This window comes from Klebsiella sp. G-Nf4 (assembly GCF_002810615.1).
In the GTDB taxonomy this organism is placed as follows: domain Bacteria; phylum Pseudomonadota; class Gammaproteobacteria; order Enterobacterales; family Enterobacteriaceae; genus Klebsiella; species Klebsiella variicola.
On the sequence record NZ_PION01000002.1, the window covers coordinates 1 to 56,543 of the forward strand.

The 56,543-nt window shown below is 57.8% G+C and carries 55 protein-coding genes, 1 tRNA gene, 1 other RNA gene and 1 pseudogene (1 of these 58 running past the window's edge); 36 read left to right on the forward strand and 22 right to left on the reverse strand.

Translation table 11 applies throughout. The annotated features are described in order from the left end of the window. From tkt to CWM57_RS06105, 7 genes are all read left to right on the forward strand, one after another. Positions 1–1,604: transketolase (gene tkt, locus CWM57_RS06075; RefSeq protein WP_100675789.1), on the forward strand; the 1,604-nt coding region annotated here is incomplete at its 5' end. A gap of 385 nt (positions 1,605–1,989) precedes the next feature. Next, the gene (gene epd, locus CWM57_RS06080) at positions 1,990–3,018 is read left to right on the forward strand and encodes an erythrose-4-phosphate dehydrogenase (RefSeq protein ID WP_061153339.1); all 1,029 of its coding nucleotides are present in this window, start codon (positions 1,990–1,992) and stop codon (positions 3,016–3,018) included. Between the two features lie 39 nt (positions 3,019–3,057). Then, positions 3,058–4,221 carry a phosphoglycerate kinase gene (gene pgk, locus CWM57_RS06085; RefSeq protein WP_039102545.1) on the forward strand — a complete coding sequence of 388 codons (1,164 nt, stop codon included), beginning with the start codon at positions 3,058–3,060 and terminating at the stop codon, positions 4,219–4,221. A gap of 97 nt (positions 4,222–4,318) precedes the next feature. After that, positions 4,319–5,398, forward strand: a complete 1,080-nt coding sequence (gene fbaA / locus CWM57_RS06090) for a class II fructose-bisphosphate aldolase (protein ID WP_008806452.1) — start codon at positions 4,319–4,321, stop codon at positions 5,396–5,398. 191 nt (positions 5,399–5,589) lie between these two features. Then, complete coding sequence (locus tag CWM57_RS06095) at positions 5,590–6,447, forward strand: small-conductance mechanosensitive channel MscS (protein ID WP_061153340.1); 858 nt, start codon at positions 5,590–5,592, stop codon at positions 6,445–6,447. Positions 6,448–6,598: 151 nt separating this feature from the next. Beyond that, the gene (gene argO, locus CWM57_RS06100) at positions 6,599–7,234 is read left to right on the forward strand and encodes an arginine exporter ArgO (RefSeq protein ID WP_008806450.1); all 636 of its coding nucleotides are present in this window, start codon (positions 6,599–6,601) and stop codon (positions 7,232–7,234) included. Between the two features lie 89 nt (positions 7,235–7,323). After that, a complete protein-coding gene (locus tag CWM57_RS06105; RefSeq protein WP_074387599.1) occupies positions 7,324–8,091 on the forward strand; it encodes an oxidative stress defense protein in 768 nt (255 codons plus the stop codon). A gap of 54 nt (positions 8,092–8,145) precedes the next feature. Here CWM57_RS06105 and argP read toward each other — a convergent pair whose 3' ends face one another. Next, the gene (gene argP, locus CWM57_RS06110; protein ID WP_008806448.1) at positions 8,146–9,039 is read right to left on the reverse strand and encodes a DNA-binding transcriptional regulator ArgP; all 894 of its coding nucleotides are present in this window, start codon (positions 9,037–9,039) and stop codon (positions 8,146–8,148) included. 167 nt (positions 9,040–9,206) lie between these two features. Between argP and rpiA the strand changes: the two genes are divergently transcribed. Then, on the forward strand, positions 9,207–9,866 hold the full coding sequence (gene rpiA / locus CWM57_RS06115) for a ribose-5-phosphate isomerase RpiA (protein ID WP_074387600.1): 660 nt from the start codon (positions 9,207–9,209) through the stop codon (positions 9,864–9,866). A gap of 269 nt (positions 9,867–10,135) precedes the next feature. After that, entirely contained in the window at positions 10,136–11,368 is a 1,233-nt protein-coding gene (gene serA / locus CWM57_RS06120; protein ID WP_074387601.1) for a phosphoglycerate dehydrogenase, read from the forward strand. An 83-nt stretch (positions 11,369–11,451) separates the two neighbouring features. On the opposite strand, the gene CWM57_RS06125 is transcribed toward serA, so the two are convergent. The 3 genes from CWM57_RS06125 to zapA all read right to left on the reverse strand — a co-directional run bounded on the left by CWM57_RS06125 (position 11,452) and on the right by zapA (position 12,702). Beyond that, positions 11,452–12,048 carry a 5-formyltetrahydrofolate cyclo-ligase gene (locus CWM57_RS06125; RefSeq protein WP_012540577.1) on the reverse strand — a complete coding sequence of 199 codons (597 nt, stop codon included), beginning with the start codon at positions 12,046–12,048 and terminating at the stop codon, positions 11,452–11,454. Positions 12,049–12,147: 99 nt separating this feature from the next. Then, a non-coding RNA gene (gene ssrS / locus CWM57_RS06130) (6S RNA) lies at positions 12,148–12,331 on the reverse strand. Between the two features lie 41 nt (positions 12,332–12,372). Next, positions 12,373–12,702 (reverse strand): cell division protein ZapA, encoded by a 330-nt coding sequence (zapA, locus tag CWM57_RS06135; protein WP_004205298.1) that lies wholly within the window; start codon positions 12,700–12,702, stop codon positions 12,373–12,375. A gap of 166 nt (positions 12,703–12,868) precedes the next feature. On the opposite strand from zapA, the gene CWM57_RS06140 reads away from it, so the two are divergent. The 8 genes from CWM57_RS06140 to CWM57_RS06175 all read left to right on the forward strand — a co-directional run bounded on the left by CWM57_RS06140 (position 12,869) and on the right by CWM57_RS06175 (position 22,990). Further along, positions 12,869–13,447, forward strand: coding sequence for a YecA family protein (locus tag CWM57_RS06140; protein WP_008806444.1), 579 nt, complete (start codon positions 12,869–12,871; stop codon positions 13,445–13,447). Between the two features lie 23 nt (positions 13,448–13,470). Further along, positions 13,471–14,787, forward strand: coding sequence for a Xaa-Pro aminopeptidase (pepP, locus tag CWM57_RS06145; protein ID WP_074387603.1), 1,317 nt, complete (start codon positions 13,471–13,473; stop codon positions 14,785–14,787). After that, positions 14,784–15,962, forward strand: coding sequence for a 2-octaprenyl-6-methoxyphenyl hydroxylase (gene ubiH, locus CWM57_RS06150; protein WP_074387604.1), 1,179 nt, complete (start codon positions 14,784–14,786; stop codon positions 15,960–15,962). Before pepP ends, ubiH begins: the two co-directional genes overlap by 4 nt. A 10-nt stretch (positions 15,963–15,972) precedes the next feature. Beyond that, positions 15,973–17,175, forward strand: coding sequence for an FAD-dependent 2-octaprenylphenol hydroxylase (ubiI, locus tag CWM57_RS06155; protein WP_100675790.1), 1,203 nt, complete (start codon positions 15,973–15,975; stop codon positions 17,173–17,175). Positions 17,176–17,597: 422 nt separating this feature from the next. Next, positions 17,598–18,692, forward strand: a complete 1,095-nt coding sequence (gcvT, locus tag CWM57_RS06160) for a glycine cleavage system aminomethyltransferase GcvT (RefSeq protein ID WP_086070687.1) — start codon at positions 17,598–17,600, stop codon at positions 18,690–18,692. 24 nt (positions 18,693–18,716) lie between these two features. Next, positions 18,717–19,106 (forward strand): glycine cleavage system protein GcvH, encoded by a 390-nt coding sequence (gcvH, locus tag CWM57_RS06165; RefSeq protein WP_023290979.1) that lies wholly within the window; start codon positions 18,717–18,719, stop codon positions 19,104–19,106. Positions 19,107–19,312: 206 nt separating this feature from the next. Beyond that, the gene (gene gcvP, locus CWM57_RS06170) at positions 19,313–22,186 is read left to right on the forward strand and encodes an aminomethyl-transferring glycine dehydrogenase (RefSeq protein WP_100675791.1); all 2,874 of its coding nucleotides are present in this window, start codon (positions 19,313–19,315) and stop codon (positions 22,184–22,186) included. Positions 22,187–22,246: 60 nt separating this feature from the next. Beyond that, positions 22,247–22,990 carry an SDR family oxidoreductase gene (locus CWM57_RS06175; RefSeq protein WP_100675792.1) on the forward strand — a complete coding sequence of 248 codons (744 nt, stop codon included), beginning with the start codon at positions 22,247–22,249 and terminating at the stop codon, positions 22,988–22,990. Between the two features lie 205 nt (positions 22,991–23,195). Here CWM57_RS06175 and CWM57_RS06180 read toward each other — a convergent pair whose 3' ends face one another. From CWM57_RS06180 to CWM57_RS06205, 6 genes are all read right to left on the reverse strand, one after another. Further along, positions 23,196–23,699 carry a protein disulfide oxidoreductase gene (locus CWM57_RS06180; RefSeq protein ID WP_100675793.1) on the reverse strand — a complete coding sequence of 168 codons (504 nt, stop codon included), beginning with the start codon at positions 23,697–23,699 and terminating at the stop codon, positions 23,196–23,198. Continuing rightward, positions 23,689–24,300 (reverse strand): DsbA family protein, encoded by a 612-nt coding sequence (locus tag CWM57_RS06185; protein ID WP_100631276.1) that lies wholly within the window; start codon positions 24,298–24,300, stop codon positions 23,689–23,691. Before CWM57_RS06185 ends, CWM57_RS06180 begins: the two co-directional genes overlap by 11 nt. Position 24,301: 1 nt before the next feature. Further along, positions 24,302–26,311: a protein-disulfide reductase DsbD family protein gene (locus CWM57_RS06190; RefSeq protein ID WP_100675794.1), complete on the reverse strand. Its 2,010-nt coding sequence runs from the start codon at positions 26,309–26,311 to the stop codon at positions 24,302–24,304. Positions 26,312–26,360: 49 nt separating this feature from the next. Next, complete coding sequence (locus CWM57_RS06195) at positions 26,361–26,720, reverse strand: copper resistance protein (protein ID WP_100675795.1); 360 nt, start codon at positions 26,718–26,720, stop codon at positions 26,361–26,363. Between the two features lie 124 nt (positions 26,721–26,844). Further along, a complete protein-coding gene (gene bglA / locus CWM57_RS06200; protein WP_074387612.1) occupies positions 26,845–28,278 on the reverse strand; it encodes a 6-phospho-beta-glucosidase BglA in 1,434 nt (477 codons plus the stop codon). Between the two features lie 119 nt (positions 28,279–28,397). After that, positions 28,398–29,126, reverse strand: coding sequence for a MurR/RpiR family transcriptional regulator (locus tag CWM57_RS06205; protein ID WP_061156320.1), 729 nt, complete (start codon positions 29,124–29,126; stop codon positions 28,398–28,400). 50 nt (positions 29,127–29,176) lie between these two features. Between CWM57_RS06205 and yqfB the strand changes: the two genes are divergently transcribed. Then, a complete protein-coding gene (gene yqfB, locus CWM57_RS06210) occupies positions 29,177–29,488 on the forward strand; it encodes a N(4)-acetylcytidine aminohydrolase (RefSeq protein ID WP_074387613.1) in 312 nt (103 codons plus the stop codon). Positions 29,489–29,651: 163 nt separating this feature from the next. After that, on the forward strand, positions 29,652–30,311 hold the full coding sequence (gene trhA / locus CWM57_RS06215; protein ID WP_061153356.1) for a PAQR family membrane homeostasis protein TrhA: 660 nt from the start codon (positions 29,652–29,654) through the stop codon (positions 30,309–30,311). A 177-nt stretch (positions 30,312–30,488) separates the two neighbouring features. Here the strand turns inward: trhA and ygfZ are convergent, their stop codons facing one another. Further along, complete coding sequence (gene ygfZ / locus CWM57_RS06220; RefSeq protein WP_100631278.1) at positions 30,489–31,472, reverse strand: tRNA-modifying protein YgfZ; 984 nt, start codon at positions 31,470–31,472, stop codon at positions 30,489–30,491. A 245-nt stretch (positions 31,473–31,717) separates the two neighbouring features. Here ygfZ and sdhE point away from each other — a divergent pair, with 245 nt between their 5' ends. Both sdhE and CWM57_RS06230 read left to right on the forward strand, forming a co-directional pair. Continuing rightward, on the forward strand, positions 31,718–31,984 hold the full coding sequence (sdhE, locus tag CWM57_RS06225) for an FAD assembly factor SdhE (RefSeq protein ID WP_043520925.1): 267 nt from the start codon (positions 31,718–31,720) through the stop codon (positions 31,982–31,984). After that, positions 31,965–32,375, forward strand: a complete 411-nt coding sequence (locus CWM57_RS06230) for a protein YgfX (RefSeq protein WP_002916310.1) — start codon at positions 31,965–31,967, stop codon at positions 32,373–32,375. The genes sdhE and CWM57_RS06230 overlap by 20 nt, the downstream gene beginning before the upstream one ends. A gap of 6 nt (positions 32,376–32,381) precedes the next feature. On the opposite strand, the gene fldB is transcribed toward CWM57_RS06230, so the two are convergent. After that, on the reverse strand, positions 32,382–32,903 hold the full coding sequence (gene fldB, locus CWM57_RS06235) for a flavodoxin FldB (protein ID WP_008806427.1): 522 nt from the start codon (positions 32,901–32,903) through the stop codon (positions 32,382–32,384). A 100-nt stretch (positions 32,904–33,003) separates the two neighbouring features. Between fldB and xerD the strand changes: the two genes are divergently transcribed. From xerD to lysS, 5 genes are all read left to right on the forward strand, one after another. Continuing rightward, positions 33,004–33,900, forward strand: coding sequence for a site-specific tyrosine recombinase XerD (gene xerD / locus CWM57_RS06240; protein WP_043876074.1), 897 nt, complete (start codon positions 33,004–33,006; stop codon positions 33,898–33,900). Between the two features lie 22 nt (positions 33,901–33,922). Then, positions 33,923–34,636, forward strand: a complete 714-nt coding sequence (gene dsbC / locus CWM57_RS06245) for a bifunctional protein-disulfide isomerase/oxidoreductase DsbC (RefSeq protein ID WP_061153358.1) — start codon at positions 33,923–33,925, stop codon at positions 34,634–34,636. Between the two features lie 5 nt (positions 34,637–34,641). Continuing rightward, positions 34,642–36,375 carry a single-stranded-DNA-specific exonuclease RecJ gene (gene recJ / locus CWM57_RS06250; protein ID WP_074387616.1) on the forward strand — a complete coding sequence of 578 codons (1,734 nt, stop codon included), beginning with the start codon at positions 34,642–34,644 and terminating at the stop codon, positions 36,373–36,375. A gap of 85 nt (positions 36,376–36,460) precedes the next feature. Next, a protein-coding gene (prfB, locus tag CWM57_RS06255; protein WP_100631279.1) for a peptide chain release factor 2 occupies positions 36,461–37,559 on the forward strand; the annotation gives its coding sequence in 2 pieces (ribosomal slippage) (positions 36,461–36,535 and positions 36,537–37,559; 1,098 coding nt in all). Between the two features lie 9 nt (positions 37,560–37,568). After that, a complete protein-coding gene (gene lysS / locus CWM57_RS06260) occupies positions 37,569–39,086 on the forward strand; it encodes a lysine--tRNA ligase (RefSeq protein WP_061153360.1) in 1,518 nt (505 codons plus the stop codon). Between the two features lie 229 nt (positions 39,087–39,315). On the opposite strand, the gene idi is transcribed toward lysS, so the two are convergent. Further along, entirely contained in the window at positions 39,316–39,870 is a 555-nt protein-coding gene (gene idi, locus CWM57_RS06265) for an isopentenyl-diphosphate Delta-isomerase (protein WP_061153361.1), read from the reverse strand. Positions 39,871–40,148: 278 nt separating this feature from the next. Between idi and actS the strand changes: the two genes are divergently transcribed. Continuing rightward, the gene (gene actS / locus CWM57_RS06270) at positions 40,149–40,862 is read left to right on the forward strand and encodes an amidase activator ActS (protein WP_061153362.1); all 714 of its coding nucleotides are present in this window, start codon (positions 40,149–40,151) and stop codon (positions 40,860–40,862) included. An 80-nt stretch (positions 40,863–40,942) separates the two neighbouring features. Beyond that, positions 40,943–41,016, forward strand: a tRNA-Gly gene (locus tag CWM57_RS06275). 164 nt (positions 41,017–41,180) lie between these two features. On the opposite strand, the gene CWM57_RS06280 is transcribed toward CWM57_RS06275, so the two are convergent. After that, positions 41,181–42,569 (reverse strand): MFS transporter, encoded by a 1,389-nt coding sequence (locus CWM57_RS06280; RefSeq protein WP_100631280.1) that lies wholly within the window; start codon positions 42,567–42,569, stop codon positions 41,181–41,183. Positions 42,570–42,698: 129 nt separating this feature from the next. Between CWM57_RS06280 and CWM57_RS06285 the strand changes: the two genes are divergently transcribed. Further along, positions 42,699–43,628 (forward strand): LysR family transcriptional regulator, encoded by a 930-nt coding sequence (locus CWM57_RS06285; RefSeq protein ID WP_100675796.1) that lies wholly within the window; start codon positions 42,699–42,701, stop codon positions 43,626–43,628. A gap of 362 nt (positions 43,629–43,990) precedes the next feature. Here CWM57_RS06285 and CWM57_RS06290 read toward each other — a convergent pair. The 3 genes and pseudogenes from CWM57_RS06290 to CWM57_RS06300 form a co-directional block, all read right to left on the reverse strand. Next, positions 43,991–44,793: pseudogene (locus tag CWM57_RS06290) on the reverse strand (carboxymuconolactone decarboxylase family protein). A 102-nt stretch (positions 44,794–44,895) separates the two neighbouring features. Beyond that, positions 44,896–45,459, reverse strand: coding sequence for an NAD(P)H-dependent oxidoreductase (locus CWM57_RS06295; protein WP_074387621.1), 564 nt, complete (start codon positions 45,457–45,459; stop codon positions 44,896–44,898). 2 nt (positions 45,460–45,461) lie between these two features. Then, positions 45,462–45,770, reverse strand: a complete 309-nt coding sequence (locus CWM57_RS06300) for a superoxide dismutase (protein WP_074387622.1) — start codon at positions 45,768–45,770, stop codon at positions 45,462–45,464. A gap of 138 nt (positions 45,771–45,908) precedes the next feature. Between CWM57_RS06300 and CWM57_RS06305 the strand changes: the two genes are divergently transcribed. Then, positions 45,909–46,808: a LysR substrate-binding domain-containing protein gene (locus CWM57_RS06305; RefSeq protein WP_074387623.1), complete on the forward strand. Its 900-nt coding sequence runs from the start codon at positions 45,909–45,911 to the stop codon at positions 46,806–46,808. A 171-nt stretch (positions 46,809–46,979) separates the two neighbouring features. Beyond that, positions 46,980–47,255, forward strand: a complete 276-nt coding sequence (locus CWM57_RS06310; RefSeq protein WP_074387624.1) for a hypothetical protein — start codon at positions 46,980–46,982, stop codon at positions 47,253–47,255. Between the two features lie 6 nt (positions 47,256–47,261). Here CWM57_RS06310 and CWM57_RS06315 read toward each other — a convergent pair whose 3' ends face one another. Further along, positions 47,262–47,834, reverse strand: coding sequence for a DUF1349 domain-containing protein (locus CWM57_RS06315; protein WP_061153369.1), 573 nt, complete (start codon positions 47,832–47,834; stop codon positions 47,262–47,264). Positions 47,835–47,860: 26 nt separating this feature from the next. After that, positions 47,861–48,154 (reverse strand): YciI family protein, encoded by a 294-nt coding sequence (locus CWM57_RS06320; protein ID WP_061153370.1) that lies wholly within the window; start codon positions 48,152–48,154, stop codon positions 47,861–47,863. Positions 48,155–48,373: 219 nt separating this feature from the next. Here CWM57_RS06320 and CWM57_RS06325 point away from each other — a divergent pair, with 219 nt between their 5' ends. The 5 genes from CWM57_RS06325 (at position 48,374) to CWM57_RS06345 (ending at position 53,015) form a co-directional block, all read left to right on the forward strand. Continuing rightward, on the forward strand, positions 48,374–48,703 hold the full coding sequence (locus CWM57_RS06325) for a metalloregulator ArsR/SmtB family transcription factor (protein ID WP_074387625.1): 330 nt from the start codon (positions 48,374–48,376) through the stop codon (positions 48,701–48,703). A gap of 52 nt (positions 48,704–48,755) precedes the next feature. Continuing rightward, complete coding sequence (locus tag CWM57_RS06330) at positions 48,756–50,048, forward strand: arsenic transporter (RefSeq protein WP_074387626.1); 1,293 nt, start codon at positions 48,756–48,758, stop codon at positions 50,046–50,048. Between the two features lie 9 nt (positions 50,049–50,057). Further along, complete coding sequence (arsC, locus tag CWM57_RS06335; RefSeq protein ID WP_074387627.1) at positions 50,058–50,480, forward strand: glutaredoxin-dependent arsenate reductase; 423 nt, start codon at positions 50,058–50,060, stop codon at positions 50,478–50,480. A 497-nt stretch (positions 50,481–50,977) separates the two neighbouring features. Beyond that, positions 50,978–52,531 (forward strand): peptide MFS transporter, encoded by a 1,554-nt coding sequence (locus tag CWM57_RS06340; protein ID WP_074387628.1) that lies wholly within the window; start codon positions 50,978–50,980, stop codon positions 52,529–52,531. A gap of 184 nt (positions 52,532–52,715) precedes the next feature. Then, on the forward strand, positions 52,716–53,015 hold the full coding sequence (locus CWM57_RS06345) for a DUF1889 family protein (RefSeq protein WP_061153372.1): 300 nt from the start codon (positions 52,716–52,718) through the stop codon (positions 53,013–53,015). A 62-nt stretch (positions 53,016–53,077) separates the two neighbouring features. Here the strand turns inward: CWM57_RS06345 and CWM57_RS06350 are convergent, their stop codons facing one another. The 3 genes in view from CWM57_RS06350 to mdtN are tightly spaced (at most 12 nt apart) and all read right to left on the reverse strand, a layout consistent with a single transcriptional unit that may run on beyond the window. After that, a complete protein-coding gene (locus tag CWM57_RS06350; protein WP_100675797.1) occupies positions 53,078–54,526 on the reverse strand; it encodes an MdtP family multidrug efflux transporter outer membrane subunit in 1,449 nt (482 codons plus the stop codon). Continuing rightward, on the reverse strand, positions 54,523–56,460 hold the full coding sequence (gene mdtO / locus CWM57_RS06355; RefSeq protein ID WP_100675798.1) for a multidrug efflux transporter permease subunit MdtO: 1,938 nt from the start codon (positions 56,458–56,460) through the stop codon (positions 54,523–54,525). Before mdtO ends, CWM57_RS06350 begins: the two co-directional genes overlap by 4 nt. A gap of 12 nt (positions 56,461–56,472) precedes the next feature. Further along, a protein-coding gene (gene mdtN / locus CWM57_RS06360; protein ID WP_074387631.1) for a multidrug transporter subunit MdtN crosses the window boundary here: on the reverse strand, positions 56,473–56,543 show its 3' end. 955 nt of this gene lie beyond the right edge of the window; the window shows 71 of its 1,026 coding nt (coding positions 956–1,026); the start codon falls outside the window, past its right edge — the gene reads right to left on this strand; its stop codon occupies positions 56,473–56,475.

Consider the following 56,543-nt stretch of genomic DNA (forward strand, 5'->3'; position numbering starts at 1 on the left):
AGAAAACTCTGGCGGCGCAGTTCAACCGTCCGGGCCACGATATCGTCGACCACTACACCTACGCCTTCATGGGCGACGGCTGCATGATGGAAGGCATTTCTCATGAAGTGTGCTCCCTGGCCGGTACTCTGAAACTGGGCAAACTGGTGGCCTTCTATGATGACAACGGCATCTCCATCGACGGCCACGTTGAAGGCTGGTTCACCGACGATACCGCGAAACGCTTTGAAGCCTACGGCTGGCACGTGGTACGCGGCGTTGACGGTCACGACGCTGACGCCATCAAACGCGCAGTAGAAGAAGCGCGTGCAGTTACCGACAAACCGTCCCTGCTGATGTGCAAAACCATCATTGGTTTCGGTTCGCCGAACAAAGCCGGTACCCACGACTCCCACGGCGCACCGCTGGGCGACGCCGAAATCGCCCTGACCCGCGAAGCGCTGGGCTGGAAACACGCGCCGTTTGACATCCCGTCTGACATCTATGCCCAGTGGGATGCCAAAGAAGCCGGCCAGGCGAAAGAAGCGGCGTGGAATGAGAAGTTTGCTGCCTACGCCAGGGCCTTCCCGCAGGAAGCGGCCGAATTCACCCGTCGTATGAAAGGTGAAATGCCGTCTGACTTCGACGCCAAAGCTAACGAGTTCATCGCAAAGCTGCAGGCTAACCCGGCGAAAATCGCCAGCCGTAAAGCGTCGCAGAATGCTATCGAAGCCTTCGGCCCGCTGCTGCCGGAATTCCTCGGCGGCTCCGCTGACCTGGCGCCGTCCAACCTGACCCTGTGGTCTGGTTCTAAGCCGATCAACGAAGACACCGCGGGTAACTACATTCATTACGGCGTGCGTGAATTCGGTATGACCGCTATCGCCAACGGTATCGCGCTGCATGGCGGTTTCCTGCCGTACACCTCCACCTTCCTGATGTTCGTGGAATACGCGCGTAATGCGGTACGTATGGCCGCGCTGATGAAACAGCGTCAGGTGATGGTCTACACCCACGACTCCATCGGTCTGGGTGAAGACGGCCCGACTCACCAGCCGGTAGAGCAGGTGGCTTCCCTGCGCGTGACGCCGAACATGTCCACCTGGCGTCCGTGTGACCAGGTTGAATCCGCGATTGCGTGGAAATATGGCGTAGAGCGTCAGGACGGCCCGACCGCGCTGATCCTCTCCCGTCAGAACCTGGCGCAGCAGGAGCGTACCGCAGAGCAGCTGGCGAACGTCGCTCGCGGCGGTTACGTGCTGAAAGATTGTGCCGGCCAGCCGGAGCTGATCTTCATCGCCACCGGTTCCGAAGTGGAGCTGGCAGTGGCCGCGTGGGACAAACTGACTGCCGAAGGCGTGAAGGCGCGCGTGGTCTCCATGCCGTCCACCGACGCGTTCGACAAGCAGGATGCCGCTTATCGTGAATCCGTACTGCCGAAAGCCGTTTCTGCCCGCGTAGCGGTAGAGGCCGGTATCGCTGACTACTGGTTCAAATACGTTGGCCTGAACGGCGCTATCGTTGGCATGACCACCTTCGGTGAGTCTGCGCCGGCTGAGCAGCTGTTCGAAGAGTTCGGCTTCACCGTCGACAACGTGGTCGCTAAAGCGAAAGTGCTGCTGTAATGGCTGGTACGGTGCGGGCTGATGCCCTCACCCCAACCCTCTCCGACAGGAGAGGGTGCAAACCCCAAAAACGGTAACCCTTGGGTTACCGTTTTGCTGTTACCTCGCCACCCGGCTTTTTTGTATGCACTATTCTTCGAACATGTAACCACCCTGTGAATTATTCCAAAGGAAATGTGACGCAAGTCATATAGCTGGTTTATTGCGCTGGACAAACATTCCTTTTATTCCTTGTTTCGCTTATTCTAGCTGAAGCGTTTCAGTCGTTTAAATGTTCGACAATTAATCAATCAGTCGCAGTTTGCAGCTGGTAAGGTTCCCCTCAGAGCGTTGCTGGATTACTCTGTCAGCCACCTCAAAAAAGGGTCAGCCTTGCAGGAGATCTATGACCATTCGCATCGCGATTAATGGCTTCGGTCGTATTGGACGCAACGTGGTTCGTGCGCTATATGAGTCCGGGCGTCGTGCGGAAATCACCGTGGTGGCAATCAATGAGCTGGCGGATGCGGCAGGGATCGCGCATTTGTTGAAATATGATACCAGCCATGGCCGCTTCGCCTGGGATGTCCGTCAGGAGCGCGAACAGCTGTTTGTTGGCGATGATGCCATCCGCCTGCTACACGAGCCGACCATTGCGGCGCTGCCGTGGCGCGAGCTGGCGGTAGACGTGGTGCTCGACTGCACCGGCGTATACGGGAGTCGTGAACACGGCGAAGCCCATCTGCAGGCTGGCGCGAAGAAAGTGCTCTTCTCCCATCCTGGCGGCAACGATCTCGACGCGACGGTGGTCTATGGCGTTAATCAGGACGAGCTCCGCGCCGAGCACCGCATTGTCTCCAACGCCTCCTGTACTACCAACTGCATTATTCCGGTCATTAAATTGTTAGATGATGCCTATGGCATTGAGTCCGGCACCGTCACCACTATCCACTCGGCGATGCATGACCAGCAGGTGATTGACGCCTACCATCCGGATCTACGGCGTACCCGCGCGGCCAGCCAGTCGATCATTCCGGTGGATACCAAACTGGCGGCAGGGATCACCCGTATTTTCCCGCAGTTTAACGACCGTTTTGAAGCGATTGCCGTGCGAGTACCGACGATAAACGTGACGGCAATTGACCTGAGCGTGACGGTGAAAAAACCGGTAAAAGCATGTGAAGTCAACCAGTTGCTGCAAAAAGCAGCACAAGGTGCATTTCATGGTATAGTTGACTATACGGAATTACCGTTGGTCTCGACAGATTTTAACCACGATCCGCACAGTGCTATTGTTGATGGCACGCAAACCCGGGTCAGTGGCGCGCATCTGATCAAAACGCTGGTCTGGTGCGATAACGAATGGGGCTTTGCTAACCGAATGCTCGACACGACGTTAGCGATGGCGGCTATTGGTTTCAGGTTCGACGCGTAAACGTCGACAAAACTTTATGAATCAACGAGAGGATTCACCATGTCTGTAATTAAGATGACCGATCTGGATCTGGCTGGTAAACGCGTTTTTATCCGTGCGGATCTGAACGTACCAGTTAAAGACGGGAAAGTAACCAGCGACGCACGTATCCGTGCATCTCTGCCGACCATTGAACTGGCGCTGAAGCAGGGCGCGAAAGTCATGGTTACTTCTCACCTGGGTCGTCCGACCGAAGGCGAGTACAACGAAGAATTCTCTCTGCTGCCGGTTGTTAATTACCTGAAAGACAAACTGTCCAACCCGGTACGTCTGGTTAAAGACTACCTGGACGGCGTGGAAGTGGCTGCCGGTGAGCTGGTGGTTCTGGAAAACGTTCGCTTCAACAAAGGCGAGAAAAAAGACGACGAAGCGCTGTCCAAAAAATACGCCGCGCTGTGCGACGTGTTCGTCATGGACGCTTTCGGTACTGCGCACCGTGCGCAGGCTTCCACCCACGGCATCGGCAAATTTGCTGACGTGGCGTGCGCAGGCCCGCTGCTGGCTGCTGAACTGGACGCGCTGGGTAAAGCGCTGAAAGAGCCGGCTCGTCCGATGGTCGCTATCGTGGGTGGTTCTAAAGTGTCCACCAAACTGACCGTGCTGGATTCCCTGTCTAAAATCGCTGACCAGCTGATCGTTGGCGGCGGTATTGCTAACACCTTCGTTGCCGCGCAAGGCCATAACGTCGGTAAATCCCTGTACGAAGCAGACCTGGTTGATGAAGCTAAGCGCCTGCTGAGCACCTGTGATATCCCGGTTCCGACGGACGTTCGCGTGGCGACTGAGTTCTCCGAAACCGCGACTGCAACCCTGAAGTCTGTTAACGACATTAAAGATGAAGAGCAGATCCTCGACCTTGGCGACGTTTCCGCACAGAAACTGGCTGATATCCTGAAAAATGCCAAAACCATCCTGTGGAATGGCCCGGTCGGTGTATTCGAATTCCCGAACTTCCGTAAAGGGACTGAGATCGTGGCTAACGCTATCGCGGACAGCGAAGGTTTCTCCATCGCCGGCGGCGGTGACACCCTGGCAGCGATCGACCTGTTCGGCATCGCTGACAAAATCTCCTACATCTCCACTGGCGGCGGCGCGTTCCTTGAATTCGTCGAAGGCAAAGTCCTGCCGGCAGTAGCGATGCTCGAAGAGCGCGCTAAGCAGTAATTCAGTTCAGGCGGGGAAACCCGCCTGTTTTTCAGCGCGCTTAAGGGCTCGCGAACCTTCTTCAACGGTCGAAGATACAGATACAGGACTAAGTAACATGTCTAAAATTTTTGATTTCGTAAAACCGGGCGTCATCACTGGCGACGACGTTCAGAAAGTGTTCCAGGTAGCTAAAGAAAACAACTTCGCTCTGCCGGCGGTAAACTGCGTGGGTACTGACTCCATCAACGCCGTTCTGGAAGCTGCTGCGAAAGTTCGTTCTCCAGTTATCGTTCAGTTCTCTAACGGCGGCGCCGCGTTCATCGCGGGCAAAGGCGTGAAAACTGACGTTCCTCAGGGTGCTGCTATCCTCGGCGCTATCTCTGGCGCGCACCACGTGCACCAGATGGCTGAGCACTACGGCGTGCCGGTTATCCTGCACACTGACCACTGCGCGAAGAAACTGCTGCCGTGGATCGACGGTCTGCTGGACGCGGGTGAAAAACACTTCGCCGCTACCGGTAAACCGCTGTTCTCTTCTCACATGATCGACCTGTCTGAAGAGTCCCTGCACGAAAACATCGAAATCTGCTCTAAGTACCTGGCGCGTATGGCCAAAATGGACATGACCCTGGAAATCGAACTGGGTTGCACCGGTGGCGAAGAAGACGGCGTGGACAACAGCCACATGGACGCTTCTGCCCTGTACACCCAGCCGGAAGACGTGGATTACGCGTATACCGAGCTGAGCAAAATCAGCCCGCGCTTCACCATCGCCGCTTCCTTCGGTAACGTACACGGCGTGTACAAACCGGGTAACGTGGTTCTGACCCCGACCATCCTGCGCGACTCTCAGGAATATGTTTCCAAGAAACACAACCTGCCGCACAACAGCCTGAACTTCGTCTTCCACGGCGGTTCCGGTTCTTCCGCTCAGGAAATCAAAGACTCCGTCAGCTACGGCGTAGTGAAAATGAACATCGATACCGACACCCAATGGGCGACCTGGGACGGTATCCTGCAGTACTACAAAACGAACGAAGCTTACCTGCAGGGCCAGCTGGGCAACCCGAAAGGCGAAGACCAGCCGAACAAGAAATACTACGATCCGCGCGTATGGCTGCGTGCTGCACAGACTTCCATGGTGACCCGTCTGGAGCAGGCATTTAAAGAGCTGAACGCGATCGACGTTCTGTAAGAAAAATCTGTTTCTTACCCTGAAGCCCGCAGCAATGCGGGCTTTTTTATTACTTTAACAACAGGATAGCGAGCAGGAAAACTGTGATCCATTTGGCAAAACGTGCACTTATTGTTTACCCTATAACCTGACTGCCCTGTTGCAGGCTGAGTTATTTACTTCCCCGTTCGGGGATTCATAAGGAATGTTAAATGGAAGATTTGAACGTTGTCGATAGCATCAACAACGCCGGGACGTGGCTGGCACGCAACCAGGAGCTGCTGCTGAGCTATGCCGTCAACATCGTTGCCGCTATCGTTATCCTGATTATCGGGATGATCGTGGCGCGCATCGTCTCTAACACCGTCAACCGCCTGATGCTGGCGCGTAAGATTGATGCCACCGTTGCTGATTTTCTCTCGGCGCTGGTGCGTTACGCGGTTATCGCCTTCACCCTGATTGCCGCCCTGGGCCGGGTCGGTGTGCAGACCGCCTCGGTCATTGCTGTGCTGGGTGCCGCCGGTTTGGCGGTGGGTTTAGCGCTACAGGGATCGCTGTCGAACCTTGCCGCAGGCGTACTGCTGGTGATGTTCCGCCCGTTCCGTGCGGGTGAATATGTCGATCTCGGCGGCATCGCCGGCACCGTGCAGAACGTGCAGATTTTCTCCACCACCCTGCGTACCGCAGACGGCAAAATCGTGGTGGTGCCGAATGGCAAAATCATCGCCGGCAACATCATTAACTTCTCCCGCGAACCGGCGCGCCGCAATGAGTTTATCATTGGCGTATCCTACGATGCCGATATCGACAAGGTGAAGCAGCTGCTGACCTCGATTATCGAATCTGACGATCGTATTCTGCGCGATCGCGAAATGACTGTACGCCTGAACGAACTTGGCGCCTCATCGGTGAACTTCGTGGTTCGCGTGTGGAGCAAAAGCAGCGATCTGCAAAACGTCTATTGGGACGTGCTGGAGCGTATTAAGCGTGATTTCGATGCCAACGGCATCAGTTTCCCGTATCCGCAGATGGATGTTCATGTGGTCCGCCTGCCGGAAAAGGCAGAGTAAATCGCCACTGACAGAGTCAGGCCGGCCATGCCGGCCTTTTTTAATGGCGTGTTATTAGCTTATCTAATTAATGATTAATACTTTCAATTTCCGCTAATAATCCATTCGCGTTATAGTCAGCGCCACTCTCGAACACAGCGGAAAAATCCTTATGTTTACCTATTACTTTCAGGGCCTTGCCCTGGGAGCGGCAATGATTTTGCCGCTTGGCCCGCAAAATGCTTTTGTGATGAATCAGGGGATCCGTCGTCAATATCACCTGATGATTGCCCTGCTGTGCGCGGTCAGCGACTTGCTGTTGATCTGCGCCGGTATTTTTGGCGGTAGCGCGCTGCTGATGCAATCCCCGTGGCTGCTGGCGATAGTGACCTGGGGCGGCGTGGCCTTTTTGCTGTGGTATGGCTTCGGCGCACTGAAAACGGCGTTCAGTCAGAATCTTGAACTCGCCAGCGCCGAGGTGATGCAGCAGGGGCGCTGGAAAATCATTATCACCATGCTGGCGGTCACCTGGCTAAACCCGCACGTTTACCTGGATACCTTTGTGGTGCTGGGCAGCCTGGGAGGTCAACTGGCGGTGGAGCCGAAGCGCTGGTTTGCGCTGGGGACCATTAGCGCCTCTTTCCTGTGGTTCTTTGGCCTGGCACTGTTAGCCGCCTGGCTGGCGCCTCGGCTGCGTACCGCCAAAGCCCAGCGGATCATCAATATTGTGGTCGGTGCTGTCATGTGGTTTATTGCGTTTCAGCTGGCAAAAGAGGGCGTCGGCCATATCCTGGCGTTGCTCAACTAAGCGTTGTCCGATGGACTTTCCTGCTGTACGCGCTAAGCTTGCTGGCATGCGTCCCGTAAGGGCGATTTAAGTAACATGGAGAAACGACAGTGAAGTTAAAAATCTTGGCCCTGGCGGCAGCACTCGGATTTAGCACAATGGCGGCACAGGCAAACGAATTGCCAGACGGTCCGCACATTGTGACTTCAGGCACAGCAAGCGTTGCCGCGGTTCCGGATATTGCCACCCTGGCGATCGAAGTGAACGTCGCGGCGAAAGATGCCGCATCGGCGAAAAAGCAGGCAGACGACCGCGTCGCGCAGTATCTCTCTTTCCTTGAAAAGAGCGGTATCGCGAAAAAAGACATCAGCTCGGCGAATCTGCGTACCCAGCCTGATTATGACTATCAGAACGGGAAAAGCATTCTCAAAGGCTATCGCGCGGTGCGCACTGTGGAAGTGACGTTGCGCCAGCTGGATAAACTTAACGGCCTGCTGGACGGCGCGCTGAAGGCGGGGCTGAATGAAATTCGCTCCGTTTCGCTGGGCGTTGCGCAACCGGATGCCTACAAAGATAAGGCGCGTAAAGCGGCCATTGATGACGCGGTGCATCAGGCGCAGGAGCTGGCGGCTGGCTTCCACAGCAAGCTGGGGCCGGTCTACAGCGTGCGTTACCACGTCTCCAACTATCAGCCGAGCCCGATGGTTCGTATGATGAAGGCCGCTGACGCAGCGCCAGTTTCTGCCCAGGAAACCTACGAGCAGGCGACTATCCAGTTTGACGACCAGGTTGACGTGGTCTTTGAGCTGCAGCCGGCTCAGGCCGCCGCGCCAGCCGCGCCGGCGAAACCGGCGGAAGAGCCGAAACCAGCGCAGTAAGCGATAGAAACAAAAAAGCCACTTCCGGGAAGTGGCTTTTTTTATGCCGGCGATTTAATCCTGACGCAGCACTTTGTGGCCGTAATCAATAAGCGCATCGGTCACCCGGCGCATCATGCGGCTTTCCGGTGCAAAGCGGTGCCAGTACAGCATACGACGCTGGAACAGACCGGGCGTGAGGTCGATAAGCTCGCCGCTTTTCAGCTCTTTTTCGATTTGTAGATGCGGGATCATACAGCAGGTAGTGCCCTGGCGCGCCAGCTGCACGAAGGCTTCTGATGAGTTAACGATGTGGCAGGGAACGCTACCCGGCGGCAGGTCGAAGTTTTGCTGCAGGAACGCCTGATGCATATCGTCCAGATGATCAAAAGCGACGACCGGCGCTTTCAGCAGCGCAGAACGCGTCACGCCATTCGGGAAATAGCGTTGCGCAAACTCTTTTGAGGCGACAAACAGGTAATCGAGCGCGCCGAGCTGATCCACCAGGCAGCTTGGCAGCGCCTGTGGCTGGATACTCACTGCGCCCACCACTTCCCCACGGCGCAGGCGCTCCTGGGTGCGGGTTTCATCTTCCACCTGCAGGTTGAGACGAATAGGGGAGTCTGACAGAACATTGGCCAGCGCCGGCAGGAGCCAGGTTGCCAGACTGTCGGCGTTCACCGCCAGCGACAGCAGCAGCGGCGTGGAGCCAGTCTGTTCGTCGCCCAGCCACTCTTCTTCCAATAGTTCAACCTGGCGCAACAGAGCCAGCAGCTTTTGCCCCTGCTCGGTAGGACGTGGCGGCACGGTGCGCACCAGCAGCGGCTGACCGAACATATTTTCCAGCTGCTTAATACGCTGTGAGACGGCGGACTGGGTAATACATAGCTTCTGCGCGGCGCGCTCAAATCCTCGTTCCCTAATCACCGCATCCAGCGCTTGTAGTGTTCTGTAGTCCGGTCGTTTCATTATTCTGGCGTGCCCCCATAACTAATCGTTATCTCGCACTATGACATAAATTTTTATTTGATACAGACGAAATTGGTCTGCTCAGTTGTGTGATCTGCATCGCAGGGACATTTCCACTGTCGATGTTCTATAATGCGCCACAGGCATTCACATCTCGGACCATAATTATGACGCAGGATGAACTGAAAAAAGCAGTAGGTTGGGCGGCGCTGCAATACGTACAGCCAGGGACCATTGTCGGCGTGGGTACCGGCTCGACGGCGGCCCATTTTATTGACGCGCTGGGCACGATGAAGGGGCAGATTGAAGGTGCGGTCTCCAGCTCCGATGCCTCTACCGAAAAGCTCAAAAGCCTCGGGATCACCGTCTTCGATCTCAACAGCGTCGATCGCCTGGGGATCTATGTTGATGGCGCAGATGAGATCAACGGCCATATGCAAATGATCAAAGGCGGTGGCGCGGCGCTGACCCGTGAGAAGATCATTGCCTCGGTCGCCGATAAATTTATCTGCATCGCCGATGCCTCCAAGCAGGTTGATATTCTCGGCGCATTTCCGCTGCCGGTTGAAGTCATTCCGATGGCGCGCAGCGCCGTCGCGCGTCAACTGGTCAAGCTGGGCGGTCGTCCGGAGTACCGTCAGGGCGTGGTGACCGATAACGGCAACGTGATCCTGGACGTGCATGGCCTGGAAATTCTTGATGCCGTCGCGCTGGAGAATGCCATCAACGGCATTCCTGGCGTCGTGACCGTGGGGCTGTTCGCCAACCGCGGGGCCGACGTGGCGCTGATCGGAACTGCCGATGGCGTGAAAACCATCGTAAAATAGTCTGTCCGCAGGGAGCCAACCGGCTCCCTCGCAAATATTTTTTCACCTGGTGCAATTTGGTGACTTCTGTCACATTTATGCAACCATCCTGATTAACAAACTACCATTAATCTTCTTTCTGGTGTTTTGTCCTGCCATTTGCTTCTGGATGACATTTCTTCAGGACGGCGACGCAAACGTTCATATTGCCGCGATAGTTTTTTTTGATATGTTGCTGAGACGAACTTTCGTTCAGCACGACATTAGTTAAGACAAAACAGGACGGGGAAATGGCTAAGGTATCACTGGAAAAAGACAAGATTAAATTTCTGCTGGTTGAAGGTGTGCATCAAAAGGCAATCGATAACCTTCGTGCAGCAGGTTACACCAACATCGAATTTCACAAAGGCGCGCTGGACTCCGAAGAGCTGAAAGCGTCGATCCGTGATGCCCATTTCATCGGCCTGCGTTCCCGTACTCATCTGACTGAAGAGATTTTCGCCGCGGCAGAAAAACTGGTAGCAGTTGGCTGCTTCTGTATCGGTACCAACCAGGTGGATCTGGACGCGGCAGCGAAGCGGGGTATCCCGGTATTTAACGCCCCGTTCTCCAACACCCGCTCGGTGGCGGAGCTGGTCATCGGCGAACTGCTGCTGATGCTGCGCGGTGTGCCGGAAGCCAACGCCAAAGCGCATCGTGGGGTATGGAATAAGCTGGCGGTGGGCAGTTTTGAAGCGCGCGGCAAGAAACTGGGGATTATCGGTTACGGCCATATCGGTACCCAGCTCGGCATTCTGGCGGAATCGCTGGGGATGCATGTCTTCTTCTATGATATTGAAAACAAACTGCCGCTCGGCAACGCCACCCAGGTTCAGCATCTCTCCGACCTGCTGAACATGAGCGATGTGGTCAGCCTGCACGTGCCGGAAAATGCCTCCACCAAAAACATGATGGGCGCGGAAGAGCTGGCGCTGATGAAGCCGGGCGCGCTGCTGATCAACGCCTCCCGCGGTACCGTGGTGGATATTCCGGCGCTGTGCGATGCGCTGGCGAGTAAGCATCTGGCCGGGGCGGCTATCGACGTCTTCCCGACCGAACCCGCGACCAACAGTGATCCCTTTACTTCACCGCTGTGCGAGTTTGATAACGTGATCCTGACCCCGCATATCGGCGGTTCAACCCAGGAAGCGCAGGAGAACATCGGTCTGGAAGTGGCCGGCAAGCTGGCGAAGTACTCTGACAACGGGTCAACCCTGTCAGCGGTCAACTTCCCGGAAGTTTCTCTGCCGCTGCACGGCGGTCGCCGTCTGCTGCATATCCATGAGAACCGGCCGGGCGTCCTGACCGCTATCAACCAGATCTTCGCCGCGCAGAGCATCAACATTGCCGCGCAGTATCTGCAAACGTCGCCGCAGATGGGTTACGTGGTTATTGATATTGAAGCGGAAGAAGATGTTGCCCAGCAGGCGCTGCAGGCAATGAAAGCGATCCCGGGGACTATCCGCGCCCGTCTGTTGTTCTAATCATTTTTGCCTCTCGGGCAGGTCGAGTACCTGCCCGTTTTTTTGTTCATACTTTCCAGGCTGAAATTCTCGTCCCCGCGTACCTACCAACTCCAGGTTTTTCCCGGGGTGATCACCGCGGGTAGCGGGATATCCCACTGTTCGCTCGGCAGGCTATCCACCTGCTGGCAGTCATGCGCGTAGCCTACAGGCTGCAGGCGATACTGCTGCCAGTTTTGCAGCGTACGGTCGTAAAAACCGCCACCCATTCCCAGTCGCTGACCACTGACATCGAAGGCTACCAGCGGGGTCACCAGCACATCGAGTTCAGCGAGCGGCAGCACGTCCCGCACATCGAGCTTCGGTTCGCGGATTTTCAGGCGATTCACTATCAGTTGGCTCTGCGGATGGTAGTGTAAAAACAACAGGTTTCCGGGGCTAAACGGATGCAGCACCGGCAGATACACCCGTTTGCCGGCGCGCCATAGCTGGTCAATTAGCGGCTGGGTGTCCAGCTCGCCATCAAAGGAGAGGAACAGCGCCACGGTATGAGCGAGTACGACCGGCGGCCAGGCCATCATCCGCTCCGCGGCCTGTTGGGCAAACAGGCGCTGTTGCTCCGGGCTGAGCGCGCGGCGACGCTCGCGGATCTGCTGGCGAATATGCTGTCTGGAGAGCGGGATATCGGGCTGTAGGGTCATGCAGGTCTCATTACGAGCAAGCGAAACAATACGAGGAAGTGTAATACAGAGCGGCAGTAGCCGAAAACTAGAGCGTTGGGATAATGCGAACTAAAGAAGGGAATCTCCGAGATGCCGCCGCAGGCTGTAACCCTTGAACCCTTGGTTCAAGGTGAATGTGTCGTCACAGTTTTAAGGCTTCTCGGACGAACCGAGCATGCTCACCAACCGTGGAGCGCCACATTCTTGTGGTATGAAATATCGGCTCAGGGGACTGGCCCGCTTGCAAACATCTCAGAGAAATTTTGTTCCTGGAATTACTCTAACACAGTTAACTGCAAAGTGTTATTCAAACTTTGACCCTGGTCTTTCGCTTATGCGACCTTGCTCAAGCAATGCTTGTTCGATGGTCTGCTGAAGCATCCGAATGCGCTGCTCCATGCTCGAAGCGTAGTCGCGGGTCTTCGCTTTTTCCTGAGTCAACTCATAGCTGATGTTCAACGCGGCGATGAAGACCAGCTGCTCAGTATTTGTGACTCTAGTGCGTTCTTTTAAATCTTGCAACCGCTGATTAAGGTCTTCAGCTGCCTGATTCAGGGCATCCCTTTGTTCAGGCGGGCAATTCACTCGCAGTGAACGGCCGAAAATTTGGAGATCTACGGGTTGTGCAGACATGCCACCTTCCTGCTGATTGACTGCGCTGCCTTCACATCCGAGCCCGGGTCTGCGAAGGGGCGACACTATAGCTACCCTAGTGCGGGGATACAAGCCCTTTTCTGGTTCACCAGGGTCCAAAGTGGTAGCATATCATGAATATTCCTCCCAACGATGACGAATGCGCATGTCTATACAGAACGAAATGCCTGGTTACAACGATGTAGACCAGTTACTGAACCAACAAGGGGTAGGCCTCACCCCAGCCGAAATGCACGGTTTAATTAGCGGATTGCTGTGCGGCGGCAACACTGACAGCAGCTGGCTGCCGCTGGTGCACGACCTGACCAACGAAGGTCTCGCCTTTGGTCATGAACTGGCCCAGGCGCTGCGTAACATGCATTCCGCCATCAGCGATTCACTGGATGACGACGGTTTCCTCTTTCAACTGTATCTGCCGGAAGGCGATGCGGTAAGCGTCTTCGACCGCGCCGACGCTCTCGCCGGTTGGGTTAACCACTTCCTGCTCGGCCTTGGCGTCAGCCAGCCGAAGCTGGATAAAGTGAAAGACGAGACCGGGGAAGCGATTGACGATCTGCGTAATATCGCCCAGCTGGGCTACGATGAAGACGAAGATCAGGAAGAGCTGGAGATGTCTCTGGAGGAGATTATCGAGTATGTCCGCGTTGCCGCACTGCTGTGCCACGACACTTTTTCTCGTCAGCAGCCAACCGCACCGGAAGTCCGCAAACCGACATTACACTAACTAAAATTCGTTCAGGGGGCGTCATGACTCAGCAGGAATTTCTCTCGCGTCGCCAGGCGCTGCTGGCGCAGATGCAGCCAGGCAGCGCGGCGCTGATTTTCGCCGCACCGGAAGCGGTGCGTAGCGCAGATTCAGAGTATCCCTACCGGCAGAACAGCGATTTCTGGTACTTCACCGGCTTTAACGAACCGGAAGCGCTGCTGGTGTTGATTAAAAGCGATGAAACGCACAATCATAGCGTGCTGTTTAACCGGGTTCGCGATCTGACCGCTGAGATCTGGTTCGGTCGCCGTCTGGGCCAGGATGCCGCGCCGGCGAAGCTCGGTGTCGATCGCGCGCTGGCATTTAGTGAAATCAACCAGCAGTTGTATCAGCTGCTCAATGGTCTGGACGCTATCTATTTCGCCCAGGGCGAATATGCCTATGCCGATGAGATTGTGTTTAACGCCCTCGAAAAACTGCGCAAAGGCTCGCGCCAGAATCTGCAGGCGCCGAACTCCGTCATCGACTGGCGGCCTGCGGTTCATGAAATGCGTCTGTTTAAATCTGCCGAAGAGCTGGCAGTGATGCGCCGCGCCGGCGAAATTTCCGCCCTTGCCCATACCCGGGCGATGGAAAAGTGCCGCCCCGGCATGTTCGAATATCAGCTGGAAGGCGAAATTCTCCATGAATTCAACCGCCACGGCGCGCGTTTCCCGTCCTATAACACCATCGTTGGCGGCGGCGAAAACGGCTGCATTCTGCACTACACCGAAAACGAATCCGAACTGCGCGATGGCGATTTAGTGCTGATTGACGCCGGCTGCGAATATCGCGGCTACGCGGGAGACATTACCCGCACTTTCCCGGTAAACGGCAAATTCAGCAAACCGCAGCGTGAAATCTACGACATCGTGCTCGAATCGCTGGAGACCGCGCTGGAGCTCTACCGCCCGGGCACTTCGATCTATCAGGTTAATCAGGAAGTGGTGCGCATTATGATTACCGGCCTGGTGCGGCTGGGGATCCTGAAAGGCGAGATTGACGAGCTGATCGCCAATAACGCCCACCGTCCGTACTTTATGCACGGCCTGAGCCACTGGTTGGGTCTGGATGTGCACGATGTCGGTAACTACGATACCGACCGTTCGCGCATACTGGAGCCGGGGATGGTGCTGACCGTCGAGCCGGGGCTGTATATCGCCACCGATGCCGATGTCCCCGCGCAGTATCGCGGCATCGGCATTCGTATTGAAGATGACATCGTCATTACCGAAGACGGCAACGAAAATCTCACCGCCAGCGTGGTGAAGAAGGCGGATGAGATCGAGGCGCTGATGGCGGCGGCGCGCCAGTCATGAGCGTGCTGATCGTCGGTGGCGGGATGACCGGGGCGACGCTCGCGCTGGCCATCTCCCGTTTGACCGGCGGCGCTCTGCCGGTCCATCTGATTGAAGCGCAGGATCCGCATTCGTCACGCCACCCAGGCTTTGACGATCGGGCGATTGCCCTGGCTGTGGGCACCTGCCAGCAGCTGGCGCGCATCGGTATCTGGCAGAACCTTGCTAAACGAGCGACGCCTATCCAGCGGGTACACGTCAGCGACCGCGGCCATGCCGGTTTTGTAAACCTGGCGGCGGCCGATTACGGCCTGTCGGCGCTGGGGCAGGTGGTTGAACTCCACGATGTCGGCCAGCGGCTGTTTAGTCTGCTGCGCGAGGCGCCGGGCGTCACCCTGCACTGTCCGGCGAAAGTGGAAGCGGTCAGCCGCCGGGAGGAGAGCGTCAGCCTTACGCTTGAGGGCGGCGAAATCATCAACGGTAAGCTGCTGGTGGCGGCGGACGGTTCCCGTTCGGCGCTGGGCGCTCACTGCGGCATCAGCTGGCAGCAGCAGCCGTATGAGCAACTGGCGATTATCGCCAACGTTAGCACCGCCTTGCCGCACGAAGGCCGCGCCTTCGAGCGCTTTACCGAGCATGGTCCGCTGGCGATGCTGCCGATGTCGCAAGGGCGCTGTTCGCTGGTGTGGTGCCATCCGCAGTCGCGGCGCGACGAGGTGCTGAGCTGGTCCGACGAACGTTTTTGTCAGGCGTTACAGCAGGCATTCGGCTGGCGGCTGGGGCGTATTACCCATGCCGGTAAGCGCAGCGTCTATCCGTTAGCCTTAACGACCGCCACCCGTGCGGTGTCACACCGTCTGGCGCTGGTCGGCAACGCGGCGCAGACGCTGCATCCGATCGCCGGGCAGGGCTTTAATCTTGGCCTGCGCGATGTGATGAGCCTGGCGGAGATGCTTGCCGACGCGCACGTGGCCCGCGACGATGTGGGCGATTATTCCCTGCTGTGCCGCTACCAGGCACGGCGGGCAGGTGATAAAGCCGCCACTATCGGTGTCACCGATGGGCTGGTGCATCTGTTTGCCAACCGTTGGGCGCCGCTGGTGGCGGGGCGCAACGTCGGTCTGATGGCCATGGAATTATTTACCCCAGCGCGCGATGCGCTGGCGCAGCGTACCCTCGGTTGGGTTCCCCGTTAAGGAGTAAAACGTGCAAAGTGTTGATGTTGCCATTGTTGGCGGTGGAATGGTGGGACTGGCGGTAGCCTGCGGTTTACAGGGCAGCGGCCTGCGCGTCGCGGTGCTGGAGAAAGCAGCGCCACAGCCTCTGGCCGCCGATGCGCCGCCGGCGCTGCGCGTTTCGGCGATCAATGCTGCCAGCGAAAAGCTACTGACTAAGCTGGATGTCTGGCATGAGATCGTCGCCCAGCGCGCCAGCTGCTATCACGGTATGGAAGTGTGGGACAAAGACAGCTTCGGCCGCATTAGCTTCGATGACCAGAGCATGGGCTTCAGCCATCTGGGCCATATTATTGAAAATGCCGTGGTGCATCACGCATTGTGGCAGAGAGCGCAGCGCTGCGCTGACGTCACCCTGCTGGCGCCTGCGGAGCTGCAGCAGGTAGCGTGGGGTGAAAACGAAGCCTTTCTCAGCCTGCAGGACGGCAGCATGTTGACCGCGAGGCTGGTGGTTGGCGCTGATGGCGCGAATTCATGGCTGCGTAATAAGGCCGATATTCCGCTGACCTTCTGGGATTACCACCATCATGCGCTGGTGGCGACGATACGCACCACTGAGCCGCATCAGGCGGTGGCACGCCAGGCGTTCCATGGCGAGGGTATTCTGGCCTTCCTGCCGCTGAGCGATCCGCACCTGTGCTCGATCGTTTGGTCGCTGTCGCCAGCGGAAGCGAAGCGGATGCAGGAGGCTGATGAAGCCACCTTCAACCAGGCGCTGAATATCGCCTTCGATAATTGCCTCGGCCTCTGCCAGCTGGCAAGCGAACGTGAAGTCTTCCCGCTGACCGGCCGCTATGCCCGTCAGTTTGCCGCCCACCGCCTGGCGCTGGTCGGCGATGCCGCGCATACCATCCACCCGCTGGCCGGGCAGGGGGTGAACCTTGGCTTTATGGATGCCGCCGAGCTTATCGACGAGCTGAAGCGCCTGCACGCGCAGGGGAAAGATATCGGCCAGCATTTATATCTGCGCCGCTACGAGCGCAGCCGCAAGCACAGCGCCGCGCTGATGCTGGCGGGTATGCAGGGCTTCCGCGAAATGTTCTCCGGTAGCCATCCGGCGAAGAAATTCCTCCGCGATATGGGACTCAAACTGGCCGATACGTTGCCAGGCGTGAAACCGCAGCTGATTCGCCAGGCGATGGGTCTCAACGATCTCCCCGCCTGGTTACGTTAACCGCGTCACACTTCTTTTACCCGGCCTGCGCGCCGGGTTTTCTCCCTCATTTGAAATATTCTAATTTCACCTCTTTTTTCGCATTAGTTTTATTAATGCTCTCTTTTTTTTGTTAAAGAAATTAGGGCCGTAAAATCGCATAAAACACCATCATTGCCTTATCGATGAAAGCTTGATGTTAATTTTATGTGGCATAAATCGCTTTTTTCCAGTCAATAACTCTGTAGGCTTTTCGGCGGATTTTAGTCATAAGCTAATGTGATGCCCTGAATGAGCTTATGGTTTAGCGCCGGGTTCGGTGGTAAGTTCAGGCAAAAGAGAACGTTTGCGTCGGCGTCCGTCAGCGGTGCCGTCGCCGAATTTCGTGGCGCAAAATCGCCGACAATCTCGTGGCTGGTTCCGTTTTATTCGATGAGGAAAAGATGGCTCAACAGACTCCGTTGTATGAACAACACACGCTGTGCGGCGCTCGCATGGTGGATTTCCATGGCTGGATGATGCCGCTGCATTACGGATCCCAGATTGATGAGCACCACGCGGTGCGCGGCGATGCAGGGATGTTCGATGTGTCGCATATGACCATCGTCGATTTCCACGGCAGCCGGATCCGCGAGTTCTTGCGCTATTTGCTGGCCAACGATGTGGCGAAGCTGACCACCCCAGGCAAAGCGCTCTACACCGGCATGCTGACCGCCTCCGCCGGCGTCATCGATGACCTGATTGTTTATTTCCTTTCTGAAGATTATTTCCGCCTCGTTGTTAACTCCGCCACCCGCGAAAAAGACCTCGCCTGGATCTCCGAACAAGCTGAACCCTACGGCCTTGAAATTACCGTTCGCGACGATCTGTCGCTGATCGCGGTCCAGGGTCCGCAGGCGAAAGCGAAGGCGGCGACGCTGTTCACCGACGTTCAGCGTCAGGCTGTGGAAGGCATGAAGCCGTTCTTTGGCGTGCAGTCCGGCGACTTGTTTATCGCCACCACCGGTTATACCGGCGAAGCGGGTTATGAAATTGCGATGCCGAACGAGCAGGCGGCTGATTTCTGGCGCGGTCTGCTGGACGCCGGCGTTAAGCCGTGTGGTCTTGGCGCGCGCGACACCCTGCGCCTGGAAGCCGGGATGAACCTGTACGGCCAGGAGATGGACGAAGGCGTCTCGCCGCTGGCGGCGAACATGGGCTGGACTATCGCCTGGGAGCCCGCCGATCGTAACTTCATCGGCCGCGAAGCGCTGGAAATGCAGCGCGAAAAAGGCACCGAGCAGCTGGTGGGCCTGGTGATGACCGAGAAAGGCGTCCTGCGCGGTGGCCTGCCGGTACGTTTTACCGATAGCGACGGTAATCAAAAAGAAGGCATTATCACCAGCGGCACCTTCTCGCCGACGCTGGGCTACAGCATCGCGCTGGCTCGCGTGCCGGCCGGGATTGGCGACACCGCGGTGGTGCAAATTCGTAACCGTGAAATGCCGGTAAAAGTGACTAAACCTGGTTTTGTACGCAATGGCAAAGCCATTGTGTGATTTCCCTTTTTTGGAGATGAATTGATGAGCAACGTACCAGCAGAACTGAAATACAGCAAAGAACACGAATGGCTGCGTAAAGAAGCGGACGGCACCTATACCGTCGGGATCACCGAGCACGCGCAGGAGCTGCTTGGCGATATGGTTTTCGTTGACCTGCCGGAAGTGGGCGCCACCGTTGAAGCGGGCGCCGATTGCGCCGTTGCTGAATCCGTGAAAGCGGCTTCTGATATCTACGCGCCGATTAGCGGTGAAATCGTTGCCGTCAACGAAGAGCTGAACGACTCTCCGGAACTGGTCAACAGCGACCCGTATACCGACGGCTGGATCTTCAAAATTAAAGCCAGCGACGAAGCGCAAGTTGCCGCGCTGCTGGATGCGACCGCTTATGAAGCTTTATTAGAAGACGAATAAATACGCTTCATCCTTCACGCTGCAGAGGCGTTGGCTTCCTGGCTCCCCCCGGTCACTTACTGTTGTAAGCCCCCGGGGAGTCGCTGTGTCGCCGCCTTCCTGCAACGCGAATGATTTTGCGTATTCTGGCCCGGTAAGCATCAGCGCTTGCCGGGCAAACCAGTCAGACAATCACGATTCACCGCACGTTTCAGGAACCATCGCTCATGACTCAGACTTTAAGTCAGCTTGAAAACCGCGACGCCTTTATTGAACGTCACATTGGCCCGGACGCTCAGCAGCAGCAAGAGATGCTGAAGACCGTCGGCGCGGATTCGCTTAACGCCCTGATTGGCCAGATTGTGCCGCAGGATATCCAGCTGGCGACCCCACCGCAGGTGGGCGACGCGACTACCGAATTCGCCGCGCTGGCGGAGCTGAAGGCGATTGCCGGTCGCAACAAGCGCTTCAAGTCTTACATCGGCATGGGCTATACCGCCGTGCAGCTGCCGCCGGTCATTCAGCGTAACATGCTGGAAAACCCGGGCTGGTACACCGCCTATACCCCTTACCAGCCGGAAGTCTCCCAGGGCCGTCTGGAATCGCTGCTCAACTTCCAGCAGGTCACGCTGGATCTGACCGGGCTGGATATCGCTTCCGCTTCGCTGCTCGATGAAGCCACCGCCGCCGCCGAAGCGATGGCGATGGCCAAACGCGTCAGTAAACTGAAGAACGCCAACCGTTTCTTCGTTGCCGCCGATGTCCATCCGCAAACCCTGGACGTGGTGCGCACCCGCGCGGAAACTTTCGGCTTCGACGTGATTGTCGATGACGCCGACAAAGTGCTCGATCACCAGGATGTCTTCGGCGTGCTGCTGCAGCAGGTGGGCACCACCGGTGAAATCCACGATTACAGCAAACTGATCGCCGAGCTGAAAGCGCGCAAAGTGATTGTCAGCGTCGCCGCTGACTTTATGGCGCTGGTGCTGCTGACGGCGCCGGGCAAGCAGGGCGCGGATATCGTCTTCGGTTCCGCCCAACGCTTCGGCGTGCCGATGGGCTACGGCGGCCCGCACGCGGCCTTCTTCGCGGCGAAAGATGAATTCAAACGCTCCATGCCGGGCCGGATTATCGGCGTATCGAAAGATGCGGCGGGGAATACCGCGCTGCGCATGGCGATGCAGACTCGCGAGCAGCATATCCGCCGCGAGAAAGCGAACTCCAACATTTGTACCTCGCAGGTTCTGCTGGCCAACATCGCCAGCCTGTACGCGGTATTCCACGGCCCGGCGGGCCTGAAACGTATCGCTGGCCGCATTCATCGCCTGACCGACATTCTGGCCGACGGCCTGCAGAAGAAAGGGCTGAAGCTGCGCCATGCGCACTACTTCGACACCCTTTGCGTCGAAGTGGCGGATAAAGCCGCGGTGCTGGCGCGTGCCGAAGCGCTGCAGATTAACCTGCGTAGCGATATTCACGGCGCGGTGGGCATTACGCTCGATGAAGCGACCACCCGCGAAGATGTGCTGAACCTGTTCCGCGCCATCGTCGGCGACGATCACGGTCTGGATATCGATACTCTGGATAAAGACGTGGCGCTGGATAGCCGTTCGATCCCGGCGGCGATGCTGCGCGACGATGCGATCCTCACCCATCCGGTGTTTAACCGCTACCATAGCGAAACCGAGATGATGCGCTACATGCACGCCCTGGAGCGTAAAGATCTGGCGCTGAACCAGGCGATGATCCCGTTGGGCTCCTGCACCATGAAACTGAACGCCGCGGCGGAGATGATCCCGATCACCTGGCCGGAATTTGCCGAGCTGCACCCGTTCTGCCCGGTCGAGCAGGCGGAAGGTTATCATCAGATGATCGCCCAGCTTTCTGACTGGCTGGTTAAACTGACCGGCTATGACGCCGTCTGTATGCAGCCGAACTCCGGCGCGCAGGGCGAGTATGCTGGCCTGCTGGCGATTCGCCACTATCACGAGAGCCGCAACGAAGGCCATCGCGATATCTGCCTGATCCCAAGCTCCGCGCACGGCACCAACCCGGCTTCCGCGCAGATGGCGGGTATGCAGGTGGTGGTCGTTGCCTGCGACAAAAACGGCAACATCGATCTTGCCGATCTGCGTGAAAAAGCAGAGCAGGCAGGGGCGAACCTCTCCTGCATCATGGTCACCTATCCGTCGACCCACGGCGTGTATGAAGAGACCATCCGTGAAGTGTGCGAGATAGTGCATCAGTTCGGCGGCCAGGTTTATCTCGACGGCGCCAACATGAACGCCCAGGTCGGGATCACTTCTCCAGGCTTTATCGGCGCTGACGTTTCGCACCTCAACCTGCATAAAACCTTCTGTATTCCGCACGGCGGCGGCGGTCCGGGTATGGGGCCAATCGGCGTGAAAGCACACCTGGCGCCGTTTGTGCCGGGTCACAGCGTGGTGCAGATTGAAGGCATGCTGACCCGTCAGGGCGCGGTCTCCGCCGCGCCGTTCGGCAGCGCTTCCATCCTGCCGATCAGCTGGATGTATATCCGCATGATGGGCGCGGAAGGACTGAAACAGGCGAGCCAGAACGCGATCCTTAACGCCAACTATATCGCTACCCGTCTGAAAGATGCCTACCCGGTGCTCTATACCGGTCGCGATGGTCGCGTGGCGCACGAATGTATTCTCGATATTCGCCCGCTGAAAGAAGAGACCGGCATCAGTGAACTGGATATCGCCAAGCGTCTGATCGACTTTGGTTTCCATGCGCCGACCATGTCCTTCCCGGTTGCCGGGACGCTGATGGTTGAGCCTACGGAATCGGAAAGCAAGGTCGAGCTGGACCGCTTTATTGACGCGATGCTGGCGATCCGCGCGGAAATCGATCGCGTTAAAGCTGGTGAATGGCCGCTGGAAGATAACCCGCTGGTGAACGCGCCGCACACCCAGGGCGAGCTGGTGAGCGAGTGGAACCATCCGTACAGCCGCGAGCTGGCGGTATTCCCGGCAGGGTTGCACAACAAGTACTGGCCGACGGTAAAACGTCTGGACGATGTCTACGGCGACCGAAACCTGTTCTGCTCCTGCGTCCCGATGAGCGAATACCAGTAAGTGGTGAATTAGCTAAACTTTTAAAGGCGCTGCGGCGCCTTTATTTTTTGGAGGGAAGGTATGGCGATAGCACTGATTAGCGGCGCGAGCCGCGGAATAGGCCGGGCGACGGCGCTGCTGTTGGCGCAGGAAGGGTATACCGTCGCGGTCAATTACCATCACAACATTAAAGCTGCCACCGAAGTGGTCAATACCATTGTTGAATCTGGCGGCAAAGCCGCGGCGCTGCGGGCGGATATCAGCGATGAAGCTCAGGTGATGGCGATGTTTGAGGCGATTGACCGCATGGGCGAACCGCTGGCGGCGTTGGTCAACAATGCCGGGATCCTGTTTACCCAATGTACGGTGGAGAGCCTGAGCGCCGAGCGTATTAACCGCGTGCTGGCCACCAACGTCACCGGTTATTTCCTTTGCTGCCGTGAGGCGGTCAAGCGTATGTCGCATCGGCATGGCGGCAAGGGTGGGGCGATAGTTAACGTGTCGTCGGCGGCGTCGCGCCTTGGCGCGCCGGGGGAGTACGTTGACTATGCCGCTTCAAAGGGAGCGGTAGATACCCTGACCACCGGGCTGGCGCTGGAGGTGGCGGCGCAGGGGATCCGGGTGAACGGCGTGCGTCCGGGGCTGATTTATACCGAAATGCACGCCTCCGGCGGCGAACCAGGACGCGTGGATCGAGTGAAGCATTCGCTGCCGATGCAGCGCGGCGGCCAGCCGGAAGAGGTCGCTCAGGCCATTGCCTGGCTGCTGAGCGACAAAGCGTCGTATGTGACGGGCAGTTTCCTTGAACTGGCGGGGGGGAAATAACCCGCTGATGTCAATTGCCCGGCGGCGCTGCGCTTGCCGGGCCTACAGGGTAACCTTTCCGGATAGCGGCTACGCCTTATCCGGGCTACCCAACGATGCGTACCCGTAGCCCGGCTGAGCGCAGCGCGAGCCGGGGAAACCTTCCCGGATGGCGGCTACGCCTTATCCGGGCTACCCAACAACGCAAGCCGGGGAAACCGACGATCTACCAGGAGGCCAGCCACAGTCTCAGACGCATTCCCCAACTGCTGGTCCAGCCGGTGGTAACCGACTTCACCTCGCCTTGAGAAATGAACACCAGCGTTGGCGTCACCTGCACGTCCCACTGCCGCGCCAGCTGGCCGCTTGGATCATTCACCGTCGGCAGCGCCATTTTCTTCCTTGTCAGCCACTTCTCCAGCGCGGCGTTATCGCCGGAACGCAGGGCTACCGTTAGCACATTGCCGCCGTCGGCGGCGAGCGATGCCACCGACGGCGTGGTATAGCGACAAACCCCGCACCAGGTCGCCCAGACGTACAGCAGTAGCGGCTTTTGCTGGCTCATGGCGTTCAGATCCAGCGTCCTGCCGTCGAGGGTTTGTAGCGGCGTGGCGCTGATGTTTTGCGGCAACGCGGGCTGGCGGAAATAATCTACCGCCAGGCTCACCGCCGCGCCAATCAGCAGCCACACCGCCAGCTCGCGCAGCCAGCGCCTGATTTTACTGGCCACGGGCTTTCGCCAGCTGTTCTTTCACCAGCCCGTCCAGCTCATCAGCAGGGATCGCGCCGGCCACCATCTGATCGCCGATGATGGTTGCCGGGGTGCCCTGAATATTCAGCACCTGCGACAAAATTAGGTTCATCTTCAGCGAGTCCATGGTCTTGTCATCGACACTGACGCTATCGGTGGCGGTTTTCTTCTGCGCCGCGGCGATACTGGCGTCATCGTGATAGCCCTTTTTCGCCATCAGCCGCTGATGCAGCGCCCAGAACTTATCGGGCTGTTGACGCCAGGTGGAGAGCGCGGCTTTAGCGGCATTCACCGAACTCTGCCCTTTAAACGGCAGCAGCTTAATGATGAGCTGAATGTCCGGATTATCGTGGACGATTTTTTCCAGCATCGGATCAAACTGTTTGCAGTAAGGGCAGTTGTAATCGGTAAATGAGACGATCGTGAGCTTTGGTTCTTTCGCGCCGGTGCGCGGGCTGTTCGGATCGTTAAACAGCAGTTGGGCTAACTGGTCATTACCGTTTGCTTGCGGTTCTTCCGCCGGGGCGGCGAAGCTGAAGGCCGATACGCACAGCAGCAATAAGGCGGTGATAGCTCTCATGTTATTTTCCTTTAGCGGCGGACAGGGTGGCGAGAAGGTGTTCGCGGTCTAACAGCGCAGGCAGGATCTGTCCCTGCGGCAATCCCGGTCCGTAAATCTGGTTAAACGGCACCGCGGCGCTGCCGCGAGCGGTTAAAAACTGACTAATCGTGGCGGAGGGGCGGCTCCAGTCGCCGCGTAAGGCGACTACGTCTGGCGCTAACAGCGCCCGCTGGACGTCATCGCGCAGCAGCACGTTGTATTTATTGGCTTTACAGGTCACGCACCAGTCGGCGGTGACATCAATAAATACCCGTTTATGCTCCGCAAGGGCGTTAGCGATAGCCTGCTCGCTGAGCGGCTGCCAGTTAACCCGGTCGCGGCGCGGGCCCTGGCCGTCCTGTTGGGCGACAAAGGCGACGGCGCCCGCCACCACGATGGCCAGGGCGCTCGCGCGCAGCGCCGTACGCCAGCGGTAGCGCCAGGCGGTGGCCAATAGCAGGCCGATGGCCAGAATCACCAGCAGGGTAAGCACCGGCGTGCGGCCGATGTGGATCGTCAGCAGGCTGACCAGCCATAGTGCTGAACCAAGCATCATTAGCCCCAACACCACGCGCAGATGATTCATCCAGCGGCCTGGACGTGGAAGTCGTTGCGCCAGCCCCGGCCAGGCGACAATAAGCAGCCACGGCAGGCTCATGCCGATCCCCATGGCGAAGAAAATCCCCCACAGCAGCGGCAACGGCGCCACCAGCGCCACCGACACGGCGGTACCGAGGAACGGCGCGGTACAGGGCGTCGCCAGCAGGGTGGCGAAGGCGCCCTGCCAAAAATGGCCCATCAAGCCGTTGCCGCCGCGGGTGGCGAGGAAGGTACTGGCGCTGGAGGAGAGACGGATTTCGAATAGTCCCAATAAACTGGCGCTGAACAGCACCATCACCAGCGCCATCGCGCTGATAAACCACGGGTTCTGGAACTGGATCCCCCAGCCGATCGCCTGATTACCTAAGCGTAGCGCGGTCATCATCAGCGCCAGCGCCAGGAAGGAGACGACGATCCCGCATACCGAGGCGAGGAACTGCCGCCGCACCGCGCCGCGTTCACGACGTTCGGTTTGCACCAATGAGCCGAGTTTCATCGCCAGCACCGGCAGCACGCAAGGCATGATGTTGAGAATAAGTCCGCCGGCCAGCGCCATCAGCAGCACCCAACCTAACGCCAGCCCCGGCGCGGTACTGCCGGCACTGATGGCGATCTGGCTTTCCTGCGCCTGGCCGCTATCGGCCAGCACCAGCGACAGCGTTTTGCCGCTCAGGTCCGGCGCCGCTTCGCCCCAGCTATCGGTGACCGGTACGGTGGCGGTTAACGTATCGCCGCGGCTGGTAAAACTCGGCGTACCGAAATCGACATCCTCCATGCTGTCGATAAACAGCGCTGGCTGCTGCCAGCCGGCATCGCGGCGGGCGGTCACCGTCAGTTTGCCGCTGACGTAGCTGGCGCTAAGCGCCGAGGTGAGACCGTCGCGCAGCGGCAGCGTGCCCATCGCGCGGGTGAAATCGTAATTAAATTGCTCTCCCGCCGGAGCCGTCATATCCAGCGAAAAGGGGTAGTCAGTGAGAATGCAGACATTGCTGCAGGTAGAGAGCGTCAGGACGCCGCTAAGCGTCGGCGGTATTTTCCCGCGCAGGGTTATCGGGAAGCTGACGTCGCCGTGATACCCCTGAGTGGAAATACCCGCGACGTCGAAGCGTTGCGGCGTCGGCCAGCGCCAGTTCACCTCCAGCGGCGTGCGCCAGGCGATAGCCGGCGCGATGCCGCCTTCGCCCGGCGAACGCCAGTAGGTTTTCCAGCCTTTTTCCAGCGCCACGTCTAAAAGCAGGCGGGTGTCGCCATTGCTCTCGGTTTGCGCCCGCAGGCGCACGCTGGCGTGTTGATTGTCGGCGACGCGCAGCCAGCCGCTATCGGCGGCCTGGCTGACGGGCAGCCATAGCCAAAGCAGGCAGACCAGCAGTCGCCTGAATACCATAAACATAAATTTTCTCCGTAAGTAATAAATTAACCTGAGCTGTCAGGAGAATTAATCACTCACGGAAGACGCATAATCGCAGATGCACCCGCAATCGGGGTGAGGAGATAACGCGGGGAGGCCACTGGCGTTCGATACGCGGCGGGATCGCCGCCAGCACCGCCAGCAGCAGAGTGATAGCCAACAGCGCCCCTTCAAACAGCATCGGCGGAACGGCCATCAGCGACTTGGCGCTGAGCTCGCACGGCGTGACCGGCGCCTCGGCCTTATCCTGGTTTTGCTGTAGCGACGGGCTGTCGGCGGTGAGGTTCATGACCAGCGCGTGCATCCCGGCCATCCGCTGGGCGGTGCAGGTCAGCACCACCAGACAGGCCAGGAGGACAAAAAGAATGGCTTTGCGTTGTCGCTTAATCATGATCGCCTCAAATATTCACGCGGCCTATCTTATCGGGCGAACGCGTTTTGGCAATGGTAAAGCTGTAAAGAAGTGTCTGGCGGATAAGTGATTTGCCCCCTCCCGGCCGGGAGAGGGCGGTCAGTTACAGATTCTCGCCGTTGCTGGCGATGACTTCTTTGTACCAGTTAAAGCTCTTCTTGCGCGAGCGGGACATATCGCCGGTGCCGTCGTCGTGTTTATTGACGTAGATGAAGCCGTAGCGTTTGCTGTACTGTCCGGTGGTGAAGGAGACGCAGTCGATGCAGCCCCATGGGGTATAGCCCATCAGATCGACGCCGTCATAAGTCACCGCTTTAATCATCTCTTCGACGTGAGCGCGCAGATAATCGATGCGGTAGTCATCGTTGATGCTGCCGTCGGCTTCGACTTTGTCGTAGGCGCCAAAGCCGTTTTCCACGATAAACAGCGGCTTCTGGTAGCGCTCATACAGTTCGCACAGGGCGTAGCGCAGGCCAACCGGGTCAATCTGCCAGCCCCAGTCGGAGGCTTTCACGTGCGGGTTCGGCACGCTGCCTTCGAAGCCGGAAATGGCGTCGCCGGTACCGCCTTCGGCTTTCACCGCGTTGGTCATGTAGTAGCTGAAGCCGAGATAGGCGCAGGTGCCTTCGCGCAGGATCTGCGCATCGCCGTCTTCCATTTTGATGTTGAAGCCACGGCGTTCCCATTCATTCAACACATAGCTCGGGTAGTAACCGCGCAACTGGACATCGGTAAAGACGTAGCGTTCGCGCATCGACTCCTGGGCGAACATGACATCTTCCGGTTTGCAGGAATAAGGGTAGAGGGCGACCATCGCCAGCATGCAGCCGACCTGCATATCCGGGTTGATACGACGGGCCGCTTTCACCGCCAGCGCGCTGGCGACAAACTGGTGATGCAGCACCTGGTACATGGTCTCTTCCGGATTTTCATGCTCGGTATAGACCACGCCGGAACAGCAGTAGCCGAACAGCGGCGCGCGCCAGTTGCGCTGGTTATTGATCTCGTTAAAGGTCATCCAGTATTTCACTTTGTGCTTATAGCGCTCGAAGACCACTTCGGCGAAGCGCACAAAGAAATTGACCACTTTGCGGTTGGTCCAGCCGCCGTACTGCTGTACCAGATGCAGCGGCATTTCAAAGTGGGAAAGGGTGATCACCGGTTCGATGTTGTACTTCAGCAGTTCATCGAACATGTCATCGTAGAATTGCAGCCCTTCTTCATTCGGCTGAGTTTCGTCGCCCTGCGGGAAGATGCGGGTCCAGGCAATAGAGGTGCGGAAGCACTTGAAGCCCATCTCGGCGAACAGCTTGATGTCTTCTTTGTAGTGGCCGTAGAAATCGACCGCTTCATGATTAGGGTAATATTTACCCGCTTCGACCTGGTGGGTGATTTCGCGCGGTACGCCGTGCGCCCCGCCGGTTAAAACGTCGCAGATGCTCGGGCCTTTGCCGCCTTTATTCCAGCCGCCTTCAACCTGATGCGCGGCGACCGCGCCGCCCCATAAAAAGTCTTTTGGAAGAGTCAATTTTTTCATCTTTGCTAATCTCTCTGAATCACTATTGCGATTGAGTCTAGCAAAGCGAAATTGAATGTCACGATATAACAAATCCCGCCAAACGTAATATGTTACATCGAAAAAACAGGCTGTTATTTTTAGCTGATTTTGCGCGCTAATTTACGTCCCAGCGATTCAAGGATATAGATCACCGGAATTTGCGTCGTAATATCGTAGACGCCGCCAATACGCGTCTGCGGCACGTGCCACGAGAGATTGAAATCAGCCAGTTTCGCCAGCCGCGAATGCTCGTGGCTGGTAATCGACATCACCTTGCAGCGGTGCAGGCTGAACTGGCTGGCGAAGCGCAGGATCTCTTCGGTTTCGCCGGAGACGGAAAGCACGATCGCCAGCGCGTTACGGGCCATATCATTGGTTACCGGGAAATAGGGGTCGTCAATATGGTTGCTGAATTTACCGACGTTGGAAAAGAAGCGTGCGCCATATTTCGCCAGCGCGCCGGAGGTGCCGGCACCGACGAAAATAATACGTTCGGAGGCGAGAATAATATCGACCGCCTGTTCGAGTAACGCATCGAACTCGTCATTATTGACGCTTTTAAAAAAGCTCATTATTTCGCTGGCGCCGATATTTGCCTGTTGAGGCTCATTCTGCTCAAGATATAATTTAAAGCGTACGCGAAATTCAGAGTAGCCCTCGCACTGCAGTTTGCGGCAGAAGCGCAACACGGTGGTGGTGGAGACCCCGGCGGCTTCGGCCAGTTCGCGGATGGTCATGTACATCACTTTGTCACGATTCTTAATGACGTAGTGGTAGACCATCATCTCAAGATTATTGAGACTGGCGACAGCGGCGTGGGAGAACATACTCACAGTGGCGAACTCACAATTCATAATGACCAGGACGGAATTATATCATGCAGGCCAATGACATTACCTTTTTTCAGCGCTTTCAGGACGACATCCTCGCCGGGCGCAAAACGATTACCATCCGCGATGCGGCGGAATCGCATTTTAAACCGGGTGACGTCCTGCGCGTTGGGCGCTATGAAGATGACGGCTATTTTTGCACCATCGCCGTGACCGCCACCTCGACGGTGACGCTCGATACGCTAACTGAACAGCATGCCCGGCAGGAGAATATGACCCTCGAACAACTGCGGCAGGTGATTAGGGAAATCTATCCTACGGAAGAACGGTTTTATGTTATTGAATTCAAACGCCTTTAAATAAAAGCAGCACAGCTGTTAGTTGAAATAATATTGTAACATTATGATTTTAATGTATTTACAAATATACATCGTTTTATTTTAGCTAACAGGTGTTCACTGGAATCATTCTCAGTTACCCTAAGTGGGCAATGAAAGCGTTCTTGTTTTCACGGAGTCAAATATGGTGCGCAAACCATTAATCACTCAGGGATATTCTCTGGCAGAGGAAGTTGCCAACAGTATCAGTCACGGGATCGGGCTGGTGTTCGGTATTGTCGGCCTCGTGTTGCTGCTGGTGCAGGCGGTAGACACGAACGCCAGCGCAACGGCGATCACCAGCTACAGCCTGTACGGCGGCAGCATGATTATGCTGTTCCTCGCCTCCACGCTCTATCACGCTATCCCGCATCAGCGGGCGAAACAGTGGCTGAAAAAGTTCGACCACTGCGCTATCTACCTGTTGATTGCCGGGACCTACACGCCGTTCTTGCTGGTGGGGTTGAATTCACCGCTGGCGAAGGGGCTGATGATCGTCATCTGGAGCCTGGCGCTGCTGGGGATCCTGTTTAAGCTGACCATCGCGCACCGCTTTAAAATTCTGTCGCTGGTGACTTATCTGACCATGGGCTGGCTGTCGCTTATCGTGGTCTATCAGCTGGCAGTGAAGCTGGCGGTGGGCGGCGTAACGCTGCTGGCGGTTGGCGGGGTGGTGTACTCGCTTGGGGTCATCTTCTACGTCTGCAAACGTATTCCCTATAACCACGCTATCTGGCACGGCTTCGTGCTCGGCGGCAGCGTGTGTCACTTCCTGGCGATCTATCTTTACATCGGTCAACACTGACAAAAAGCCCCAACAGGGGCTTTTTGGTGACTCGTTCTGACTACTTCCACGGTGGCGCTACGCTTACCGTGGCTACGATACTCTGCGACCTGGAAATCCCACGGTGGCGCTGACATTCTGCGGCCTGGTAGCCTGGCTAAGGCGCAAGCGCCGCAAGCCGGGAATCATGACGCCTTACTACTCTTCTTCCAGCGAATAGGGCAACGGTTCGATGCGCAGGCTGCCGGCATCGTCGCGCACGCGGAACACGCTGTCCGGCTCCATATCGTTATTCATCACCACCTGCACCAGCAGACGGCCATCATCCAGCTGAACCGCCGCCAGCACCGTCCCGGTGCGGCGCCAGTTGTCGCCCATTTTCAGCTCCAGATCTTCCCCGGCTTCCGGCACCCGGCTGGCGGTCCCTGACAGCGTCCACAGCGCGCGCTTATTGGCGCCGCGGAATTTCGCCCGCGCGACCATTTCCTGGCCGGTGTAGCAGCCTTTCCTGAAGCTGATACCGCCCAGCGCCTGCAGGTTGGTCGCCTGCGGAATGAACTGCGCGCTGTTGGCGCTGTCGATAACCGGCAGACCGGCTTCAATATTCAGCGCCAGCCACTGCTGGCTGTTGTTGAGCTGTGCTTCGCCGCGCAGCGCGTCGGTAACACGGTTAGCGGTGTCGACATCAGTCACCAGCAGGAAGCGTTCGCCCGGATGGTCAAACCACAGCAGGCTGGTGGCGCCTTCGCTGACCACCGGGGTGGCCGCGTCGGGCAGGGCGGCGAACAACGGCGCCAGCGCGGCGCGCGCCTGGAAGCCGGCCACCCCCAGCAGGACCAGATCGTCGTTGGCGGCGATGGTGACTTTAGAGAAGACGGCATATTTTTTCAGTTCGGTCAGCTGCACGTCGCGCAGGCTGCGGCGCTCGATCCATGCGAAGCCGCCGTCGCGGCGGAACACGCGCAGGTTGCTCCACATCTTGCCTTTGGCGTCACAGTGGGCGGCAAGCAGATGCTGAGCATCGGTGAGACTGCTCACATCGGCGGTAATCTGGCCCTGCAGATATTTTTCGCTATCCGGCCCGCTAATCGTCGCCAGCGCCCAATCATCCAGGGTCATCAGCGTTAACGGCAGACGAGCGGAAGAGGAAGGCTGACGCGGAGGAAAAGGTGTAAAAGCCATAGTCATATCCTGAATCGCTTAACGCAGTGTGTGTGACCAATGGTAAAAGAGCTATAGTGCATTGCAAGTGCTTTCAACAGGCCATTTGTGCGCTGGCGTGAGACAGCCGCCTGACGCAGGGAATCAATAAGCCCATCATTATTTTATGGTTTTTATGGAATGATGCTCGCATTCAGCGATATTCCTGTAAAGTTACGGCATAAAACGGGTTAAACTAACCTATATTTTGCTGCTGGAAGGTCAACATGGACATTAACAATAAAGCACGTATCCACTGGGCATGCCGCCGCGGGATGCGCGAACTCGACATCTCCATCATGCCGTTCTTTGAGTATGAGTACGATACGCTCAGCGATACTGACAAACAGCTGTTCATTCGCCTGCTGGAAAATGACGATCCGGATCTATTCAACTGGCTGATGAATCACGGCAAACCGGCCGATGCGGAGCTGCAGCGGATGGTAACCTTAATTCAGACACGGAATCGGGAACGTGGTCCTGTGGCAATCTGATCTCCGTATCTCCTGGCGCGCGCAGTGGTTTTCCCTGCTGCTCCACGGCGTTGTGGCGGCGCTGGTGCTGCTGGTCCCCTGGCCGCTGAGCTACACCCCGATCTGGCTGCTGCTGTTGTCGCTGGTGGTGTTTGACTGCGTGCGCAGCCAGCGGCGGATCCATGCCCGTCGCGGAGAGATAAAACTGCTCACCGATTCCCGTCTTCGCTGGCAAAACGCCGAATGGGAGATCCTCGGGACGCCGTGGGTCATCAATAGCGGTATGCTGCTGCGGTTACGCCATGTCGATACCCGGCGCGGGCAGCATCTGTGGCTGGCGGCGGATAGCATGGATGCCGGAGAATGGCGAGATTTGCGCCGGCTGGTGCTGCAAAAACCGGCGCAGGAGTAAGCGGCGTCAGGAGAAGTGTTCGGCCATTTCGCCGAGGATCTGCTCGCACCAGCTCTGGATGCGCTCGTCGCTCAGGTCGTACTGATTGGTTTCATCCAGCGCCAGGCCAACGAACAGTTGGCCATCGGCGATAACCGGTTTTGGACTGGTGAACTCATAGCCTTCGGTTGGCCAGTAGCCGACAAATTTCACGCCTTTGGTCGCCAGCTTGTCGTGCAGCATGCCCAGTGCGTCAAGGAACCATTCACCATAGCCCAGCTGATCGCCCATGCCGTACAGCGCGACGATTTTGCCTTCCAGGTCCAGGGTATCCAGTTGCTCCCAGACCGCCTCCCAGTCTTCCTGAATTTCGCCGAAATCCCAGGTCGGGATGCCGAGGATCAGTACGTCGTACTGGCTCATCAGCGCGGGGGAATCGTCTTTCAGATTGTGCAGCGTCACCAGCTCGGGGCCGATGATATCGCGGATTTTCTCCGCAGCCATTTCGGTGTAGCAGGTACTGGAGCCGTAAAAAAGACCTATATTCATCGCGTAAACGTCTCAATTCTTGCCGTGAATTGCGCCCAGTGTACCAGAAAGGCGGCCTCTTAAGGCATAATGAGACCGTATAACGAACAAAGAGGCCGATGTGAAACAGGATCTGGCACAAATCGAACAGTTTCTCGATGCCCTTTGGCTGGAGCGGAATCTGGCGGAGAATACGCTCAGCGCCTACCGTCGCGATCTGACGATGTTAGTCGAGTGGCTGCACCATCGCGGCCTGTCGCTGGTAAGCGTCGGCAGCGACGATCTGCAGGCGCTACTGGCCGAGCGGCAGTCCGGCGGCTACAAAGCCACCAGCACCGCGCGGCTGCTCAGCGCCGTGCGCCGGTTCTTCCAGCATCTGTATCGGGAGAAAATTCGCCCGGACGATCCCAGCGCGCTGCTGGCTTCGCCGAAGCTGCCGCAGCGGTTGCCGAAAGATCTCAGCGAGGCGCAGGTTGAACGCTTGCTGCAGGCGCCGCTGGTGGAGCAACCGCTGGAATTACGCGATAAGGCGATGCTGGAGGTACTGTATGCCACCGGCCTGCGCGTCTCGGAGCTGGTTGGCCTGACGATGAGCGATATCAGCCTGCGTCAGGGCGTGTTGCGGGTCATTGGTAAAGGCAACAAAGAACGGCTGGTGCCGCTGGGCGAAGAGGCGGTAATGTGGGTGGAAAATTACCTCGAATACGGTCGCCCGTGGCTGCTGAACGGCGTGGCCTCGGATGTATTATTTCCCAGCCAGCGCGCGCAGCAGATGACGCGCCAGACCTTCTGGCACCGCATTAAACACTATGCCGTCCTGGCGGGGATCGACAGCGCGAAGCTCTCCCCGCACGTATTACGCCATGCCTTCGCCACGCATTTGCTCAATCACGGCGCCGACCTGCGCGTGGTGCAGATGCTGTTAGGACACAGCGATCTCTCCACCACGCAGATCTACACCCACGTGGCGACCGAGCGTCTGCGACAACTTCATCAACAGCACCACCCGCGGGCGTGAGTGCTGAACAAAAGGACTGAGTATGAAAAAAGGTTTATTGATGTTCACTCTGCTGGCGGCCTCGCTTTCCGGCGCGGCGCATGCCGATAGCGCGGCGATCAAACAGTCGCTGGCGAAGCTGGGTGTGCAGAGTACCGATATCCAACCGTCGCCGGTTTCCGGGATGAGCACGGTGTTGACCGACAGCGGCGTCCTGTACGTCACTGACGATGGCAAACACATCATCCAGGGGCCGATGTACGATGTGAGCGGCGCGCAGCCGGTCAACGTCACCAACCAGTTGCTGGTCGGTAAGCTGAACGCGCTGAGCAACGAGATGATTGTCTATAAAGCGCCGAAGGAGCAGCACGTCATTACCGTCTTTACCGATATCACCTGCGGCTACTGCCATAAACTGCACGAGCAGATGAGCGACTACAACGCGCTGGGCATTACCGTGCGCTATCTGGCCTTCCCGCGCCAGGGGCTGCAAAGCCAGGCCGAGCAGGACATGAAAGCCATCTGGTGCGCGAAAGATCGCAACAAAGCGCTGGATGACGCTATGAACGGCAAAGGCGTACAGCCGGCAAGCTGCAGCGTGGATATCGCCAAACATTACACACTCGGCGTGCAGATGGGCGTCAACGGTACCCCGGCGATGGTCCTCAGCAACGGTATGGTGTTGCCGGGCTATCAGGGGCCGAAAGAGCTGAAAGCGTTCCTCGACGAGCATAAAAAACAGACAAGCGGTAACTGATTCGCGTGAAACAACAGATACAACTACGCCGCCGTGAGGCGGTTGACGGCGTCGATCTCCCCGCCGACCTGCCGCCGCTGCTGCAGCGGCTGTACGCCAGCCGCGGGGTGCGCAGTGCGCAGGAGCTGGAGCGCAGCGTCAAAGGCATGCTGCCGTGGACGCAGCTCACCGGTGTTGAAAAAGCGGTTGAGATGCTGCACGACGCTTTCGAGAATGGGTTGCACATTGTCGTGGTCGGCGATTTTGACGCCGACGGCGCCACCAGCACCGCGCTCAGCGTGCTCGCCTTACGTGCGCTGGGCTACGGCAACGTCTCCTATCTGGTGCCGAACCGTTTTGAAGACGGCTACGGCTTAAGCCCGGAAGTGGTCGATCAGGCGCACGCCCGTGGCGCGCAGATGATCATGACCGTCGACAACGGCATTTCGTCACATGCCGGCGTCGACCATGCCCATGCGCTGGGCATTCCGGTGCTGGTGACCGATCACCATCTGCCGGGCGAGACGCTACCGGCGGCCGAGGCCATCGTTAACCCTAACCTGCGCGAGTGTGATTTCCCCTCGAAATCACTGGCCGGGGTCGGGGTGGCGTTCTATCTGATGCTGGCGCTGCGTACCTTCCTGCGCGATAAAGGCTGGTTCGACGCCCGCGGTATCGCCGCGCCAAACCTGGCTGAGCTACTGGATCTGGTGGCGCTTGGCACCGTCGCGGACGTCGTGCCGCTGGATGCCAATAACCGCATTCTGACCTGGCAGGGATTAAGCCGTATTCGCGCCGGTAAATGTCGCCCAGGCATTAAAGCGCTGCTGGAAATTTCCAACCGCGATCCGCAAAAACTGGCCGCCAGCGACCTCGGGTTCGCCCTCGGGCCGCGCCTGAACGCGGCGGGGCGGCTGGACGATATGTCCGTCGGCGTGGCGCTGCTGCTGTGCGATAACATCGGCGAAGCGCGCGTGTTAGCCAACGAGCTCGATGCGCTTAATCAGACGCGCAAAGAGATCGAGCAGGGAATGCAGGCCGAGGCGTTGACCTTGTGTCAGCAACTGGAGCGCAGCAGCGACACCCTGCCCGGCGGGCTGGCGATGTATCATCCGCAGTGGCATCAGGGGGTAGTCGGCATTCTCGCCTCGCGGATTAAGGAGCGCTTCCATCGCCCGGTTATCGCTTTTGCGCCTACCGGCGACGGCACGCTCAAAGGCTCCGGACGCTCCATTCAGGGGCTGCACATGCGCGATGCGCTGGAGCGCCTGGATACGCTCTATCCGGGGCTGATCCTGAAGTTCGGTGGCCACGCGATGGCGGCGGGCTTATCGCTGGAAGAGGCGCGCTTTGAGGAGTTTCAGCAGCGCTTCGGCGAGCTGGTGACCGAATGGCTGGATCCGGCATTATTGCAGGGCGAGGTGGTCTCCGACGGCCCGCTGGCAGCGGCGGAGATGAGCATGGAAGTGGCGCAGATGCTGCGCGATGCCGGACCATGGGGGCAGATGTTCCCGGAACCGCTGTTTGATGGCCGTTTTCGCCTGCTGCAGCAGCGGCTGGTAGGCGAGCGTCACCTGAAAGTGATGGTCGAACCGGTTGGCGGCGGCCCGCTGCTGGACGGTATTGCTTTCAACGTTGATACTTCCATTTGGCCGGACAACGGCGTGCGCGAAGTGCAGTTAGCCTACAAGCTCGACATCAACGAGTTCCGCGGCAACCGCAGCCTACAGCTGATCATCGATCACCTCTGGCCAAATTGACAACAGTGTATTAATAAGGGCGCGAATCCGGTAGAATTCCGCTCTTATCACCGCATTTTGACAAATCCATTAAAAGAAACCGACCATGTTTGAAATAAATCCGGTAAAAAACCGCATTCAGGACCTCACGGAGCGCTCCGACGTTCTTAGGGGGTATCTTTGACTACGATGCCAAGAAAGAGCGTCTCGAAGAAGTAAACGCCGAGCTGGAACAGCCGGACGTCTGGAACGAACCTGAACGCGCCCAGGCGCTGGGTAAAGAGCGTTCTTCCCTGGAAGCCATCGTGGATACCCTGGATCAGATGTCCCAGGGGCTGGAAGACGTGGCTGGTCTGCTGGAGCTGGCGGTTGAAGCCGAAGACGAAGAGACCTTCAACGAAGCGGTTGCTGAGCTGGACGGGCTGGAAGAGAAGCTGGCGCAGCTTGAGTTCCGCCGCATGTTCTCCGGCGAATACGACAGCGCCGATTGCTACCTCGACATTCAGGCCGGTTCTGGCGGCACCGAAGCCCAGGACTGGGCCAGCATGCTGACGCGCATGTACCTGCGCTGGGCGGAAGCGCGCGGCTTTAAGACCGAAATCATCGAAGAATCCGAAGGTGAAGTCGCGGGCATTAAATCCGTGACCATCAAAATCATTGGCGATTACGCCTATGGCTGGCTGCGTACGGAAACCGGTGTTCACCGCCTGGTGCGTAAAAGCCCGTTCGATTCCGGCGGCCGTCGTCATACCTCCTTTAGCTCGGCGTTCGTTTATCCGGAAGTGGATGACGATATTGATATCGAAATCAACCCGGCGGATCTGCGCATTGACGTTTATCGCGCATCCGGCGCGGGCGGTCAGCACGTTAACCGTACGGAATCCGCGGTGCGTATCACCCACATTCCGACCGGCTTAGTGACGCAGTGCCAGAACGACCGTTCACAGCACAAGAACAAAGACCAGGCCATGAAGCAGATGAAAGCGAAGCTTTATGAGCTGGAAATGCAGAAGAAAAATGCCGAGAAGCAGGCGATGGAAGACAACAAGTCCGACATCGGCTGGGGCAGCCAGATCCGCTCTTACGTGCTGGACGACTCGCGTATTAAAGATCTGCGTACCGGGGTGGAAACCCGCAACACTCAGGCGGTGCTCGACGGCAGCCTGGACCAATTTATCGAAGCAAGTTTGAAAGCAGGGTTATGAGGAACCAACATGTCTGAACAACAAGCACAGGGCGCTGACGCGGCAATTGACCTTAATAATGAACTGAAAACCCGCCGTGAGAAGCTGGCTGCGCTGCGTGAGCAGGGCGTCGCTTTCCCGAACGATTTCCGTCGTGACCATACCTCTGACCAACTGCACGCTGACTTCGATGCGAAAGAAAACGAAGAGCTGGAAGCGCTGAACGTTGAAGTGGCCGTTGCTGGCCGCATGATGACCCGTCGTATCATGGGTAAAGCGTCTTTCGTTACCCTGCAGGACGTTGGCGGCCGCATTCAGCTGTACGTCGCGCGTGATGACCTGGCGGAAGGCGTTTATAACGACCAGTTCAAAAAATGGGATCTCGGCGACATCATCGCCGCCCGCGGTAAGCTGTTCAAGACTAAAACCGGCGAGCTGTCCATTCACTGCACCGAGCTGCGTCTGCTGACCAAAGCCCTGCGTCCGCTGCCGGACAAATTCCACGGCCTGCAGGATCAGGAAGCGCGCTATCGTCAACGTTACCTCGATCTGATCTCCAACGATGAATCCCGCAATACTTTCAAAGTGCGTTCGCAGATCCTGGCGGGTATCCGTCAGTTCATGGTTGGCCGCGGCTTTATGGAAGTGGAAACCCCGATGATGCAGGTGATCCCGGGCGGCGCTTCCGCGCGTCCGTTCATCACCCATCACAATGCGCTGGATTTGGACATGTATCTGCGTATCGCGCCGGAACTGTACCTCAAGCGTCTGGTGGTTGGCGGCTTCGAACGCGTCTTCGAGATCAACCGTAACTTCCGTAACGAAGGGATTTCCGTTCGTCATAACCCAGAGTTCACCATGATGGAACTCTATATGGCGTACGCGGATTACAAAGATCTGATCGAGCTGACCGAATCCCTGTTCCGCACCCTGGCGCAGGATATCCTCGGTAACACCGCCGTGCCTTACGGTGACCAGGTGTTCGACTTCGGCAAGCCGTTCGAAAAACTGACCATGCGTGAAGCGATCAAGAAATACCGTCCGGAAACCGAGATGGCGGATCTGGATAACTTCGATTCCGCGAAAGCGATCGCTGAGTCCATCGGCATTAAAGTTGAGAAGAGCTGGGGTCTGGGCCGTATCGTGACCGAGATCTTCGAAGAAGTGGCGGAAGCGCATCTGATTCAGCCGACCTTCATCACCGAATATCCGGCAGAAGTTTCTCCGCTGGCGCGCCGTAACGATGAGAACCCGGAAATCACCGACCGCTTTGAATTCTTCATCGGCGGTCGTGAGATCGGTAACGGCTTTAGCGAGCTGAACGACGCCGAAGACCAGGCGCAGCGCTTCCAGGATCAGGTTGATGCGAAAGCTGCTGGCGACGACGAAGCGATGTTCTACGACGAAGACTACGTCACCGCGCTGGAACACGGCCTGCCGCCGACCGCTGGTCTGGGTATCGGTATCGACCGTATGGTCATGCTGTTCACCAACAGCCACACCATCCGCGACGTGATCCTGTTCCCGGCGATGCGTCCGCAGAAATAATCGCGTCTCGCGAAAGACAAAAAACCCGGCTTGCCGGGTTTTTTTATGTCTGATGTGAGGTCCGAAGCCTGGCGTAGCCCGGCTCAGCGCAGCGCAAGCCGGGGGATCCCGGATAGCGGCGTAAACGCCTTATCCGGGCTACGTAACGGCGCAGAACCGTAGGCCTGTGCATGCGTAGCGCCGCCAGGCAATGATGACAGGTAGGGGGGCAGCTGCGAGAATAGTCAGCTTACGCGCGCAGATGCGCAACGAAATCGATCAGCGCCTGGCGGGCGTCCTGGTTTTCGGCTTCCAGCACCATCCACGGGCTAAACGCCCACGGCGTAGCGGCCAGCGCGCTTAACATGGTTGGCAGGTCAACCCACTGATAGTCCATGACTTCATCATCGTTAGGCTGCACTTCGCTCACTACGCGCGCGGCATACACCGGACACACTTCGTTCTCAACGATACCGTTCGGGGCGACCGCCCGGTAGCGGAAGGCCGGGTGAATCGGCGCGATATCGGCGATCTCCACGCCGAGCTCGAAACGACAGCGGCGTGTGACGGCCTGCTCGAAGGTCTCGCCCTGCTGGGGGTGTCCGCAGACTGAGTTGGTCCACACACCGGGCCAGGCTTTTTTGCCCAGCGAACGACGGGTGACCAGAAACTGACCCTGCTGATTAAACAACCAGCAGGAAAACGCGAGATGCAAAGGGGTATCAAGCGTGTGGGCGGCATACTTCTCCAGCATACCGGCAGGTTGATCCTGCTCATCCAGTAAAATGACGTGTTCCCCGGCCATGACGACTCCTGAAAATAAAAAATGACCCGGCACAAACCCGCCGGGTCATGTACTCAGGCCACTAGGGTAGCCCATAAATGGGAGAAAGGCATTACCAAAACAAGCCCTGGAGGCTGGGCTCACGACGCGTGGTACGGGCGTGAATCTTTCCGTCGCTGGCCGCATGCGATGCCTGAGGGGCATCTGTTAGCCATCAGGGATGACGCCTTGCGCCGCGGACTGGTATGATAATCGCCCTGGTTGCGAGGTAAGTGGTTGTGTTAAGTGCAGGATGCCTGATGATGAAACGCTTTTATATGACACTGATGCTGGTGGCAAGCCTGGTGCTGGTCGGTTGCTCCAGCACCTCCGATTCCGGTGCGACCTACACCGTCAAGCGTGGCGATACCCTGTATGGCATCTCCCGCACCACCGGCACCAGCGTTCGCGATCTGGCTCGCCTGAATAACATCTCTCCGCCTTACACCATTGAGGTGGGGCAGAAGCTGAAGCTTAACGGTAGCGGCGCGTCAAAGACGACGAAGAAAAAGTCTTCCTCTACGCGTACTGCGGCGGTCACCCCTTCTTCTGCGGTACCTCAATCCTCCTGGCCGCCGGTGGGACAGCGCTGCTGGCGCTGGCCGACCAGTGGCAAAGTGGTCCTGCCTTATTCCACCGCCGATGGCGGCAATAAGGGCATTGATATTGCCGGGACACGCGGGCAGCCGGTGTATGCCGCCGGGGCGGGCAAGGTGGTGTACGTCGGCAACCAGCTGCGCGGCTATGGCAACCTGATCATGATTAAGCACAGTGAGGATTACATCACTGCCTACGCCCACAATGATAAGCTGATGGTGAATAACGGTCAGAGCGTGAAAGCCGGCCAGCAAATTGCCACCATGGGCAGTACGGATGCCGATTCAGTGCGTCTGCATTTCCAGATCCGCTATCGGGCGACGGCCATCGATCCGCTGCGCTATCTGCCGCCGCAAGGCAGTAAACCTAAGTGCTAAAAGGTTATTTTATCGCCAGTCAGTATCCGGCGGGCTTGTCACAGGGTGCGTAAGGGCTATAATGCTTCTCGCACCTCTTCGCGGGCGTAGTTCAATGGTAGAACGAGAGCTTCCCAAGCTCTATACGAGGGTTCGATTCCCTTCGCCCGCTCCAAACTCAAGTCTCCTGAAGTCTACCCAACTCAATTTTCCCTAGATAAATCAGCGGTTATAGCTTTCTGTTAGTCTATTGAACTCCGACGGAGGACTCCACTTTGGTTGCGGGATCAGCGTCTTGCGCTGTTGGCGCTGGAGTAGCGTTTAGTGATATTTTCGCATTTATCCTGTTTCCGCAGGATGAGTGATTTTACGCAACCGGCTCGCGCTGACGACGACCGATACCGCAGAGGCCGCGGCGGCGATCCACAGCGCAACATGAATTAACCTTTCATCTGCTGCCAGCAGAACGCCTACGGCGGCGGCTCCCAGGCACTGTCCGAAAGTGCGCATAATGGATAAAACACCGGACGCATAACTCGCGTGCTCACGAATAACGTTTGAGAGCATTTCCCGGTTATTGGGACTCTGAAAGCAGCCAAACCCTATTCCGCACACCAGACTTCGCAGGCAGATATCCCACATTGAAGGGCCGGCGGGTAACGTCGCCAGCAGGATCAAACCGACGACAAAAATCACCAGCCCCAGGGTGGATATCGCCGGGGCTGATATCGTGTCCGCCCAACGGCCTGCATGCGGCGCAATCAGCACGATCCCTAACGGCCACGGCGTAAACAGCAGGGCAGACATCACCGGACTGTAGCCGTATTCGCTCTGAAACAGGAAGGGCAGCGCAATAAAGGTGATCCCCTGGCTGACAAAAGCAATCATCGACGTGAAGGCCGCGAGGGTAAAACGTTCATTTTTAAACATGGTCGGCGGCAGTATGGGATGACCCGTGCGGCGGATTTGCCAGATAAAAGCCATGCCGCTCAGCGCAGCGAGAACCATCCAGCAAAGGCTGCCGAATTGATAAGTAGCGTCCTGGAGGCTGTTCGCCGCCATGATCGTCGAACCCAACAGCAGTGCCGACAATATGGCGCCCAGGGTGTCGAAGGGCGCCTGCATACGGATCGCATCCCGCGGCAGCGCTCTGACCGCCAGCAGTAAGGCGAGGGTGCCGGGAAGAACGTTTATCGCAAACAGCCATTGCCAGCTCAGGGTGTGAAGGATCGTACCGCCCAATACCGGGCCGATAGCGGAGCTGGAGGCAATGAGCAGGGCATGGAACCCCAGAATGCGGCCAAGTAATCGTCCGGGAAATACGGACCTGAGTATTGCGGGGGCAATACTCAGCGTCGCCGCGCCGCCGATCCCCTGAAGCACGCGCATACCGATAAGCACTTCGGGCTTATTCGCCAGCGCGCAACCCAGTGATGTCAGGGTAAAGGTCGTCAGACCCGCCAGAAATACGGGGCGATAACCCAGGCGGGCCGCAAGCGCCGCGAATATCGCCAGCGTCATCGCAGCCGCCAGCAGATACCCGTTGGCGAACCAGACGGCAATACTGGCAGGTACCTGCATCTCCTGAGCCATTGAGGGTAGGGCAATGTTGATCATGGTGCCATCAAACACGCCCATTAAGGTGGTGGTCATTATTGCGGCCATCACCCGTGCGCGCGCCGGGCCAGGCAGTCCTTCGTCGCCGGGTTGACTGGAAAAGAGCGTCATCATTTGTCCTCTGAGAAGAGTGTATGGATGACAAAACTATAAAGATGGCTTTTACTGGGCGGAAGGCGCACTACTTTCACTTTATTGTTGCATCAAACGCCTTATCTTAATGTGCTGGGAGGAAGGGTAATGTCTGATCCCGATTTTAATTTGCTGGTAGCACTCGACATATTGCTGAGTGAGGCGAGTGTCGCAGGTGCGGCACGTCGTCTGAACCTCAGCACCTCGGCCATGAGCCGGACATTAAGCAGGTTACGCGATGTCACAGGAGACCCGATCCTGGTGCGCGCCGGGCGTAACATGGTACTGACCCCGTGGGCCGAAGCGACCCGGGATCGCGCCAGGCGTGCAGTGCACGAGGCCAGGGCGGTATTGCAGCCCTCAACGGAAACGTTCAGCGCGAGAAGTCTGGCGCGTCTTTTTACCATCAGGGCAAACGATGGTTTTGTGGTGGCGTTTGGGCCTGCGCTCATAGCCGCGGTTGCCGACGCCGCGCCGGACGTCTGTATACGCTTCGCGCCTAAGCCGGAAAAAACGTCGCGCTATCTTCGGGAAGGGCTGGTTGATCTGGAGATTGGCGTTCAGAGTAATATGGGGCCAGAAATACGGCTACAACGACTGTTTGAGGATCGGTTTGTTGGCGTCGTGCGTAAAGGGCACCCGCTGGCTAAGCAGGCAGAAATAGGCGTGGGTGATTATGTCGCCTGGGGCCATGTGGTAGCGTCACCCGAGGGCGCGTTGCACGGATCCGTTGACGATGCGCTGGCCGAACTGGGGACAAAACGTAAAATTGCGAGCGTCGTACCGGGATTTCCGACGGCACTGTCCGTGGCGCTGGAATCGGATCTTATCGCCATGATACCCGCACTCTATTTACTCAATCAGCAGGTAACGGACCAGGTACATGTTTTCGAGCTGCCGTTCAAAAGCCGTCGTATTACGGTATCGCAGATGTGGCACCCAAGAATGGAACGCGACCCCGGTCACCGCTGGCTGAGAGAGCAAATTCTTGCGATATGCGGTGTGGGGAGGTCAGTCATGACTAAGGTGCCTGTATAGCGATTGCTATAACATCAATTTATATTAAATTAATAACACAATTCATTGATAGTTAAGATAAAATACATTAAGCGAAGTCGCGGTGTAGTAGCTGAATTGAGATGTTCTTCTCTGACCAAATAGACATGTCCGCGCTACCGTCTCACCACAGCGATCGCTGCTTTCAAAGGATGAGACTCATGACGGCATACGGAACGGAAATTTTCTCAATGAGTGATGTGAACAGACTCACGATCGAAGTCTCCACGCGTCGATAGACCGTTTATGTCCTTTCCGCGAGATTTAATCGAAAGCCCTCGTGCTACCTTTAAATTAACAATTAACGATAAATAAAGGACAGCTTTCCTGTCCTTTATTCTTTTTTATTCAGCTTTGCTCTCGCGCGCTCGCAATACCTCGCCGACCACCGGGGCGGCGGTAAACGCATTTGGCCATCCCGCGTAGAACGCCGCCTGGGTGACCACTTCTCCGGCCTCTTCAGCCGAAAGCCCATTATCCATGGCTCTGTTTAGGTGGTAGCCAATCTGCGCGCTCTGTCCGGCGGCGATTAACGCGCTGACCGTCACCAGACTTCTGTCGCGGGGCGTAAGCGCGGGCCGTTGCCAGAGGTCGAGAAACAGCGGGTCGGCGGTAAATTTAACCAGGCCAGGCGAAATGGGGCCGACATTTTTCTCCACGGTCTCTGCACGCTGTTTCTCTACCTGTTCATTGAGTGGCAGCAGTGTCGGCGAGGCGGCGGGCAGGGCCTCTGTCGTGATGTCGCGGGCTGCAAAGATCGCTTTGGTCACGCTGACGGCTGACATCGCATTGGGCCAACCTGAGTAGAACGCCAGATGGGTAATGATCTCTGATACTTCCGCTGGCGTTACGCCGCTATCGAGAGCGACTTCAATATAGTGCTTAAGCTCGCCTGGCTGGTTGCGGGCAATCAGCATGGCCACAGTCACGATGCTGCGGTCGCGGGCAGACAGGGCGTCACGTTGCCAGAGGTCGTTGGTCATCGCTTCACGGCCAAAGCGTACCAGCGCCGGGGAGACCGCGTGAATGTCAGCGTCCGAAAGAGTGGAAGGGGGTATTTTCATCATCATTTGATCTCTTTTTCGTTGGCATCAGCAAAATCAGACAGCACAAGCGACATGGCCGCCGAGGCAATCGCCCTTTTCATGTTTTATTCTCCCTGCTCAAAGAACGAAAAACGACTGCACCCATGCCTTTGCTTTGCAGAAGATTTAGCGCCATCAACGGCATCTTCATTTGCTGCTTTAGTTTATTCGGCCAGGGATTTAAGCTGCGCGATCAGTCTGGCCGCGTGTTCCTGGGCACGCGCCTTTTGCTGGGCGATTTTGTCGGCATCCCGGTCGGCGTAGCTGATGCCGCAGGTATAAACCGGTGCCAGCAGCTCAAGATTGCACAGCCTGGCCGTGGTCTCGAAAGGAAGGAGGTACTCTTCAATGGCGTGGCCAAAGAAACCGTCAGTGGTGTAGAGCGCCTGCGGTGCCCCGGTAGTGAAAGAGAGAAGGAGCTTTTTACCGCCCAGTTTCGCCGTTGAGCCGTGAGCAAAGCCGTGAACAAAGACCTCGTCCAGCCACTGTTTCATTAACCCGGGCAGCCCATACCAGGAAAAAGGAAACTGCCAGACAATCACATCGGCCCTGAGCAGGCTTTCCTGCTCTGCGGTGATGTTGATGTTGCCGTGCGGATAGAGCCAGTCCAGACGGCGGATTTCCGCGTCGGGCAGGGCGGTTGCCACTTCGTCGAGGATGGTGGCGTTAGCGATGGAAAGATTGAGATCCGGATGCCCGGAAACGATAAGGATATGAGGCGTTCCCATCGTTACTCCTGATGTTTAAATTCGGCTGAGAAGAGATTTTCCCAGCTCATAAACGAGCCGAGTGGAATACACTCGAAGGTTAATAAACCCGCTTTTGCCAGCGGAAATTCGGCCATGACGTTATTCGCCTCTTCCACGGTGTCGCATTCGAGGAAAATAGCGACGCCGGGTCTGTCCTGACGGAAATAAATGTCACGGATAAAGCCAGACTTATACAGTCCCCAGGCATGCAGGGCTTCCGCGGTAAGATGCGGCGCATAGTGTTCCAGCGTCGCGCCGGGCGCGGGAATATCCAGACATAAAATTCGCATGATGGTCTCCAGAATTCAGTTATCAGCGGGAAGAGACAAAAGTATACGAGCCACAGCTGGCGAAGATTAGGCGGTCATTGACTTAAGAATATTTAGCCTGTACTTAATAATCAGGCGAGGTTGGCTTAAGGAGATGCTATGAATAACGCCCTTTATAATCAGATACGCATCTTTCAGAGCATTGCGCGCGAAGGCACTATCTCGGCCGCCGCGAGGAAATTAGAAATCACGCCGCCGTCAGTCAGCAATGCGCTCAAGCTGTTGGAGGAGCACATTGGCCACCCCCTTTTTGTGCGCACCACCCGGCGAATTGAGCTGACGGAAACCGGCCAGCAGCTGCTGGAGCAAACCGCTGCGGCGGTGGAGGTCCTGGAAACATCGCTGGAGAGCCTCCGCGACCAGAATCAGGAACCCTCCGGGGCGGTGAGAATTACCCTCTCGCGCTTTGCCTACCTGCTCATTCTGAAACCGGCGATGGCGGCATTCTGTCAGCAATATCCGGGGATCCAGCTGGAAATATCGGTCTATGACGGTACCGTTAATATCATTGAAGAACGTTTCGACCTTGGGATCCGCTTTGGCGATATTCTTGAAGGCGGAGTGGTTGCCCGCCCATTAATGAAACCGTTTCGAGAAGGGTTGTATGCCTCCTCAGCCTATCTTGCCGAATATGGCGTGCCCGAGGTGCCCGCCGACCTCAACCCTCACCGGCTGATTGGCTATCGCTTTATTACCAACAACCGCATCCTGCCGCTGATCCTCAATGACCACGGCGAGCAACTGACCGTCGAGATGCCCGGACAGTTAATCAGCAATGACATTGACGTCATGGCAGATGGTATCCGCCATGGACTGGGGATTGGCCGCTTATTTGAACCCATCTGGCGGCTTCAGCCCGATCGAGAACAGTTTATACCGGTGATGGAAGACTACTGGAAAACCTACCCGCCAGTTTATCTCTATTACCCGAAAAACGCGGGCAGAACGAAAAGAGTGAAAGCCCTGATTGATTTTCTGATAGCGCATACCGCGGAATAGAGGCTATTTTGCGTGCGAAATGTCTGAAGGCGCCGGACCTGTCTTTCCCTCAGTCTTAACCCTATACTCCCTGCGGATAAATCAGTTTTTATCGCGGTGCATTTTGCCGTTCAACGGCTCATCCCATCGTCAACGCGATGGACGGGGAATATCAATAAGGGAGAGGCAGCAATGGGCAGACGCTTAATGGTCTGTATGTTCGCGCTGGTGGCGTTTTCGGCCAGTGCAGCGCAGGGCGTTCACGGTGGCCATAACGGCCAGTCGGTGATCGCTGGCGCCGACGGCGGCAACGGTTCAGACGGTGGCAATAGCGATAACTCATCGGGTCGGGCAGGGTGCCCGGGTGGCACCGATCCTGATAAGCACGGCCATTTTTACCTGCCTGGCACCAGCGAACCCTGCAATCCTGGCACCCAGGATGCAGAGAAAGTCAGGTCCTCCCGCTAGCGCCGCTCAGCTCAGATCGTGCAGCGCTTTGTCTGATGGCGGGGAAAGCTGAATATCCTGAAACTCAACCGCCAGTCCGCCACGCTCCGGTGAGCAGCACATGACGCCCGCTTTCACCGGGCCTGGCGGAAAGTAGCCCAGACGCAGCAGCGGCCAGCGCTCGCCGTCAGTCGAATATTGCAGCCTTAACGCATCGCCTTTGCGGGTCAGCCGCAGCCAGAAGGTGCGTGGGTCGCCGGGAAAAAGCCCGGTGGCCCAGTCGGAGTGATTCAGCGTCAGTACGCTGCCGATGGCCGGGGCATCGTCATTGAATTCAATTCCCGCCTTCAGCCAGGTCTGCTCGTCCGCCATCATCATCAGCCCGGCCTGGTCGTAAAGCGTGGTGAAATCCGCACATATTTTTGCCTGCAGGGTAAAATCGCCTTCCACCTCAGCAGCGTAAAGATGGCCAGAGAAGCGCTCGAAGCCATACCAGGTATGGCGCCAGAAGTCGGTATGCTTATCGGTGACCACCGTCAGACCGCCGGAAGTGCAGCGCCATTCGGCAGGTTCATTGATCCAGTGAAATGACGGCTGCATTTATCCTCCGGAACCGTTCAGACGACCTATAACAGTGACTGCAGCGCGGGTGACGCCATGCTGGCCTCAAAGGGAATAATCTCTGTACGGGCGAGACCCAGCTGCTGGAAGGGATCCTGACTCAGACGCGATTCCAGAATTTCCCGGCTGTCACATTTCGCCAGAATCACCCCGCCGGTGCGGGGAAGGCGGCGGCCAGAGGCGAGAAAGAGGCCGTCAGCATAGCCTTTTTTGAGCCATTCGACGTGCGCGGGAATGGCGTCATCCACCTCTTCGAGCGGTTTTATATACGTTAAAACAACCACATAAATCGTGCTCATCCTGAAAACCCTGTCAATCCGATGGGATCTCCAGCCTGACACATTTCGATGAGGGATAAAAGAAAGCGCGGCATTTTTCCGTGCTATTGCGCAAGGGATGGCGTGTAGCCACTTAATAGAGGCTTATCGCAGGCGTGAAATAACACATATGTTTTTACGAATGTATATTGATCTTTATTGGTGGTTCCGTATGCTGTCCGTCACGCTTGAGGAGAAATCATGTCTTTATTGCCCCTGCAACTGTTCAAAAACCTCGCCGATGAAACCCGGCTGGGGATCGTATTGCTGCTCAAGGCGCGTGGAGAGCTGTGTGTTTGCGATCTCTGTACGGCGCTCGCCCAGTCCCAGCCCAAGATCTCTCGCCATCTGGCGATGCTGCGGGAGAGCGGATTGCTGCTGGATCGTAAACAGGGTAAATGGGTCTATTACCGCCTCTCTCCGCAGATGCCAGCCTGGGCGGCGCAGGTGATAGAGCAGGCCTGGCTCAGTCAGCAGGACGATGTGCGGCTGATGGTCAGCAGACTGGCTGGCGGGGCGGGTTGTCAGTAAAAATTTTACCTAAATATATCTGTTTTTTCGAATGTGATTGGCGGGGGGAAGAATGTTGCTGGCAGGTGCGATTTTTGCCCTGACCCTGGTGCTGGTGATCTGGCAGCCGCGGGGTTTAGGGATCGGCTGGAGCGCGGCCTTTGGTGCGGCGCTGGCGCTGGCCACCGGTGGAGTACAACTAGCCGATATCCCGGTGGTGTGGCATATCGTCTGGAATGCGACCGCCACCTTTATCGCCGTTATCATTATCAGCCTGCTGCTTGATGAGTCTGGCTTTTTTGAATGGGCCGCGCTGCACGTTTCCCGCTGGGGAAGAGGGCGGGGTCGCCTGCTGTTTACCTGGATTATCCTGCTCGGCGCCGCGGTGGCGGCGCTGTTTGCCAACGACGGCGCGGCGCTGATCCTCACCCCTATCGTGATTGCCATGCTGCGAGCGCTGGGATTCAGCAAGGGAACGATGCTGGCCTTTGTCATGGCCGCCGGATTTATTGCCGATACCGCCAGCCTGCCGCTGGTGGTGTCGAATCTGGTGAATATCGTTTCGGCAGATTTCTTCGCCATCGGCTTCAGGGAGTACGCTTCGGTGATGGTGCCGGTCGATCTCGCGGCGATCCTCACCACCCTGGCGATGCTGCACCTGTTCTTTCGCAAGGATGTCCCGCCAGCCTGGGATATGGCGTTACTGAAAGCGCCGGTCACGGCGATAAAAGATCCGGCGACCTTCCGCACCGGCTGGGGCGTGCTGCTGCTGTTGCTGGTCGGTTTTTTCGTTCTTGACCCGCTGGGGATCCCGGTCAGCGCCATCGCGGCGCCGGGAGCGGGGATCCTGTTTGCTATCGCGAAGCGCGGACGGGTGATTAACACCAGCAAGGTGCTACGCGGCGCCCCCTGGCAGATCGTGATCTTCTCGCTGGGAATGTATCTGGTGGTGTATGGCCTGCGAAACGCCGGGTTAACGGATTATCTGACCACGGTGCTGAACATGCTGGCGGAGCGCGGGCTCTGGGCCGCGACGCTGGGCACCGGTATCCTGTCGGCCTTCCTCTCTTCAATAATGAATAATATGCCCAGCGTGCTGGTCGGCGCCCTGTCGATTGATGGCAGCGCGGCCACAGGGACGATCAAAGAGGCCATGATTTATGCCAACGTCATCGGCTGCGATCTGGGGCCCAAGATCACGCCGATTGGTAGCCTGGCCACGCTGCTCTGGCTGCATGTGCTGGCGCAAAAGCACATCACCATCGGTTGGGGGTATTATTTTCGCTGCGGCATCACCATGACCCTGCCGGTGCTGCTTGTGACGCTGGCTGCGCTGGCGCTGCGTCTCTCCTTCAACCTGCCATGAGAACGTGCTATGAGCATCACCATTTACCATAACCCGGAGTGCGGGACCTCGCGTAATACGCTGGCGCTGATCCGCAACAGCGGCGCCGAGCCCACCATTATCTATTATCTGGAGACGCCGCCGTCGCGTGATGTGCTGCGCCAGCTGATTGCCGCGATGGGCATTCCGGTACGTGCGCTGCTACGGCAAAACGTTGAACCCTACGACGCGCTGGGGCTGGCGGACGATCGGTTTACTGACGATCAGTTAATCGACTTTATGCTTCTGCATCCGATCCTGATTAACCGTCCGATCGTGGTGACGCCGCGGGGCACTCGACTCTGCCGCCCGTCAGAGGTGGTGCTGGAGATCCTGGCCGCGCCGCAAAAAGGCGCGTTCGTTAAGGAAGACGGTGAGCAAGTCATTGATGCCACGGGGCAGCGTGTGAAATAGCGCCGGCTTTAGCCGCTGGCCTCCATCATCCTCTGCATGTCGTTTTTGTCCCGGCCTGGCGGAATGTTCCCCGGGCAAAGCCCGGACCTCTCCCGAGGGAGAGGTCCGCATTGCTAAGCAATATTGGCGCTTAACGCCATTTCTTCATCATTACGCTCATTTCCCTTACTCTTCCTGCCGTTATCTTCCCCGTCTTAACCGGCTGTCTGTGTCCTTTGATAATCAGTTAACATATTGTTTTTAATTAATAATTTTCGTTTTTGGCCTGAAAATATAAAGTCAACGTCGTTTGCGTTTTTGCGAGCGTTAAATCTGTAAAACTAGATGTTTGTCGAGTTTTCATCTAAAAAGAGAGGGTGTGGGGCTGGACAAAACCATTGCGTGGTTATCAAATGGTTAAAAATTCTTGTAGTTGATGTTAAGGCAAACAAATTATAAATCGTCAGCCCGCTTTGTACGGTTAACTTGCGCTGCGGTGCACCTTACCTGGAGAATTTATGCATTCCTCTGTTAATAAAAACGAAAGCCGAACCTTTTTCGGTCATCCTTACCCCCTCGGCTCCCTGTTTTTCACGGAAATGTGGGAGCGTTTCTCGTTTTACGGCATCCGTCCCTTACTGATCCTGTTTATGGCGGCGACGGTTTACGACGGCGGGATGGGACTGGCGCGGGAGAACGCCTCGGCGATCGTCGGAATTTTTGCCGGCAGTATGTATCTGGCTGCGCTACCGGGCGGCTGGCTGGCGGATAACTGGCTTGGTCAGCAGCGGGCCGTCTGGTACGGCTCTATCCTGATTGCGCTGGGGCACCTGTCGATCGCCCTGTCGGCATGGCTGGGCAACGACCTGTTCTTTATCGGCCTAATGTTTATCGTCCTCGGTTCCGGGTTGTTTAAAACCTGTATCTCGGTGATGGTCGGCACCCTGTATAAAAAAGGCGACGCGCGTCGCGACGGCGGTTTTTCTCTGTTCTACATGGGGATCAACATTGGCTCGTTTATTGCGCCGCTGATCTCCGGCTGGCTGATCAAATCGCATGGCTGGCACTGGGGCTTCGGCATCGGGGGGATCGGGATGCTGGTGGCGCTGGTCATTTTCCGCCTGTTTGCCGTGCCGTCGATGAAGCGCTATGACGCGGAGGTCGGCCTCGATTCCACCTGGAACAGCCCGGTGGCGAAAAAGAATGGCGTTGGTGCGTGGCTGCTGGCGCTGACTCTGGGAGTGGCGGTGCTGGTCACGCTCATTAGCCTGGGCACGATCGTGATTAACCCGGTGGCGGTGGCCAGCGTGCTGGTCTATGTGATTGCCGCCTCCGTAGCGCTCTATTTCATCTGGCTGTTCGTCTTCGCCGGGCTGAATCGTAAAGAGCGGGCGCGCCTGCTGGTGTGCTTTATTTTGCTGGTCTCGGCGGCCTTTTTCTGGTCGGCGTTTGAACAGAAACCGACCTCCTTTAACCTGTTTGCCAACGACTACACCAACCGGATGATCGGTGATTTTGAGATCCCTGCGGTCTGGTTCCAGTCGATTAACGCCTTATTTATCATTCTGCTCGCGCCGGTATTCAGCTGGGCGTGGCCTGCGCTGGCGCGCAAAAACGTGCGTCCGGGCAGTATGACCAAATTCGTCATTGGTATCCTGTGCGCGGCGGCGGGCTTTGGCCTGATGATGCTGGCGGCGCAGAACGTCCTGAGTAACGGCGGGGCCGGTGTGTCGCCGCTGTGGCTGGTGGGCAGCATCCTGATGCTGACGCTCGGTGAGCTGTGCCTGAGTCCGATTGGTTTGGCGACCATGACCCTGCTGGCGCCGGAGAGAATGCGCGGCCAGATGATGGGGCTGTGGTTCTGCGCCAGCGCGCTGGGTAACCTGGCGGCGGGCCTGATTGGCGGTCATGTGAAGGCCGATCAGCTGTCGCTGCTGCCGGATCTCTTCGCCCGCTGCTCCATCGCATTGCTGATCTGCGCCGCCGTGCTGGCTGTGCTGATTGTCCCGGTCCGCCGGATGCTGGAGAACAGTCGGTCCAGCGCCGGGCAAAAATCCGTCAGCAACGCCTGACGCGCTCCTCAGGCCGGCCCTACGGGGCCGGCTTATTTTTTGCACGAAACCCGCCTCAGCAGTACAAAATCCGTTTTTCAGAATGCGCGATGTCCCATAACGTGAGCGTGTTCTTTGAAATTACGTCGCTTTCCGGTCCATAGTGTAGTCAGGTTTACTATGTGGTTAATATAAGGACACACCTATGCCAGCAGTCATTGATAAAGCATTGGATTTTATTGGTGGTATGAATACGTCTGAGCCAGTACCACAGTCTATGGATGAAAGTACCGCGAAGGGAATTCTCAAATATTTGAAAGAACTGGGCGTGCCCGCCACCCCGGCCGACGTCGCTGAACGCGGTCAGCAGCAGGGCTGGAGCGCCGGGTTTACCGACAAAGTGGCGGAATGGGCTGAACGGGTCGCCGCCGGCGAGCGAATGGTCATCAAGCATCCGGAATTCTTTTCCACCTATATGCAGGAGGAGCTGCGCGCCCTGGTGTAATCGCCGCGCATCCACCCCGCCTCTTCAGCTTAATGCCTTCCCCTATTGGGAAGGCATTTTTGTTACTGCCCGCGATAGCCGCCGCCCAGGGCTTTGATCAAGGTAATGTCGGTGCTCAGTCGCTGCGCTTCAATATCCAGTAGCAATAGCTGCTGGGCGAGGACCGCCCGGCGGGCTTCTTCGGCGGCGTAGCGGCTGAGCAGGCCGCGCTGATAATGGGCGCGAGCGCTGTCGGTGGTGGTCTGCGCCGCGGTGACTTTTAGCTGCTGCAGCGCACGCTGTTGGTTCAGATCGTTAAGCTGGCTGGAGCTGATGGCGACATCGCGAACTGCGTCCAGCACCGCCTGGTTGTACTGTTTGATCAGGATGTTGCTGGCGGTGCGCACCGACTGCAGATTAGCGTTCAGACGACCGCCGTCGAAGATCGGCAGATACAGCCCGGGCAGCAGGTTGAGCTGCTGGAAAGAGGACTTAAACAGATCCCCGACGCTCAGGGCGTTATATCCCCAGAACGCTTTGATATCAAAATGAGGATAGAAGGCCGCTTTCGCCGCATCGACCTGGCTCAGGGAGGCGGTGACGTAGCCGCGCAGCGCCTGCAGGTCCGGGCGGCGGGCCAGCAGCTCGAATGAGAGCGATGGCGGCAGCGTCTCCTGGAGCGCCGGCAGCGCCACCGGATGGATGGCCGGCATGCTCTGCGCATCAGCGCCGATCAGCGCTCGCAGGGTTTCACGATACTGGGTCAGCATCCCCTCGGCGCTAATGATCTGCTGGCGAGCGGCGAGCTGCTCGGCCCGGGCATTGGCCACATCCACACTGTCTTCCACGCCGCGTTGGGTCCGGTGCTCGTGGGCCGCTACCGAGAATTGGGCAATACCCTCCAGCTCCTGCAGCAGCGCGATTTTCTGGAACGTCGCCTGCATGGCGAAATAGAGTTGCGCCACGCTGCTGGCGATGTCGAGCTCAATGCCGGCGGTTTCCGCCAGCCGGGCATTTTTCTCGCCAATGGCGGCGGCGACCCGGGCGCGATCGGCTCCCCAGAGATCGATATTCAGCTGCGCCCCGACGCCAACGGTATTCAGCGTATACCAGGGACCGTTCTTATCCACCGGCAGGGAGTACGAGTAGGGCCAGCTAAAGGATTTGTCGGTGATCCGCAGGCGGTTTTGCGCCGCGACGGCGGTGGCCTGCAGGCCCATTGCCGACTGGGCGAGTTCCACCGTGGACTGCGACTGGGAGATGCGCAACCGGGCGGCCTGCATGGTCGGCGAGTTCTGCAGCGCCCGGTTGATCAGCAGGTTGAGCTGAGGATCATCATAGGCCTCCCACCAGCGGGCTGCCGGCCAGTCGCTGTTCGCCAGGTGGATCACCTGGGCCAGCTGGGCCTGCTGCGGATTGACGATGGCGACCTGGGAAGGCTCATCCTGGATCAGCGCGCAGCCGCTGAGCAGCGTCAGCGTCAGGGTAAAGAGAGTGACCCGCAGTCGCGCGGGGAAAGGAAGCATCATCATGACGTTTTAGCCTGTTGCTCAGTCGCTATCGGTGTCGGGCCCCAGTCGGGCAGGGTGGCCAGCGCGGCAGCCAGCGCCGGGCCAAAGGGGTTGCGGAGATCGGCGGCCAGCGTCCCGTCAGGCGCTGCCGCCTCCTGTTCGATACGTTCGGCGTAGCGTCGCAGCTGTTCGGCGCTGCGGGTCAGCGTCGGGTCTCCCGGCGCGGCGTTGAGCCGGTAGCCTTCGCTGAGGCGGGCGATCTCCTCGGCCTGGGCGAGGGTGGCGCGCATCGGCCAGCCTTTCGCCTGGGGCCAGGGATGGGCCCAGGTGCCCAGCGGTTCAGCGCGAACCCGATGGAGCAGCGCTTCGCTGTCGGTGAAGGCGACAAACAGGGGAGCCAGCGGCACCGCCTCCTTCGGGGCGGCGAGACAGTCCGCCAGCCGGCGATAAAGTGCCGCAAGGCGGGATTTCAGCTGTGGTGCTTCGCTGTCCGGCCAGAGATACAAATGAACAATGGAGGAGACCAGCACCCCGAGCAGGATGCCGAGCACCCGATCCCGCAGCTCTGTGAGGTTGGTCAGCGGGCCAAACCAGCTGAGGAAGGCCAGCGCAAAGGTGAAACCAATCTGGATCCCGGCGTAGGCGATACGCTCCGAGCCGGCGGCAATCCACGCCGCCAGCGCCAGCACCGGCAGGGACATCGCCAGCAGTCCCGACAGCGAATCGGTCCAGGGCTGGACAAAAACGATTAACAGCAGCGCCAGCAGGGTGGCGAGCAGCGCCCCGCCGATGCGCAACCATGTCTTTTGCATCGTGGCGCCCAGCCCGGGCTGGGCGACGATGACGCAACTCAGCATGATGGTGTGCAGCCCCTGCCAGTCGGCAGCGGTATAGAAGACATAGCAGATTAGCGTCGCCAGCAGGGTCTTGAGCGCAAAATGGAGATAAGCCGGGTTGCGCCAGGCGTCCGGCGCCAGCAGGGGCGCCTTCTCCACCTCACCCTGCGGCAGGGCGACGGGCTCACCCTGCGCCAGCTGCTGCAGGAGGGTAGCCATCTCCTGCAGAACCGCGCGATTAATGCCGCGGCCGCTGAGCGTCAGGGGAGGAATGGCGCCGTCAAACTGTTCCTCGCTGAGGGCACTCTTCAGCTTCAGTACCGCCTGCGACAGCTGCTGGCGATCTTCGCTATCTGCCTCGTCCGCTTGCAGCAGCGCCGCCAGCTGATAGCAGCGCAGGGTGGCGGCCAGCCGCGAGCGCCAGGCCTGCGGTTCGGCGGCTATCTCCGGCGTGGCCCGGCTGGCCTGGGCGAACAGCGACTGCAGCTGGTTGAACTGCGCGGCGGTCTCGCCGAAGGTCGGTGGCGCTTCATCGCCAGGAGCCGTCAGCCGCCGGGCGACCTCGTGCAGCATCCCTGCCAGGCGCGCCTTAAACTGGTTGCCGGGAAAGGCCTGCTGAAAACAGGCGTTGACCAGCAAAGTGACGAGGATCGCGGTGTTAATCGCCACCCACAGCCAGAGCAGCAGCCGCACCAGGATCTCGCTCTGACTGGTCATTGACGGGAAGGTCTGAGCGTAAATCACCGCCAGCGCCACCACGAAAAAAGCCAGTCCCAGCTTACCCAGCACCCGCATCAGGTAGATGGCGCAGAAAAAGAGCGCCACGGAGGCCGCCAGGCGGATCAGCGGGTAGTCATAGGTCCACTTGATGATCAGCAGCACGCCGCCGAGCGCCACGGTGACGGTGACAACAAAGACCACGCTGACCAGCTTGATCATCAGCACGTTAGGCTGACTGACGTAGAACACGACGATCAGCGCAACGGCCAGGAAGGGGATCTGCAGGGTCATAAACAGGGTGATGAGCACCGCGCAGCTCAGCGTCAGGCGCAGCGTGTAGCTGGCGCGTCCCGGCGCGTCGCGCAGTTCCTGGCGTAAAAAATGGGCGAGAGGAAACATAGCGTCCCCCGGCTATGGCTGCAGCACGGCGCTGGCCGAGGCGCCCATACGGAACAGCGCCGGATCGGGATCGCTGACGGCGA

What these genes read in the sequence shown, in the direction of transcription:
- CWM57_RS06205 (WP_061156320.1), bottom strand. Translation starts at nt 29,126, where the DNA reads ATGTTCTCCCACGCCGCTGTCGCCAGTCTCAATAATCTTGAGATGATG.
- fldB (WP_008806427.1), bottom strand. Translation starts at nt 32,903, where the DNA reads ATGAATATAGGTCTTTTTTACGGCTCCAGTACCTGCTACACCGAAATG.
- CWM57_RS06315 (WP_061153369.1), bottom strand. Translation starts at nt 47,834, where the DNA reads ATGCAGCCGTCATTTCACTGGATCAATGAACCTGCCGAATGGCGCTGC.
- CWM57_RS06300 (WP_074387622.1), bottom strand. Translation starts at nt 45,770, where the DNA reads ATGCGAATTTTATGTCTGGATATTCCCGCGCCCGGCGCGACGCTGGAA.
- arsC (WP_074387627.1), top strand. Translation starts at nt 50,058, where the DNA reads ATGAGCATCACCATTTACCATAACCCGGAGTGCGGGACCTCGCGTAAT.
- ygfZ (WP_100631278.1), bottom strand. Translation starts at nt 31,472, where the DNA reads ATGGCTTTTACACCTTTTCCTCCGCGTCAGCCTTCCTCTTCCGCTCGT.
- CWM57_RS06190 (WP_100675794.1), bottom strand. Translation starts at nt 26,311, where the DNA reads ATGTTTATGGTATTCAGGCGACTGCTGGTCTGCCTGCTTTGGCTATGG.
- CWM57_RS06350 (WP_100675797.1), bottom strand. Translation starts at nt 54,526, where the DNA reads ATGATGATGCTTCCTTTCCCCGCGCGACTGCGGGTCACTCTCTTTACC.
- idi (WP_061153361.1), bottom strand. Translation starts at nt 39,870, where the DNA reads ATGGCCGGGGAACACGTCATTTTACTGGATGAGCAGGATCAACCTGCC.
- argP (WP_008806448.1), bottom strand. Translation starts at nt 9,039, where the DNA reads ATGAAACGACCGGACTACAGAACACTACAAGCGCTGGATGCGGTGATT.
- CWM57_RS06285 (WP_100675796.1), top strand. Translation starts at nt 42,699, where the DNA reads ATGTCTGATCCCGATTTTAATTTGCTGGTAGCACTCGACATATTGCTG.
- CWM57_RS06325 (WP_074387625.1), top strand. Translation starts at nt 48,374, where the DNA reads ATGTCTTTATTGCCCCTGCAACTGTTCAAAAACCTCGCCGATGAAACC.
- argO (WP_008806450.1), top strand. Translation starts at nt 6,599, where the DNA reads ATGTTTACCTATTACTTTCAGGGCCTTGCCCTGGGAGCGGCAATGATT.
- ubiH (WP_074387604.1), top strand. Translation starts at nt 14,784, where the DNA reads ATGAGCGTGCTGATCGTCGGTGGCGGGATGACCGGGGCGACGCTCGCG.
- CWM57_RS06340 (WP_074387628.1), top strand. Translation starts at nt 50,978, where the DNA reads ATGCATTCCTCTGTTAATAAAAACGAAAGCCGAACCTTTTTCGGTCAT.
- pgk (WP_039102545.1), top strand. Translation starts at nt 3,058, where the DNA reads ATGTCTGTAATTAAGATGACCGATCTGGATCTGGCTGGTAAACGCGTT.
- serA (WP_074387601.1), top strand. Translation starts at nt 10,136, where the DNA reads ATGGCTAAGGTATCACTGGAAAAAGACAAGATTAAATTTCTGCTGGTT.
- epd (WP_061153339.1), top strand. Translation starts at nt 1,990, where the DNA reads ATGACCATTCGCATCGCGATTAATGGCTTCGGTCGTATTGGACGCAAC.
- CWM57_RS06125 (WP_012540577.1), bottom strand. Translation starts at nt 12,048, where the DNA reads ATGACCCTACAGCCCGATATCCCGCTCTCCAGACAGCATATTCGCCAG.
- CWM57_RS06295 (WP_074387621.1), bottom strand. Translation starts at nt 45,459, where the DNA reads ATGGGAACGCCTCATATCCTTATCGTTTCCGGGCATCCGGATCTCAAT.
- rpiA (WP_074387600.1), top strand. Translation starts at nt 9,207, where the DNA reads ATGACGCAGGATGAACTGAAAAAAGCAGTAGGTTGGGCGGCGCTGCAA.
- yqfB (WP_074387613.1), top strand. Translation starts at nt 29,177, where the DNA reads ATGCAGGCCAATGACATTACCTTTTTTCAGCGCTTTCAGGACGACATC.
- trhA (WP_061153356.1), top strand. Translation starts at nt 29,652, where the DNA reads ATGGTGCGCAAACCATTAATCACTCAGGGATATTCTCTGGCAGAGGAA.
- CWM57_RS06280 (WP_100631280.1), bottom strand. Translation starts at nt 42,569, where the DNA reads ATGACGCTCTTTTCCAGTCAACCCGGCGACGAAGGACTGCCTGGCCCG.
- gcvT (WP_086070687.1), top strand. Translation starts at nt 17,598, where the DNA reads ATGGCTCAACAGACTCCGTTGTATGAACAACACACGCTGTGCGGCGCT.
- CWM57_RS06320 (WP_061153370.1), bottom strand. Translation starts at nt 48,154, where the DNA reads ATGAGCACGATTTATGTGGTTGTTTTAACGTATATAAAACCGCTCGAA.
- mdtO (WP_100675798.1), bottom strand. Translation starts at nt 56,460, where the DNA reads ATGTTTCCTCTCGCCCATTTTTTACGCCAGGAACTGCGCGACGCGCCG.
- bglA (WP_074387612.1), bottom strand. Translation starts at nt 28,278, where the DNA reads ATGAAAAAATTGACTCTTCCAAAAGACTTTTTATGGGGCGGCGCGGTC.
- CWM57_RS06345 (WP_061153372.1), top strand. Translation starts at nt 52,716, where the DNA reads ATGCCAGCAGTCATTGATAAAGCATTGGATTTTATTGGTGGTATGAAT.
- CWM57_RS06305 (WP_074387623.1), top strand. Translation starts at nt 45,909, where the DNA reads ATGAATAACGCCCTTTATAATCAGATACGCATCTTTCAGAGCATTGCG.
- CWM57_RS06195 (WP_100675795.1), bottom strand. Translation starts at nt 26,720, where the DNA reads ATGATTAAGCGACAACGCAAAGCCATTCTTTTTGTCCTCCTGGCCTGT.
- actS (WP_061153362.1), top strand. Translation starts at nt 40,149, where the DNA reads ATGATGAAACGCTTTTATATGACACTGATGCTGGTGGCAAGCCTGGTG.
- CWM57_RS06185 (WP_100631276.1), bottom strand. Translation starts at nt 24,300, where the DNA reads ATGAGAGCTATCACCGCCTTATTGCTGCTGTGCGTATCGGCCTTCAGC.
- sdhE (WP_043520925.1), top strand. Translation starts at nt 31,718, where the DNA reads ATGGACATTAACAATAAAGCACGTATCCACTGGGCATGCCGCCGCGGG.
- zapA (WP_004205298.1), bottom strand. Translation starts at nt 12,702, where the DNA reads ATGTCTGCACAACCCGTAGATCTCCAAATTTTCGGCCGTTCACTGCGA.
- CWM57_RS06175 (WP_100675792.1), top strand. Translation starts at nt 22,247, where the DNA reads ATGGCGATAGCACTGATTAGCGGCGCGAGCCGCGGAATAGGCCGGGCG.
- CWM57_RS06095 (WP_061153340.1), top strand. Translation starts at nt 5,590, where the DNA reads ATGGAAGATTTGAACGTTGTCGATAGCATCAACAACGCCGGGACGTGG.
- CWM57_RS06310 (WP_074387624.1), top strand. Translation starts at nt 46,980, where the DNA reads ATGGGCAGACGCTTAATGGTCTGTATGTTCGCGCTGGTGGCGTTTTCG.
- gcvH (WP_023290979.1), top strand. Translation starts at nt 18,717, where the DNA reads ATGAGCAACGTACCAGCAGAACTGAAATACAGCAAAGAACACGAATGG.
- lysS (WP_061153360.1), top strand. Translation starts at nt 37,569, where the DNA reads ATGTCTGAACAACAAGCACAGGGCGCTGACGCGGCAATTGACCTTAAT.
- CWM57_RS06140 (WP_008806444.1), top strand. Translation starts at nt 12,869, where the DNA reads ATGTCTATACAGAACGAAATGCCTGGTTACAACGATGTAGACCAGTTA.
- CWM57_RS06330 (WP_074387626.1), top strand. Translation starts at nt 48,756, where the DNA reads ATGTTGCTGGCAGGTGCGATTTTTGCCCTGACCCTGGTGCTGGTGATC.
- gcvP (WP_100675791.1), top strand. Translation starts at nt 19,313, where the DNA reads ATGACTCAGACTTTAAGTCAGCTTGAAAACCGCGACGCCTTTATTGAA.
- dsbC (WP_061153358.1), top strand. Translation starts at nt 33,923, where the DNA reads ATGAAAAAAGGTTTATTGATGTTCACTCTGCTGGCGGCCTCGCTTTCC.
- pepP (WP_074387603.1), top strand. Translation starts at nt 13,471, where the DNA reads ATGACTCAGCAGGAATTTCTCTCGCGTCGCCAGGCGCTGCTGGCGCAG.
- fbaA (WP_008806452.1), top strand. Translation starts at nt 4,319, where the DNA reads ATGTCTAAAATTTTTGATTTCGTAAAACCGGGCGTCATCACTGGCGAC.